The sequence below is a fragment of the Myxococcota bacterium genome (assembly GCA_035498015.1).
Lineage (GTDB): Bacteria > Myxococcota_A > UBA9160 > SZUA-336 > SZUA-336 > VGRW01.
This window is the reverse complement of sequence record DATKAO010000018.1, coordinates 1-57,671: the sequence shown is the minus strand read 5'-3', so window position 1 is coordinate 57,671 and position 57,671 is coordinate 1. Positions and strand designations below refer to the sequence as shown.

Genomic DNA, 57,671 nt, shown 5'->3' with positions numbered 1-57,671 from the left:
CGCCGACATGTGACCGCTGATGGTTCCGCCGGCGTCGATCGAGATCGTCGACGCCTGCGCAGAGCCCGTGCCCGCCGTGATGTTCCCGCCGGCGGTGAGCTGGATGCCCTGCGCCCGGATGCCCGCCCCGAGGTTGATGTCCTTCCGCGCGGTCAGCTTGACGTTGCCGTCGCCGGACGCGAAGAAGCCGGCACCCGCGTACGAGATCTGGGGAGTCCCTGTGACCGGGTCGTAGCCGATGCCCCGAATCTCGAACTTCTCGCCGTGCCCGGCGGTGATGGAGCCGGTCCGCGTCGTGATGGCGATGTCCGACGACGAGAGCGTCGCCACGGCCGAGCCGCCGGTGTCGACGTCGCCGCTCGCGTCGAGCGAGATCTTCCCGCCGCCCTCGGGCTCGTTCGTGGAGCCCTCGGCGTTCATCGTCAGGAAGCCGCGCTGGCGCGTGTAAGTCGACGGCGGCTGCGTGGCGGTGATCTGACCCGCCACGCTCGTGACGCTGAGGTCGCCGCCCTGGATGGCGCCCACGGCACCGAAGCGGTGCATCAGCACGTCACCCGCAGTGACCACTTCGAGACTCGCACCCCCGCGCGCCAGTGCCGCGTTGCTCGCGTTACCGGACGTGAGCAGCCCCAGAATCAGCGGCTCGGCGACGGACCCCAGTGCCCCGCCACCGACGTCGTCGAGCTCGAGCCTTCCCGCGCTGCCCGGGGCGAGCGCGGTGCCGTCGAGCGCCTTCGCGGTCGGCACCCAGGGCGCCTCGCTCGCGGTCAGGACACCGTCGCCGGTGCCCGGCAGCTTCCCGCGCTCGTCCAGACCCGTGAATGACTCCGCGCTCCCGGTCCAGTCCGCGAGCCGGATCCCGTCGTCCTGCGGGTCGACGGGCGCAGGCACGAGCGCCGCAAGCGGGCCTTCGAAGCCCTCGATCGGATCCACGTGCGGCGCAACGCCGACGAGCATGCGCGCCCGGCCCGGACCACTCACGTTCATGCCGGCGCCCGGATCGTCCGGAAGCTCCACGTTGACCGGGGACCCGAGCTGGTGGTCGACGAGTGTCTCGGTACCTGCGCCGAACGTGGCGTTGCCGTACGGCACGACGATCTGAGTCAGGTCCGTAGCCGAGGTGTTCTGCGCCTTGAGCTGCAGGTCGACGACGTTCTTCCCACTCCACACGGTGGCCGACTCGGCGAGATCGAAGCCGATCCGGTGGTATCCGCCGTACGCGAGCAAGAGGGCAGGCGACGGGTTGTCGGAGTGAGTCGGGCCGGTTCCCCGGAGCGTGGTCGGAAGCGGCACGCCGTTCGGGTCCACGTTCACCGGGTCCTGCATGCGGCAGGCGGCGCCGGAGCGGCAGGTCGTGTAGTAGTCCGCGTAGTTGAAGACCGCGCCACCGCGTCCGTCGATGTCGGGACTCGCGCGTGACTGCACGATGTGCGCCGTGGCAGAGAGCCCAGAAGGCGCCGATGCCGACGAGGTCCACACCAGGCTCGGATCGAGCACCAGGAGCTCGCCGCGCGCGGGATCGACCCGGGTCGAGACCTTGCCCGCGTCGTCGTGAGTCACTTGCAGCGTTCGGAACACCGCCGGCACGAGCGCGTCACTGCCACCGACCTTGCCGCCCGCCGTGATCACGATGTCCTCCGTGGAGATCCCGGCAGGCAGGTTCTGACCGGGCTCGATCACCAGGGTCGAGCCCTGCGGCGCCACACCGGCAGGACCCAGCACGGTCAGCGCGGAGATCGTCGGCAGCGACACACCCCCGCCCACGACCTTGCCGAACTCTGCGAGGTCGCTCCCGTTGCTCAGCGCCGAGGAGTTCGTGACCGAGATGACGCCGGGAATCGGAGTCTCGAGGCCCGCGACCCGACGAGGCAGCGAGTTCCCGTCCAGCCCCGTATCCTCCGCAGTCACAGTGACTGCGGTGATGGCCTTGCGCGTGCTGATCGTGATGTTCGTCGCGGTGAGCCCCGGGAACTCGGCCACCGGCGCTGCGAGCTGGAGCTGACCGGGGCGCAAGTCCTTGCCGCCGCCCTGTTGCGCGGTGACCGTGACGAGCGCCGACGTCTGCCCCGCCTTGAAGTTCACGGCCTGGTCGAGGTTGTAGAGCGCTCCGTCGGGGCCCACGAGCTTCGCGGTCGCCGCCACCGTGACCGGGCCCGAGGGCGCCTGGGCGAGTGTGAGGACCACCTGGGTCTGCCGCGGGCGTTGTGCCGGCGGCGGAATCACCAGCTCGCGGTCGGTCGTGTAGCGCGTCCCGTTCTGAGCGACGACCACCGTACCCTTGGGAATGGTGATTCCGTGCGCCAGGGCGTCGGGCGAGATGTTGAACTGGACGGAGCCCTGAGCCGGCGTGGGCGGGAGGCGCGGCTGCATCGAGATCTGGCCGTCCAGCGTGTACTCGGCGCCGTTCGCGGTGTCGCGCAGCTTGAGCCCCGGCAGCAGAGTGAAGCTCTGGTCGCCCGAGGCGCCGAACGACTGCACGTCGATCTGCACCTTGGCCTTGCCGCTCGCAGCCACGCCTGCGGTCCGCACCTCGCCCGCGACGTTCAGTGACAGGCCCCCCTGTTCGGAGGGAAGCATCTGGAAGTCGTTCAGGATCACGAGATCGCCGGACCGCGACTCGACCTCCGACCCGACGTTGCGCGTGAAGTCGTGAGTCGCGATCGAGACACTCGGAGGCAGCATCAGGACGAACGGGTTGGGCGTGGTGGTCGCCGTGCTCCCGGCCTCCCGCAACACGGTGTCCGTTCCGAGCAGGACCACGTCGCCGCGCTCGGCGTCCAGCGCGAGAGTGTCGTCCTCGCCGTAGGTCGGCAGCTTGGCGGTGCCGTTCGCGTTGATGTTCGACGACGGGTAGACGAGCGACGGGTTCTCCGCCGCGCGGAGTGCGACTCCGTTGGCGCCGCGCCCGTCGACCGAAGCGAAGACCATGTCGAGCGTGAGCGGGCTGCCGAGGCTGCCGAGCCAGCCGCGCGAGGGGTCCGCGGTCGCGGCATCGGAGAAGTGGAACTGGCTGGTGGGATCGGCATGATTGCTGCTCGCCTCGATCGCCGCCAGCGCGCCCGGGTCGGCGGCGACCTGCGGGAGGGCGTCGGGTGCGAGTGCGTAGCCGGCGCGCAGCGTCGCCGTGCCGTTGCGAATCATGTAGTCGCCGGTGATGTCGCCGCCCGCAATCACCGTGAGCTTGGCCTTGGGCGCGTTGGCGACGGGGATCCGCAGGCTGTTCACCGGAAAGGCAAAGGGCGGCAGCTCGAGGGTCGTATAGGCCTGACCGAACACGCCGATGTGACTCCCGTCGTAGTCGAACGGGAGCGGTGCGTCGGGGTCCGACGGTGGGAGGGCCGTGGCGCTGCCACCGGTGCGAGTCACGTTCACGTCGGTGCGGCGGGTCGCGACGTTGCCACCCGCGATCACCGTGACGTTGCCGCCGGCTTCGGAGCCGATGCCGAGGATCCCGCGCGGGTCGACGGGGAGCGGGTCGAAGTTCTTGGGGTAGTCGAGGCCGAACGTTCCGAAGGCCGTGCGCTCGAGCGGCGGCACGGAGTCGACCCAGCGATCAGCCGTGCCTGCGTTCACGTTGCCGGTCTTCGCAATCACGACCACGTTGCCGCCGTCGCCCTTCTCGTGCACGACAGTGCCGTCCGGTTGCTCGACGTCGATGCCGCGCGTGCGGATCGCCGTGTTCCCGGCCGCGTTCACGTTGGGCTGCAGGTTCACGTCGCGCTCGGCGACCACGTCGATGTTGCCGCTGCCCGTCTCGATCACGCTGTCGTGGGCCCGGTCGGTCGAGGTGAAGGTCACGTCGCGACCCGCAGTCACCGCGATGTCCCCGGTGTTGCTGCGCACGTTGCCGCCGGCGGCGATCTCCACGTCGCCATTCAGCGCAGTCACGCCCACCTTGCCGTTGTCGGTCGCGGTGTCTCCCGCGACCCGCACGGAGTCACCGACCAGCACGATCTGTCCGTCGATCTCCACCGCGGCGCTCGCCTGCGCCGCGCCCTGGCGCACGACCGCGGCGCGGATGTCGGCCGTGCCCTTGTCCGCAAGGATCTGGCCCAGGTTCACCGCCGTGTTGTCCGGAGTGGTCGGCACCTGATACTCGACCGCCACGCCATCCTCGCCCGCGAGCGTGAGCGTGGCGCCCGACGCCACCGTCACGGTGCCGCCGTCGACGTGGATCACTCCGGTCGTCGAGTTCTCGACCTTGGCGCCGACCAGATACACGTCACCCCCCGGCGCCACGTTGATGCGGCCCTGGTTGGTGATGCTCGCGCCCGGGGCGCCCTGCGCGCTGGCCGCCGCATCGACCTGCGCATTCACCAGGTTGGTGACCTGCGCGTTCGTGGCCGCCGCGAGGCCGCCCACGTTCACCACGGCGCCCTGCCCGAACAGGATGCCGTTCGGGTTGATGAGATACACGCGGCCGTTCGCGTTCAGGTTGCCGAGGATCTGCGAGGCCTGGCCATCGAGGATGCGGTTCAGCGCGAGCGCGCGGGCGCTCGGCTGCACGAAGTTGGTGCTCTCTCCGGGCGCGATGTTGAAGCTCTGCCAGGACAGCACCGCGGAATTCGAGGTCTGGTTGATCGTGACGTTCGAGGTGCCCTGACCCGAGATCGTGGCGGCGCCGCCCTGCACGACCCCGCCCGCCGGGTTCGCGAGCGCGGAGGCGGGTCCGAGTCCCGCGATCAGCCCGGACAGCAGGACGGACAGCAGCTGCTGGCTAACCCTGACCACTGGCGACCCCGTGGGACGGCCGGAGGCGCAGGGTCACGACGCGTCCGACGCCTTCGGGGGGAGCACCGACGCCCTTCTGCTGGACGCAGCGGACCGCGTCCATGAGCTGGTCGTCCTCGGCGGTCGATCCGGTGCCGTGGACGAGCTTGTACGAGACGACCGATCCCTCGTGACTCACGTCGAGCGCGACCTCGGCCGGACGAGACGGTCCGGTCCAGCTGCCGAAGCAGCTGCGGATCCGCCCCAGCACGCCGGCGTGGAACGCGCCCATCGGGCCGTCCTCGAGCCCGCCGATGAACTTGCCACCGCTCCAGTTCGTACCGCCGCCGCCGCCGATCGAGACCGACGGCGCGCTGGTGGTCGGGGCCGGCGCTGCACTCACCGTGGGAGCTTCGACCTGCTGCTGGATGGGCGGCGGCAGAGGCGGCGGCTCCGGGGCCTTGGCCTCTTCCTGCTTCTCCTGCTCGGGCTCGAGAAACTTGATCTTGTGGATGCGGATGAACTCCTGACCGGCGTCGGTCTGAGTGAGTGCGTAGAGTCCGCCGCCCATCACGGCATGAATGCCGACCACCAAGCCGATCACGACCGGCAGGTTCGAGCCGCGCTTCCGTTTCTTCTTCTGAGTCGACTGCTGGGGAGTCATTCCACCTCCGTGGCCACGGCCAGATTCTCGACGGGCACGCGCTTGATGCCGTCGAGCACTTTCACGACCTGCTCGTAGTAGAGCCGCTTGTCCGCGCGCAGGATCACCGGCAAATCAGGGTTCGCGAGCTTGTACAGGCGGAGCTTCTCCATCATCCGCTCCAGCGGCATGGGCTCCTCGTTGACGAAGATCGTGCCCGTCTGGTCGAGGGAGATGGTCACGACCTCGGTCGGAATCTCCTGCTTCTGCTCCTTGGACGCGTCGGGGAGCTTGAGGTCGATGCCCTGCACGATCGTGGTGGTCGTGAGGATGAAGATCACGAGCAGCACCCACGCCAGGTCGAGCAGCGGGGTGATGTTGATGTCTGCGACGACGCCGCCGCGCTGAGGGGCTTTCACGGGTCACCTGCCTCAGTGACTCGCCGCGAGCTTGGGCACGTCGCGCTCGCCCCGCTCGCCGCGGTAGTGCTCGGAGATCACGCGCGCTTCGAGGTCGGTCGCGAAGCCCGTGAGCGCGACCTGGATGCCCTGGATCGACTTGGTGATCAGGTTGTACGCGAACAGCGCCGGGATCGCGACGACCAGGCCCACGATCGTGTTGACCAGCGCGCCCGCGACGCCGGGCGCCATCGCGGCCAGGTTCGCCTGACCGGCCTGCGCGACGCCCGAGAAGGTCTCCATCACGCCGAACACCGTGCCGGTGAGTCCGATGAACGGACCGCCCGAGATCGCCATCGCCAGCACGATCGTGCCGGACTCGAGCGCCAGCGACTCGATGTTCACGCTCTTCTCGAGCACCGCGTGCAGCGACGGCAGGTTGCGCTCCGACAGAGAGCGCGCGCCCTTCGCCGTCTGCCGGTCGATCTCCTCGCGCATGGCTTCGTACACGGTCAGCGCCGGCGCCTGCGCCAGACCTTTCGCCTCGGTGTCGAGCGTCAGTGAGTCCTGCAGCTCGGCGTAGGCTTCGTCGAACCGGCGCATCGCGCGGCGCTGCCGGATCACGGCAATCCACTTGCTGAAGATCACGGCCCACGAGAGCAGCGAGAGCACGAAGAGCAGGCTCATCGTGACCTTACCCTCGATGGTCATGTGCCCCAGCGCGAAAATCAGCGCCGATTGGTGGCCTTCCATCGTGCGAAGACTAGGCAGCGAGGGTGTCGCAGCAGTGGATCGACCGTGACGATTATGCGAACTCGGCGTGAAGGAACCGTGTGCTCACGGTTGCTCTGACGGAGGAGTCCAGATGCGGCCACTGGATTCCGGGTAGACCTTGGGCTCCGGCATCTCCACGTCGTCGGACTCGAGGTCGTGAGTGAGAGATTCCACCCGGCCCTCGACGGTCAGCTGGGCGATCATGCCTTCCGCGTGCGCGCGCGCATCGCGGGTCGCGTTCTCGGTCGGGTAGCCGTACGGGAAGGTCGTGTCGTTGAAGTAGTCGCGCATGTAGCTGCGGGTCATGAGCTCGTCGGCGGCCACGTGGCGCAGGATTTCCGCAGCATCGGGGCGGGCTTTGAGCGCGTGGACGTCGACGCCGGCGGCCTCGAGCACGGCCTCCACGTCGATCCGCCGCAGGGCCTCCTCCTCGAGCCCGATGAGCTGGATCTCGGCCGGCGACGCGCCGTAAGTCCGCGACGCGGAATTGGGGGGAGGCGGCGCGACGGCCGGGGGCTCGACGACGGCAGCCGCCGCTGGCCGGGCGTTCTCGGCGGGTGCGGGCGGTGCGTCGGCCGCAGCTCGCGGCTTCGGAGCGGGCGCCGGCGCGACCTCGGGCGCGGGCCGGAGCCACACGGCCGCGGCGATCACTGCGGCGCCGAGCGCCGCCAGCGCTCCGAGAGCGACCCGTGACATGAAACGGCAGGTTAGCACTCACCCGAGGGCGCTCCGTGACGGTCAGATGGCGGTTTGCCGAAGGCTCGACGCAGAGACTTCACGAGCTTCGCACGGATCCTTGGCAGTAACGCTCCCTTGGCCTGCTACACGGGAGGCGTGGCGCGTGTGCTCGTCGTCGATTCGGATCCGGCTGGCCGAGCCGAGCTGGAGAGCTGTCTGTCCGGGGCGGGATTCAGTCTTGCGGAAGCCTCGACCGCCAGCGAGGCCGCCGAGCGGCTGCGTGACTCGGCGCCCAACGCCGTGGTGCTCGACATGTTCCTGCGCGACCAGTCGGGCTTCGCGGTCTGCCGCGCGATCCGCGAGAACCCCGACGCGAAGGACGTGCCCATTCTGGTCGTGACTCGCAGCACCTCGGACCTGGACCGGATCCTGGCGCTCGAGGCCGGCGCCGACGACGTGGTGGTGCGGCCGTTCTTCCCGCGCGAGCTCGCGCTGCGCGTGCGGGCGCTCTTGCGCCGGGCCGACGGCGAGCGCAGCGCGCCCGAGCCGCCGCTCGCGCACGGGCCGATCAGCCTCGATCCCGGCCGCCGCTCGGTGCTGGCCGACGGCGACGCGGTCGCGCTGACCGAGATCGAGTTCGCGCTGCTCGGGCTGCTGCTGCGCCGCCCTACCCACGTGTTCACCCGCGAGGAGATCCTCACCGAGATCTGGCCCGATGGCGCGGCCCGGACCCCCCGCGTGGTCGACACCCATGTGAAGGGGATCCGGCGCAAGCTGGGCAGCTCGGCCTGGGTGCTCGAAAGCCTCCACGGCGTGGGCTATCGCCTGGCGGCGTTGCCGGAAAAAGAACGGTAATTAACCGAGCAACTCCGCGGGAACACACGGGACCACCCGAAATCGTCACCCGAATGTCGTAAGATGGGGGGCCAGAACCGGGCTTGGTCTCGGTACCGTTCCCGCACCCATGTCCTCCCCCGGAGAGCCGATGCCCGGCGACCTTTCCGCAACCGGTTCCGCGAGCCCAGCCCCCCCGGCTCGCTTCCTGAACCGCGAGCTGTCGTGGCTCGACTTCAACAAGCGCGTGCTCGCGCTGGCGCAGGATCCCGCGCAGCCGCTGCTCGAGCGCGTGAAGTACCTCGCGATCGTGAGCGCGAACCTCGACGAGTTCTTCCAGGTGCGGATCGCGGGTCTGCACGCGCAGATCGACGCCGGGGTCACCCAGCCGGGAGCCGACGGGCGCAGCCCGCGCGAGCAGGTCGCCGAGGCGCGCGCGCAGGTGCTCGACCAGCTGCGCGAGCAGGAGAGCCTGCTGCACAAGGAGCTCCTACCCAAGCTCGCCGAGCAGCGCATCCGCATCGTGGATTGGAGCCAGCTCGACGAGATCGACCGCTCGCGGCTCGCGCGCATCTTCGAGGACGAGATCCTGCCGGTGCTGACGCCGCAGTCGGTCGACCGCGCGCACCCGTTCCCGTACATCTCGAACCTGTCGCTGAACCTCGCGGTCGTGGTGCGCGACGCCGCCAGCGGCGAGAACCGCTTCGCGCGCGTGAAGGTGCCGCGGCTCTTGCCCCGCTTCTACGCGCTGCCCGACGGCGAGCGCTTCCTGCCGGTCGAGCAGCTGATCGCGGCGAACCTCGAGTCACTCTTCCCCGGCATGGAGCTGGTCTCGCACCACCCGTTCCGACTCACGCTCGACGCCGACCTCGCCGTCGACGAAGACGCGGCGCGCGACCTGCTCGCGGCGGTCCAGTCCGGCTTGCACCGGCGTCTGCGGCTGAACGACGCCGTGCGGCTCGAGGTCGACAAGACCATGTCGTCGAAGGTGCGCGACGTGCTGGTCTCCGAGCTCGAGCTCACGCCCGACGACGTGTACGTGATGGACGGCCTGCTCGACCTCGCCAGTCTATGGGCGCTGTACGGGCTGAGCCGCCCCGACCTGAAAGACGAGCCCTGGCAGCCGCAGACTCCGGCGCGGCTCAAGTCCGACGAGGGCAAGATCTCGATCTTCCGCGTGGTGTCGGAAGGCGACGTGCTGCTGCACCACCCCTACGACTCGTTCCGCACCTCGGTCGAGGCGTTCCTCACCGAGGCCGCGAGTGACCCCGACGTGCTGGCGATCAAGCACACGCTCTACCGCACCTCGGGCCGCGACAACCCGCTGGTGCGCGCGCTGATGCGCGCGGCGCAGTCCGGCAAAGAGGTCGTGGCGCTGATCGAGCTCAAGGCGCGCTTCGACGAAGGCTCCAACATCGAGTGGGCGCGGCGCCTCGAGCAGGCCGGCGTGCACGTGGTGTACGGGATCGTCGGGCTGAAGACGCACGCCAAGATCGCGCTGGTCGTGCGGCGCGAGGGCGCGCAGATCCGCCGCTACGTGCACATCGGCACGGGCAACTACAACCCGATCACCGCCGACACCTACGAAGACGTGGGCCTGCTCTCGGCGCGGCCCGAGCTCGGCCAGGACCTGACGGAGCTGTTCAACTACCTGACGGGCTGCGGCCGGCCGCAGAGCTATCGCAAGCTCTTGGTCGCGCCGGTGACTCTGCGGCCGCGGCTCCTGGAAGAGATCCGGCGCGAGGCGGAGTCGGGCGACGGTCGCATCGCGATCAAGGTCAACAACCTCTCCGACGAGACCATCATCGAGGCGCTCTACGCCGCATCGGCCGCGGGCACCGAGATCGACCTCTCCGTGCGCGCCATCTGCTGCCTGCGCCCCGGCGTGCCCGGCCTGTCCGAGCGCATCCGCGTGCGCTCGGTGCTCGGCCGCTTCCTGGAACACTCGCGCGTGTACCGCTTCGGCAAGCCCGGCCGCAACGCCCGCTACTACATCGGCTCGGCCGACCTCATGAACCGCAACCTCGACAAACGGGTCGAGACTCTCGCGCAGGTCGACGACCCGGCGCTGCAGGCGCGCCTCGAGGAGCTGCTCGAGGTGAACCTGGCGCCCAATGCGCTGGCGTGGTCGCTCGGGCCGGACGGCGTGTGGTCCAAGCGCGAGACCGCCACGCCGACGTCACACGAACGTTTCCAACGGCTGGCCCGGGAGCGCTCACTCGCCCCTTCGACCTGAGCGCTTTCGCCGCGAACGCATTACGTTCTGCGGCGAAGGACGGCAGTGAAGCTCTACCTGATCCGGCACGCCAAAGCGGAGAGCCGAGCATCGTGGTGGCACGAAGACGTGCTCCGGCCTCTCTCCGCCGCAGGTCACTCCGAAGCGATGGGCCTGGTCGAGAGACTCGACGGCGTGCCACTGGCGCGAGTCATCTCGAGCCCCGCGCTGCGCTGCCGGCAGACGGTCGAGCCACTCGCCTCGCGCTTCGGCCTGCCGGTCGAGATCGATCCGCGGCTCGGTGAAGGCTCGAGCATGGGCGACGCCATGTCGCTCATCCAGTCACTCGGCAACCGGCCGGTGGCGCTGTGCTCGCACGGAGATCTGATTCCCGGGCTCGTCGAGAGACTCTGGCCGGGGGCGCTCGAGCTCGAGGGCGGCGGCGGCGTGCCCAAGGGCGCGACCTGGGTGTTCCAGGGGACGCTGGGCGACACGCTGCGCGTCGCGTATCTCCCGCCGCCGAAGCACGCCTTCGGCACCGGCGCCGAGGGCGAGAGAGTGCGCGTCGGCGTGGCCGATCTGGGCAGCACGTCCTTCCACGTGATGGTCGCCGACGCCACGCCCGACGGTCACTTGGAGCGCGTCGCGCGCGAGCGCGAGATGCTGCGCCTGGGCGCGGCCATCGGACCCGACGGGCTGATCCCGCCCGAGACCTGCGAGCGCGCGGTCGACGCAGCGCGCCGGCTCGGCCGCGCCGCGCAGCGCGCGGGCGCGGAGCAGATGCACGCGATCGCGACCGCGGCGCTGCGCGACGCCAGGAACGGGCGCAAGCTCGCCGAGCAGCTCGGGCGCGCGCTCGGCACCAACGTGCGCATCCTCTCCGGCCAGGAGGAGGCGCGCCTGATCTTCTCGGCCTTCCGGCGCCGCGTCGGCCTGGGCACCGAGCCGGCGCTCGGGCTCGACCTGGGCGGCGGCAGCCTGGAGCTCGCGGTCGGCAACGCGCAGCACCTGCGCTTCGAAGAGACGCTGCGGCTCGGAGTGACTCGCCTGCAGAGCGAGCTCGCGCCCTCGGACCCCATGACGGGCGGCGAGGCGCGCGCCCTGCGCCAGCGGGTCGAGGATTCGCTCGCGCCGCTCGTGTCGCGCGTGAAGGCGCTCGCGCCCGTGCGCTGCATCGCCGCGGGCGGCACCGCCCGCGCGCTCGGCCGGCTCCTGCTCGAGGAAGAGAACGGCGCGCTGCGCGGCCTGCTCGTCTCGGCCGACCAGCTCGAGAAGCTCGCGAGCCGGCTGCGCCGTTCGTCCCACGAAGAGAGACTCGACATGGTCGGCATCGACTCGCGCCGCGCCGACCTGCTGCCGACCGGCGCGCTGATCCTCTCGACCGTGCTCCAGTCGCTCGGCCTGCCCGGCATGATGATCAGCGACTGGGGCATCCGCGAAGGCGTGATCCTCGCGGCCATCGCGCGCCGCGAGCGCGACCACCGCAAGAAGAGAGCCGCCGCCGCGGGCTGAGGCCCGAACATGAGACGGGCGCGCTTGCCCTCTATTTTGCAACACGTTCTAATGGCTCTCCGACGGGAGAGCCCATGTACATCGATCTGACCCCCGAGCTGCGCGCGCTGCGCGACGAGCTCCGCACCTACTTCGCCAAGCTCATGACTCCGGAGCTCGTCGCCGAGCTGACCGCGGGCGGCGAAGGCGGCGGGCCGCAGTACCGCCGCGCCATGAAGAAGATGGGGAAGGACGGCTGGCTGGGCGTCGGCTGGCCCAAGGAATACGGCGGCATGGACCGCACGCCGCTCGAGCAGTTCCTGTTCGCCGACGAGATCCAGCGCGCCGGCTTCCCCCTGCCCTTCCTCACCTTGAACACGATCGGCCCGACGATCATGGCGTTCGGCACGCCGGAGCAGAAGGCCGAGTTCCTGCCGCGCATTCTTGCCGGCGAGCTGAACTTCGCGATCGGCTACTCGGAGCCGGGTGCCGGCACCGACCTGGCCTCGCTCACCACCAGCGCGGTGCGCGACGGCGACGACTGGATCATCCAGGGCCAGAAAACCTTCACCAGCCTGGCCGACTTCGCCGACTACATCTGGCTCGCGGCCCGCACCGATCCCGACGCGAAGAAGCACCGCGGCATCTCCATGTTCATCGTGCCGACGAGCTCGCCCGGCTTCCGACTCACGCCGATCTGGACCGTCTCCGACGTGCGCACCAACGCGACCTTCTACGACCAGGTGCGCGTGCCCGGCCGCTATCTGGTGGGCGGGCTGAACAACGGCTGGGGCCTGATCACGAGTCAGCTCAACCACGAGCGCGTGTCGCTGTTCCCGATCGGGCCGTTCGAGAGGCTCTCCGACGACGTGCGCCGCTGGGCGCAGTCGACCAAGCTCGCCGACGGCCGGCGTGTGATCGACCAGCCGTTCGTGCGCCGCAACCTCGCGCGCTGCTACGCGGGCGCCGAGGCGCTGCGGCTCATGCTGTGGAAGCAGGCCTGGACGCTGACTCACTCGCGGCTGCACCCGGCCGAGGCCTCGACCGTGAAGGTCTACGCCAGTGAGTTCTTCGTCGAGGCCTACCGGCTGCTGATGGAGGTGATCGGCCCCGCGGCGGCGATCAACCGGCGCTCGCCGGGCGCCGTGCTGGCCGGGCGGCTGGAGCGCATGTACCGCTCGGCGCTGATCCTGACCTTCGGAGGCGGCACCAACGAGGTGCAGCGCGACATCATCGCGATGGCCGGCCTGCAGATGCCGCACTACAAGGGGTGAGCGCGCGATGAACTTCGCACTCTCGGAAGACCAGAAGTCACTCGTCGAGCTGGCGCGCAAGATCCTGCAGGACCGCGCGACCCACGAGCGCCTGAAGGCGATCGAGGCCAGCGCCGACGGCATCGACCGCGAGCTGTGGCGCGCGCTGGCCGAGGCGAACCTGGTGGGCGCCTGCCTGCCCGAGGAGTTCGGCGGCAGCGGCCTGGGCTTCTTCGAGCTGTGTCTCGTGCTCGAAGAGGTCGGCCGCACGGTGGCGCCGGTGCCCTACTTCGCCACGGTCGTGCTGGGTGCGCTGCCACTGGCGCAGTTCGGCTCGGCCGAGCAGAAGAAGAGCTGGCTCCCGGGCGTGATCTCGGGCGAGACGCTGCTCACCGCCGCGCTCGAAGAGCCCGATTCCGACGACCTCGAGCGCCCCTCGACGCGCGCCGAGCGCGACGGCGCGGGCTGGCGACTCACCGGCACCAAGCTCACGGTGCCGATCGCCCAGCACGCGGCGCGCGTGCTGGTGCCGGCCGCGACCGGCCAGGGCCGCATCGGCTGGTTCTGGATCGACCCGAACGCGCCAGGCGTGAAGCTCGAGCCCCAGCGAGTCACGAGCCGCGAGCCGGTCGCGACGCTCACGCTGCGCCGCACCAAGGCGAAGTCACAGGACCTGCTGGGCACGATCGCGCGCGGGCGCGAGATCGCGCGCTGGATCGGCGAGCGCGCGGTGACCGGCCTGTGCGCCATGCAGGTCGGCGTGGCCGACCGGGCGCTGCGCATGACCGCCGCCTACACCTCGGAGCGCAAGCAGTTCGACCGGCCGATCGGCAGCTTCCAGGCCGTGCACCAGCGCGCGGGCGACGCGTACGTGAACATCGAAGCCATGCGGCTCACCATGCAGCAGGCCGCCTTCCTGCTGGCCGAGGGCCGGCCCGCGGCGCTCGCGGTCTCGGTCGCGAAGATCTGGGCCGCCGACGGCGGCAACTTCTCGACCTACGCTGCGCAGCACCTGCACGGCGGCATCGGCGTCGACCTCGACTACCCCTTGCACCGCTCCTATCTGTGGACGCGGCAGATCGAGCTCACGCTCGGCTCCGCCGCCCGCCATCTGGAGCGCATCGGCGAGGTGCTCGCCTCGACCCCGCCCGCGGGTCAGTGAGTCGCGGGGCCTAGCGCCCCTTGTAGACGGGCTTGCGCTTCTCGGCGAAGGCGCGCGGTCCCTCCTTCGCGTCTTCGCTGGCGAACACGGGCCAGCCGAGCTCGAGCTCCTTCTCGAGCGCGACCGCTTCGGGGACTGACTCGTCGAGCGTGCGCAGTGACTTCAAGATCGCCTGCACCGAGAGCGGGCCGTTCTCGCAGATCTGCGCCGCGATCTTGCGCGCCTCCTCGAGCGCGGAGCCGGCCGGCACGACGCGCCCGATCAGGCCGAACTCCTTGGCCTCCTGCGCGCTCACGTGGCGCGCGGTGAGCAGGATCTCGGCCGCGAGCGTGTACGGGATCTGCCGGCGCAGGCGGACGGTCGAGCCGCCCAGCGGGAACAGCCCGCGCTTGGCCTCGGTGACTCCGAAGGTCGCGCTGTCTCCTGCGACGCGGATGTCGGTGCCCTGGAGTATCTCGGTGCCTCCGGCCACCGCGTAGCCCTCGACCGCAGCGATGATCGGCTTCATCGGCCGGTTGTGCCGCAACAGCGCCTGCCAGTGCAGGTCGGGCACCTCCTGCATGCGCTTCTGCATTTCCGCGTCCGGCTGCTCGCGTCCCATCGTCTTCAAGTCGGCGCCGGCGCAGAACGTGCCGCCCGCGCCGGTGAGCACGGCGCAGCGCAGCTCGGAGTCGCTGTCGAGCAGCCGCCACGCCTCGTACAAACGCCACAACATGTCGGGCGAGAGGGCGTTCTTCGCCTCGGGCCGGTTCAAGGTCACGACCAGGACGTGTCCGTCGCGCTCGACGATCGCGTGGGGGCTCGGCATGCCACGATTGGAACACGCGATCGGGCTGCTCTCAATCGACCGAACGGTTGCCAGTGCGAGTAGAACGTGTTCTAATCGCGCACGCTGGAGGACGTCCGTTGGCCCTCGAACACATCGACCTCGACAATCCGGACAACTTCGTCGCGGGCACCCCGCACCACTGGTTCAAGGAGCTGCGGCGCGAGGACCCGGTCCACTGGCACAAGGAGCAGACCCCCGGCGGACGCGGCTTCTGGTGCGTGACCAAGTACGAGGACCTGAAGCACGTCTCGCGCAACCCGCTCTTGTTCTCGTCGTGGCGCGGCGGCACGAACATCCCCGACCGCGACGAGGCCGCGCTCATGGGCATGCGCATGATCATGCTCAACATGGATCCGCCGCAGCACGTGAAGTTCCGGCGCATGGTGCAGCGCGGCTTCACGCCGCAGATGACGGCGAAACAGGAGCCGTATCTGCGCGCGCTCTCGAAGCGCATCGTCGACCAGGTCGCGCACCGCGGCGAGTGTGAGTTCGTGGAGGAGCTCGCCGCCGAGCTGCCGCTGCAGGTGATCTGCGAGCTGGTCGGAGTGCCGCAGGAAGACCGCAAGCTGATCTTCGAGCTGTCGAACAAGCTGATCGGCTTCGACGATCCGGAGTATCAGAACACCGAGGAAGACGCGCGCGCGGCCTCGGCGCAGATGTTCGGCTTCGCCATGAAGCTGGCGGAGTACTACCGCAATCACCCCGCGGACAACCTCACCACCACGCTCATGAACGTGGAGATCGACGGCGAGAAGCTGACCGAGCTCGAGTTCTGCTCGTTCTTCCTGCTCCTGCTCGTGGCCGGCAACGAGACCACGCGCACCGTCACGACCAACGGCATGAAGGCGCTGCTCGACCATCCGGACCAGCTGCGCATGCTGGCCAACGACCCCTCACTCGTGCCGGGCGCGGTCGAGGAGTTCGTGCGCTTCGACCCCGCGGTGCATCACTTCCGCCGCACCGCGACGCAAGACACGGAGCTCCGCGGGCGCAAGATCCGCGAGGGCGACAAGGTGGTCATGTGGTACCCGTCGGCGAACCGCGACGAGGACGTGTTCGCGAGCCCCGACCGCTTCGACGTGACGCGCCGGGAGAACGAGCACCTCGCGTTCGGCATCGGCGAGCACTACTGCCTGGGCGCGAACCTCGCGCGGCTCGAGCTGACCGTGATCTTCCAGGAGATGCTGAGGCGCCTGAAGAACCCGCGCCTGGCCGCGCCGCCGCGCCGCCTGCGCTCGAACTTCATCAACGGCGTGAAGGAAATGCGCATCGAGTTCGATCCCGAGCGCTAGGTCGACTCACTCTCCGCGCAGCTCGCGAAGCCAGCGGCGCGCGTAGAAGTACACCACCAAGCCGACGACCAGCCCGAGCGCCTCGCCGGGCACCACGCCGAACAGCCCGTCCAACGGGTCGCGCAGCCCGAGCCCCACGAGCGAGGCGACGACCATCGCCATGAAGCTCGCCATGGGCTCGCATCGGAACCGCCCCGAAGCTACTTGAAGTCGCGGCCCTGGGGCGGAGGTGGCTCGTGCGGCCAGCGCCCGCGGCGCTCGAGCGCCTGCGCGAGCCGCTCGAGATACTCTCCGCGCGGGATCTCCACGCAGCCGAAGCGCGCCAGGTGCGGCGTCTTGAACTGGGTGTCGAGCAGGTGGAAGCGGCCCGCGCGCAGCCACTCGACGAGCCGCACCAGACACACCTTCGAGGCGTCGCGCCCGCCCGTCTCGGGGCGGCTGAACATGCTCTCGCCGAAGAAGGCGCCGCCGACGTGCACGCCGTACAAGCCGCCCACCAGCTGCCCGTCGCGCCAGGCCTCCACGCTGTGGGCGAAACCGTTGCGGTGCAGCTCGACGTAGGGCCGGATCAGGCGCTCGTTCAGCCAGGTCTGCTTGCGGCCCGGGCGGGGCTCGGCGCAGGCGCGGATCACCGCCTCGAACTCCGAGTCACTCCGGATCTCGAACGCACCCGAGCGCGCCACGCGCTGCACGCTCCTGGGCACGTGGAAGGCGTCGAGCGGAATCACGGCGCGCGGGTCGGGGCTGTACCAGTCGATGCTGCCCGTGCCGGGGTCGGCCATGGGAAAGATGCCGCGCGCGTAGGCGCGCAGCAGGAGCTCCGCGTTCGGGCGCTGCAGGTCCATGCGCGCCCGAACGTGCCACGGGGCCCGAGGCGCGGCAAGCGCGAGTCAGTGCGCCGCGAAGGCCTCGGCAAAGATGCTGGGCGCGGCATCTTGCGCGACCTCGGCCAGCGTCTGCGCGGCCGGCACGGGCACCGGGCGGCGTGCGCCGCCGCGCCACAGCACCGAGCCGTCGGCCGGGTCGACGAGCTCGAGCTCGAGCCGGACGCGCAGCGGCTCGTCTGCGGGGCGGTCGAAGACGTAGAGCGTGCCGACGAGATTCACGGGCGGGAAGTCACTCGGCGCGACCCGGTAGCCGCGCTGCGCGAGCTCGCGCACGGCGCTGGCCTCGAGCACGTCGAGCACGGTCGCGGGCGGATCGGCCGAGGCGCGGCCCAGCGCGCGAGTCACCTCCTGGAGCGGGTTGGGCGAGGCCAGGCGCAGGCTCGCGCCGGTCTCGTTGCGGAACGGCAGCACGGCCACCGAGCGGCCTTCGAGCGGCGGAAGCACCGTTCCGCGGGTCGTCGCGCAGCCCGGCAGGAGCAGCGCCGCGAGCAGCAGCCCGAGCGCTCTCGCCACGGCGCGCCGCCGCCGCAGCCGCGCCACGCCACTGATCGCCAGCCAGATCGCCGCCGCGAGCAGCACGTACACCGGGCCTGCGGGCAGGTCCGCGCGATACGAGATCTCGAAGCCGCCGAGCGCGCACACGCTGCCGATCGCGGCCGCGAGCGCGAAGGTCGCCGCCAGGCGACTCGTGACGCGCAGCGCGGCGAGCGCCGGCAGCACCAGGAACCCGAACACCACCATCGGCCCGGCCGTCATCACGCCGACCGAGATGCCCACGCCGAGCAGCGCGTAGAGCAACGCGTCCCAGCGGGTCGGGCTCTTGCCGACCGTGCGCGCGAACTCGCGGTCGAACGAGACCAGCAGGAGGTCGCGGCGGAACAGCACGAAGCCGACCAGCACGAGCCCGGCGGTGACTGCCAGCACCGCCAGGTCGCGGTCCGAGATGGCGAGCAGCTCGCCGCGCAGCAGGCTCGTCATCTCGAGGTCGCCGCTCGGATTCAGCGAGACACAGAACAGGGTCAGCGCCGAGGCCACCGCGAGCACCGCGCCGATGCGCCACTCCACCGGCGTGCGCGAGCCGCGCGCGCCTGCGACCAGGAGTCCGAGCGCCGCGAAGGTCGCGGCCAGCGAGCCCGCGAGCGCGACCCCGTGCGCACCGCCGGCGTCGCCGTGCACGTGGTGGGTCACGAGAAACACAAACGCGATGCCGGCCGCGCCGGCCTGCGGCAGCGCCAGGCCCAGGAGCACCATGCGCCGCAGCGCCACGTACACCCCGAGCAGCGCGCACAGGACGCACACGATCCAGCCCCCGTACACGGCGTTGCGGAACAGGAAGTCCGGTGAGAACAGCTCGCTCATTGCGCACGCACCTCCGCCGCGGTGCCGGCGCCGAGTTGGATCACGCGGTCGACCGCGCCGAGCACCGCCTCGGCATGGTGAGTCACGATCCAGACCGCCAGCGAGCGCTCGCTGCGCAGGGCGGCCAGCACGCGCACGATCGCCTGCTCGGTCTCGTGGTCCACGCCCGCGGTCGGCTCGTCGAGCAAGAGCAGCTGCGGCTCGGTCGCCAGGGCGCGCGAGATCAGCACGCGCTGGCGCTGGCCGCCCGAGAGCTCCGAGTAGCGCAGCCGCTCGAAGCCGGTCGCCCCGCAAGCCGCGAGCGCCCGCCGCGCGCGCTCCCGCTCGCCTGCGCCGAGCAGGCGCCAGAACGGCACGTCGGCGTAGGTGCCCATGAGCGCCACGTCGCCCGCGGTGAGCGGGTACAGGTCGTCGAGTGTCTCGCGCTGGGGCACGTAGCCCACGCGCAGCCCGGCCGCGCGCTCCACGCGGCCGAGCAGCGGCGGCAGGAAGCCGAGCAGGCTGCGCAAGAGCGTGGTCTTGCCCGAGCCGTTGGCGCCCAGCACCGCCACGAACTCGCCGGGGCGGAGCGCGAGCGACACGTCGCGCAGCACCACGCGCCCGGGATAGCCCAGCGTCGCGCGCTCCACGCGGATCAGCTCCTCCTCCACTCAGTGACTCCCGGCCTGCTGCTTCGCGGCGGCGACCAGCGCGCGCAGGTTGGCGTCGACGAAGTCGATGTAGGTCGGACCCGAGCCGGGCAGGCCGCCGGTGAGCGTGGACAGCGTGACCACCTTCGCGCCCGCCTGCTCGGCCACCTCCTGGGCGAGCGGCAGCTCGTAGGCCACCTCGCGCACCACCAGCTCCACCTTCTTCTGCTTCATGGAGGCCACCAGCTCCGCGATGTGACCCGGCGTGGCGGGCACGCCGGGCCTGGTCTCGATCGTGCCCACCAGCTCCAGTCCGTAGCGCCGCGCGAGATACACGAGGTCGGGGTGATAGGAAACGACCTTCAGCCCGCGCAGCGGCGCCGCCAGCTGGTTCCATTCGGCGATCTTGTCGTCGAGCGTCTTCTCGTAGCGCGCGAGGCCGGCCGCGTAGGCTGCCGCGCCGTCCGGGTCGACGCGCGTGAGTCCCTCGGCGATCGCGCGCGCCATCTGCTTGCCCTCGCCGGGGTCCAGGTTGAAGTGCGGGTTGCCCAAGGGGTGGAGCTCGCCCTGCGCGCGGTTCTGACTCTCCGGCACCTCGAGCGGCTGCACGTAGAGCGACGCGTCGATGTACGCGGCCGCGCCGGGCGCGATCTTCGGGTTGCGCGAAGCCTCGATCAGCGCGGGGAGATACGCGTGCTCGAGCCCGAGCCCCTGCACGACCAGCGCGTCGGCGCGGTTCAGCTTGGTCACGAACGAGGGCTTGACCGGGACCTTGTGCGGGTCCTGGCCGCCCTCGGCGATGGTGGTCACGTCGACCCGGTCGCCGCCGATCTGACGCGTCATGTCGGCCACGTCGGGCAGCGACGCGACCACGCGCAGCGCCCCTGCCGCGCCGAGCGCGAGACTCCAAGTGACTGCCGCCGCGAGGGCGGCGCTAACGCTGCGAGAAACCATGGCTGTGACTCCCGATGAAGGCGGTCCACTGCAGCGTGAAGCGCTGGTTGTCCGGACCGTCGATGCCCACGTCGTCCCACTGCAGCCGCAGCCGCTGGAACTCGGACGGCTTCCAGGTGATGAAGGCCGAGTAAGTGCGCTGCAGGTCTTTGGGCCCGAACAGGTTCTCGGCGTAGTCGAAGAGCCCACCGACCGAGAAGCGCCGGCCGAAGAAGCTCTCGAAGTACGCGTAGCCGCCGTCGCGCCGGAAGCGGCCCGAGACGGTCCCACCGTCTTCGAGCTCGGCGTTCACGAAGCGCTCGGTGCTCCACAGCCACTCCACGCCGACGTCGGTCCCCTGGTAGAACTCGCTCGTGCCCGGCTGGTGCCGGAGCGTCGCGTCGAGGCCGTAGAGGCCGCGCTTCGCACCGGTCGGCACGCTGAGGTAAGTCCCGCCCAGCTCCAGATTCAGCGTGTCGGTGAGGTCGAAGTAGGTCGTCGGATGCACCAGGTAGGTCAGCTCGCTGAACGATCGCTGGCCCTTGTCCTCGCCGAACATGGCCGGATCCTCGAAGCGCTCGGCGCCGACGGAGTTGTAGACCCCGACGCTGACGTTGAGATACTGGTCCATGGGCGCCAGCCAGGAAACTTCGGCGCCTTCGGACTTCGATTCGCCGCCGATGAAGCGCTCGATCGAGTCGGGCCGCTTGACGAAGGGCAGCGCCTCGTCGTGCCAGTGCGGAAAGCGCCCGAAGTCGGCGAAGAAACGCCCGCCCTTCACGGTGAGGTTCCCCGGCAGAGCCGTCGTGACCAGCGCCGCCTCCTCGATGTCGAAGCCCTCGTCGGTCGTGCCGTTGATGCTGGCGTAGCCGCGCAGGAACGGGTCGATCGGCGCCGAGATGAACAGCTCGCCCGTGCCCAGCAGGAAGCCGACGCCGTCATTTCCCTGCGTGTTGGTACCGGCCTGGGCGTCGATCACGAAGCTGATCGCCGGGTTGTCCGCGTTCACCGGCGCGAGCCGCGCGGTGTCGCTCGGAGTGACTGGCGCCGGCGCAGCGGCTGCCGGCGCGGCGCCCAGCGCGTCGACCTTGCGCTCGAGCGCCTCGAGCGCGGACTGGGTGCGAGACAGCTCGCCTTTGGTGGCGGCGAGCTCCTGCTTCAGGGCGGCAATCTGTTGTGAGTCGGTCTCGGCGCGAGCCAGGCCCGGCGACGAGAGAGCGGCGAGTGCGGCCAGCGCCACCGCCGCGCGAGACACCGAACGTGCGGGTCCCATCGCATCCTCCGAAAAAAAGAGAAAGCCTCAGAGTGACTGACGACTTCTTTCAGGCAGATCGACGGGAAGCGGGCGGCGCGCGCGCACCTGCCACATCGCGGTCGCTGCTGGAGAGGACCACGACCGGAACGAAAGGCGCGCCCGGGATGCCTAGCAGCGGCGAGGCCACCGACGGGGCGGGACCCAATGCGAGGCTCCGGCCCTTGCCGTGTGCGAACGCGCCACAGATGCCGCAGTGACTCCTATGACTCGTCGAGCCAGCAGCGCCATCTCTCGCGCTCTCCTGATGGTCGGAGGCGTCGCAAGCCGACACGGCGTGAGCGCAGCCGCCGACGATCGCGTGCACGGACGGCAACACCGTCGCGGACGCGAGCGCGAGCAAGCCGAGCAGCGTTGCCCGGCGAAGCGCCTCGCGAGCGAGAGTCCCCATCGCCGCGCAAACTATCGGAGGCCCCCATCGGTGTCAACGCGCTTCGGGTCCGCGCCGTGGTCCGTCACACAATTGTGTAGTCGCGTGCAGTGACCCGGCGCAGCTAACAAGCTACTCATGACTCACGCCTGGGTCTTTGCGGTCAGCGCACCGAGATCGGGATCCGGAGATCGATCGTGGACGCGACGGGCCGGCCCTGCTCGAGCGCTGGAAAGAAGCGCCAGGTGCGAAGCGTGACCAACAAGCTCTGATTCAGACTCGGCTCGCTGGTGGGCTCGATCAGCTCCACCTGCGCGGTGCCATCCGCCGCGACCAGGAAGCGTGCGACCGCGACGAGCTCCACGTCATGGCGTCGCAGCCGTTCGGGAATCTCGGGCAGCGGCTTGTAGAGTGCGCGTGCGCTCATGCTCCCCCCGGGAGCGCCGCCGTGCGCCTCGCTCGGCTGGCTGCGAGCGGCACTCGCCGAGGTCTCGGCGCCCGATTCGGCGGCCGCTGGCCCCGCCGTCTCCGGCGCTGCAGAGGCTGGCGCCGGCCGCTGCGCAGCCTCGGGCTTCGGCCGCGGCCTCGACTCGGCAGGCACCTTCCTGCGCGGTGCGACGTCGGGTGGGGCGGCAGGTGCTGCCGCGGCCGCCGAGGCTTCCGGAGGTCCGATCTCGACGAAGCGGGCGTCCAGCGGCGCGGGCGGCGCGGTCACCGCCGCCCCGAGAGACATGAGGCGCAGGAAGCCGAGCATCAAGGTCGAGGTGAGGACGATCGCGCCCGGGAGCGTGAACGGCAGTCGCTGCCAGGAGCTATCCATCGTCCAACACCGTTCGGTGTCAGTCGCGTCTGACCGCGATCAGAAAGTGTTGCGCGCCAGCGTCGCGCGCGCGTAGCATCGCCTGCACGACGACTCCCTCCGGTGCGGCCGCGTCGGCCGAGACCACGATGTCATCGGCGCCGTGGAGCATCGCCCGCAGCGCCGGAGCAAGATCGTCCAGCGTGAGCGCGACCTCGTTCACGTAGATCGTCCCGTCGCGCGTCACGCCCAGGGTGAGTGGCGAGTGCGCCTGCAGCGGATCCGCTCTACCCTGCGGCAGGTCGACGCGCAGGGAGTGCAGGTTCTGCAGCGCGAGCGAGGCGAGCATGAACGTGGCGAGCAAGAAGAACATCACGTCGATCATCGGGATGATCTCGATGCGCCCGCGCCGTGCGCGCCGCTGTCTACGGAGCCGCATCGGACTTCTCCTCGTCGAGCCGGATGTGGTCGACCAGCCGCGTACCGAGCCGCTCCATCTGGTCCATGAAGGCCGTCTGCCAGTTCGACAGCAGATTGAACGCGAAGAGGGCGGCGAGCGCGATCAAGAGCCCTACCGCCGTCGCGATCAGCGCTTCGGCGACTCCGCCGGTCACGCCACGCGGGTCCACCAGGCTCTGGTCTCCGAACAGGTGGAAGGAGCGGATCATGCCGGTGATGGTGCCGAGCAGCCCGAGCAGCGGCGCAGCAGTCACGATCGTCTCCAGCACCCAGAGACCGCGCGCGAGCGCGCGCTCGATCATGCTGGCCTCGTCGGCGGCGCGTGACTCGACCCACCATGCGGGGTGCTCACGGTTCTCCGCGATCACACCCAGGAAGCGCGCCAGGTAGTTCCGGCCATCGACGTTCGCGAGCTGCTTCTCGAGCCCGCTCCAGTCGAAGCCGAACTCTTCGAGGGTATCGGTGATCTGCGCCGGCAGACGCGTCCAGCGCAGGTACACCCAGCACTTGTCGAGCGCGATCACCCCGGCGAGCACCGCCAGCGCCAGGAGCGGGTAGATGACGGCGCCCCCGATGCGCAGCGCAGCCAGTGTCTCCGTCAGGTTCGATGTCATCTCAGAAACTCTTCGAGATACCGGCGTAATACGAGCGGCGTTGTCCGAACTGCGGCGCGCCGACCCCGATCCCGCTGCCGTCGCGGATCTCGTAGCCTTCGTCGAACAGGTTGATGATGTCGCCACGCACGGTGAGAGTGCCGAATGAGCCGACGCGAAAGACGTGCGAGATGCCGATGTTCACGGGCTCGTAGGCGGGAAGCTTCTCCGTGTTCGCGAAGCCGCGACGCAGACCACTGCTCGTCAGGCAATCCACCGTGAACCGGGTATCTCTCCACAGATATGAAACCCCGAACGACGTGGTGTAGCGCTGGTCGTGGTCCAGATAGACGAAGTGCTGGGCGATAAAGTTCAGCTCGTCCGGGTCGAACTCGAACTCGCTCGACACCACCTGTTTCGCGCGCGCCACCGAGTAGGCCACGTTGGCGAACGCCGTGAAGTTCTCGATCTGGTACGAGGCCGTGAGCTCGGTGCCATAAACGTAGCCCCGCTTGTAGTTGAAGGGCGAGAGGATCAGCGCGGCGCCAAACTGTCCCTCGTCGATCAGGTTCCGGACGTTCTTGTAGTACCCGTCGACCCCCACCTGAAATCCGGGGAAGATCACCTGCGTGATCCCTGCGTCGAAGTAGTCCGTCCGCTCGGGCTTCACGGGTGAGTCGGCCTGGATCGCCGACTCGTTCGTCGTTCCATTGAACGCCGCAACCGACGTCGGCGCGACGAGCTCCAGTGGCGGCGGCGTGAAGTAGCGCGACCAGCCGACGTGGAGCGTCGTCCCCTCCGGCGTGGCGTAGACCATGTTGATGCGCGGGCTCACCTGCCCGCCCCGGACGAACGCCGCTACGCGGTCGTAGCGCAGACCGTAGTTGAAGGTGAGCTCTTTCGTGAGTCGCCACTCGTCCTGCAAGTACGCGCCATACTGGTATCCGAGCTTGTTGCTGTTGTCGGTGATCGTGAAGGGGACGTCGCTGGTCTGTGCGCCGCCCGCATCGACCGGGAACACGGTCACGTCGTTGTCGCTGGTGATCTTCTCTTCCTGAAAGAGAAGGCCGAAGCGAACTGTGTGCGAGTCATTGAGCCTGTAGCTGGCATCGCCCTGCAGGCCGTTCGCCCAGCTGTTTCGGAGGTCCCGGCTCGCGACTCCGTTGAAGATCAGATCACCCGCGAGGTCGGGTCGGAAGAGCGTCTGGCTGAAGCGCGTGAACGCCGACAGCTGATAGTCGACCGACTCCGTCGACTTCTGCAGCGAGAGGATTCCGTAGTGGTTCCATTCAGACTGATTCTCATCGAGGTCGCGCGAAGAGAAGGTAGGCACGCCGTTGAGGGTGAAGCCGGGGATCTGGCCGGGGTTGTTCGGGATGTCGAACTTGCCGACGAAGTTGCCCGTGATGAGACTCACGCGCGTGGTCGGATCGAGCAGTCCCGAGAGGTAGGCGAAGCCCTTCGCTTGATTCGAGCGGTCGTGAATGGGATTGATCGTGCCCGTGGGAGACTCGACGCCGAGGTTGTTGTAGAGATAGTTGCCGGTCACGAAGTAGCTGAGCGTGTCGCTCGCGCCCCCGTACTCGAAGCTGGGCTCGATGGTGCCGTGGCTGCCGCCGTACATCGAGACGCTGCCACCGGGCTCGTAGGCCCCGTTCTTGGTGTCGATCTCGATCACACCAGCGGTCCGGAAGCCGTATTGCGCCGGAAGCGCGCCGTCGATCAGGCGCAGGCCGTCGACGTAGCGGGGGTCGAGTGACTGCCCGAAGCCGCTGATGCCCTCCGGCAGTTGGACGCCGTTGATGCGGTATTGCAGGTTCGCGTGGTCGCCGCGGACGTGAATCTGACCGAACGAGTCATTCGCGACCCCGGGCGCGCGCAGCAAGACCTCGTTGAACGAGGAGTTGTCGCCCTGCGGCTGCGCCTCGATCGCCTTCTCGGTGATGTTGTAGACGCTGCTCCCGGTGCTCGGAGTGATCGAGTTCCGCGCGACGTCGAGCTTCTGGGCGACGACTCCCAGCTCGAGCGCGGTCTTCGACGCCAGAACGAGCTGCGCCGAAGCGGTCTCTCCGCCGCTCACGCTCACGATGGCGGTCGCGGTCTCGAACTCCTGCTTTGCGGCGCTGAGCGAGTACGTGCCCGACGCGACGTTCCCGAACTCGAAGCGGCCGTCCGGTGCGCTCGTGGTCGTGGCGACGGTGCTTCCGTCCGGTGCCTGGAGCTTGAGCTCGACGCCTCCGAGCGGCCGGTCGAGCGCGTCCTTGATCCGCCCCACGACCTTGCCGGCTGGCGTTGCGGGATCTGCCGAAGCAATCGCGGCGCTGCAGAGCTGCAGCGCGCAGATGAGCGCGATGGTGATTCCTCTCATGGTCGTCCCTCTCTCCGGCCGACACCCGCGACGCGCGCGCACCTGGCCGGTCACGGCCACTCCTGAGGCGCAGTGACTGCGCAGGCGTGGCGGATCGCCTGGATCGACGGCCGGCAGGCGGTCAGCTGCGAACGACACCCCTCGGCGTCATCGCGCACTCTGCCGAGAATCGATCAGTAGCTGACGATTTCTCTAGGCGGAGCGAGGGAGCGCAGGAGGCGCGCGCGCGCAAGCGACTTCGACGTCGCTGGTCGGCGCGAGGATTTCTGCGGCGGGCGGCGAGTTCGCCAGCCAGAGCTCGACCAAGTCGAGCAGATGCGGTGCCTGGGCGTTGATGGCGCGGGCGCCGCCGTGCGCGAGCGCGCTGCACACGGGGCAGTCGTCGGGAGAGCTCGAGCTCCCCGCGCCGGACGATGCCGGCTGACCGGCTCTCGCCTCGGAGGCGCACTGGCCAGGACTGCATGGGTTGGGGTGCACGTGCAGATACGGGAGAAGCGCGTGCGTTGCGAGCGCCAACGCGGCGGCGAGCGCAGTTCGTTTCACGGGCGCGGAGAAAAACTCCCGCATCCGCGCGAACCTATCGGAGGCCCAGGGGGGTGTCAAACGATCGCGGGGAAACAGCGTGTCTCACGTTGACTCGTGAAGCCAACGGAGGCATCGTTCGCCGAGGGCCCTGGCACACCGTCGGAAACCGCTGGCTGGTGCATTCTTCCCGAACGGCGGCGTGCTCGTGATCGAGGTCGCCCTCGCTCTTCTCGTCCTCGCCCACACGCTTCGCACGGGACTCTCCGGCGGATTCTTGCGCTGGGCCAACCTGTTCAACTCACTGGGGCTCGTTCCCATCTGCGCCTTCGACCCGGCGATCGCGCTCGTCGTGGCGGCCCTCATCCTGATCAGCACGATCCGATCGGCGACGCTGACTCAGCTGCGCGCCACCGGCGTCCGCATCGTCACGAACTCTTCCGCCGCGGTGGGATGGATGCCGACGGTGGCGTCGAACTGCGCCTTGGTCGCGCCCAGCTTCACGGCGATCGCGATGCCCTGGATGATCTCGCCGGCGTCGGGGCCGACCATGTGCGCGCCCACCACCCGCTGGCCGGCGCGCTCGACCACGAGCTTCATCAGCGTCTTCTCGTCGCGGCCGGTGAGCGTGTGGCGCAGCGGCTTGAACGAGCTGAGATATACGTCGAGCTCGCCGTGACTCTCGCGCGCCGCTGCCTCGGTGAGTCCCACCGCGCCGAGCTGCGGCTGGCTGAACACGGCGCTGGGCACGTCGCGGTGATCGATTGGCGTCGGCGTCTTGCCGAACACCGTGCGCGCGTAGGCCATCGCCTCGTGGATCGCCACGGGCGTGAGGTTCAGCCGGTCGGTCACGTCGCCGATCGCGCACACGCTCGGGGCGCTCGTGCGCGAGAAGTCGTCGACCGCCACGGCGCCGGTCGGAGTGAGTGCCACGCCCAGCGCCTCGAGCCCGAGCCCCGCCACGTTCGGGTCGCGCCCGATCGCCACCAGCACCTGGTCGGTCTCGAGCGCGCTGCCGTCGGCGAACACGGTGCGCAGGCCGGCGCCGGCGCGCTCGATGCAGCCGAGCTTCATGCCGAAGCGCAGCTCGATGCCGCGCTTCTCCATCTCGCTGCGCAGCGCGTGGCGCACGTCGTCGTCGAAGCCACGCAGGAAGAGCTCGCCCCGGTGCACCTGGGTGACTCGCGCGCCCAGCCCGTGGAAGATGCCCGCGAACTCGACCGCGATGTAGCCGCCGCCCACGACCAGCACGCTGCGCGGCAGCTCCTTCAGGTGGAAGGCCTCGTTGGAGCTGATCGCGTGTTCGATGCCCGGCAGGTCGGGCCGGCGGGGCCAGCCGCCCGTCGCGACCAGCAGGTGCTCGGCCGTGTAGGTCCTGCCCGCCGCCTCGACCGTGTGCGCGTCGACGATGCGCGCGCGCGCGTCGATCACCTTCACGCCGGCGTCGGCCAAGAGCTTGCCGTACACCGAATTGAGTCGTGCGATCTCGCGGTCCTTGTTCGCGACGAGCGTCGCCCAGTCGAACGCCGGCTCGCCGAGCGTCCAGCCGTAGGCGCGCGCGTCCTCGAAGTCGTCGGCGTAGTGAGCCGCATAGGTGAGCAGCTTCTTCGGGATGCAGCCCACGTTCACGCAGGTGCCGCCCAGGTAGCGTTCCTCGGCGACCGCCACGCGCGCGCCGAAGCTCGCGGACATGCGGCTCGCGCGCACGCCGCCCGAGCCCGCGCCGATCACGAACAGGTCGAAGTCGTATCGCGCCATCGCGCGATTCTAGCCGGACGACCTCTCGAAATCGCCGAGTGAGAAAGCGACACCGCCGGCGAGATCGGCCACGGGCGGGTGGAGCTTGGTCACGCGCAGCCAGAGCTCGGCGCCGGGCGGCACGAGCGGACGCAGCGCGGCGTAGAGCTCGTGCGCAAGCCGCTCGACCAGGTGGAACTCCCGGCCCGCGACCGCCGCGCGCGCCGCTTCGATCAGGTCGGCGTAACAGACCGTGTCGCCGAGCTTGTCGCTCTCGCACGCCGGCGGCGGCTCGGCGAAGCGCACCGCCACGTCGAGGTCGACGGCCTGCGGGCGGGCGCGCTCCTCCGCGCCGCAGCCGAGCCGCGGCCAGAGACGCGCTCCGTTGAACTCGAGCAGGGCCATGGCGCAGATCCTAACCGGCCTCTGCTAGATTAGCCGCGTTAAATGTCCTGGCGGAATCGTTCAGTGGCGCTGAACAATGTCGACCTCAACAAGCTGCGCACCTTCCTGGCCGTGGCGGAGCGCGGCGGGATCAGCCCCGCGGCGGCGGCGCTGGGGCTCACGCGCTCGGCCGTGAGCCAGAGCGTGTCGGGCCTCGAAGGGTCGCTGGGCGTGCAGCTCTTCGACCGGGTCGGCCGGCGGCTCGTGCCCACGCGCGAGGGCCGCACCCTGGCGCGCCGCTTCGGCCGCCTGCACGAGGAGCTGGCCGCGGCGCTCGAGCTGGTGGTGAACGCCGAGCGCGAGGTGCGTGGCCAGGTGCGGCTGGGGCTCTATCTCGGCGCGTCGCGCGCGCGGGTGGCGGGCTTCCTGGCGGGCTTCACCGCGAGTCACCCCAAGCTGCAGGTGAAGCTGCTCTACGGCGCACACGGCGAGCTGCGCGAGGCGCTGGCGGCGAACCGGCTCGACTTCGCGCTCGCGCTCGAGGCAAGTCACTCGCCGCTGGCGCGCGTGCGCTCCACCCTGCTCTTCCGCCAGGAGCTGCTGCTGGTGGCGGCGCGACCTTTCGCCCGCGGGCGGGCGCTGGTCGAGTCACTCGGCGCGCAACCCTTCGTCGACTACTACCAGTCCAGCACGCTGGTGCGCCGCTGGCTGCGCCACCACTTCCCGCGCCGCCGGCTCGCGCCCGACGTGCGCGTGTTCGCGGCCAGCACCGACATGGCGCTCGAGCTCGTGCTGGCGGGCGCGGGCGCGGCGGTCGTGCCGCGCGAGCTGGCGGAGCCGCTGCTGCGCGCGGGGCAGCTCCACGCGGCACGCAGCGGCCGCCCCGAGCTGCGCGACGCCGTCTGGCTCGAGGAGCCGGCGGGCGCCTGGCGCTCCGAGACCCTGCGCGCCTTCCGCAGCGCGCTCGTCGCAGGCCTGGCCGAGCCATGACACGGCTCGGTGTCGCGCTCGAGATCACACCACCGCGCCAGTCGCGGCCCGAGATCCTGCTGCGCCGGGCCGGCCTGCTCGGCGACCTGGCCCGCCCGGTCCACGTGATCCAACGCCCCGACCGCCAGCCGAGCCTCGACGCGGCGCTCGAGCTCGAACGCCACGGCACTCCCGCGGTGTGGCACCTGGTGAGTCGCGGCCGCAGCGAAGCCGAGCTCGAGCGCGAGATCGCGCGCGCGGCCGTGGCGGGCCTGCGCGCCGCACTCGTGGTGCGCGGTGAGGCGGGGCCGCCCGAGCCGGTGCCGCCGCCCACGCTGGCGTCGTTGGTCGCGCGAACTCGCGCCGCGATGCCGGGGGCGCGCGTGGGAGTCACTGCCGACCCCTACGGCCCGCGCGAGCGCGCGCTGGCGCTGCTCTGGCCCAAGCTCGCGGCCGGGGCCGGCTTCGTGCAGACACAGCCGGTCTTCGAGCTCGCGGCGCTCGCTCCGCTGGCCGAGGCGATCCGCGCCCGGGCGCCCGCGGTCGCGATCGTGCCCATGCTGATCCCACTCACTTCCCTGGCTGCCGCCGAGCGGCTCGGCGAGCGGCTCGGCGTGCCCCTGCCGGAGGCCTTGCTGCGCGGCCTCGAAGAGCGCGGCGCGGACTTCGGCTGGGACTGGTTCGGCGAGCTCGTGCGCCGGCTCGCGCGCTCGGGACTGGCCGATGGCGTGGCGGTGATGACTCATGAAGCGGACCCGGCCAAAGAGTTCGCCGAGCGACTCGGCGCCGCGCTGCGTCAGCCGTAGAAGCGCCACTCCTTCTCCACGATCAAGCGCGCGCCCCGGCGGAAACGGAAGTACGACCAGGCCCACTGGAACACGACCAGCGCCCGGTTGCGGAAGCCCACCAGGTAGTAGATGTGGACGAACAGCCAGACCAGCCAGGCGAAGCTGCCGTGCACCTGCCAGCCGCGAATCTGGCCCACCGCGCGGCTGCGGCCGATGGTCGCGAGCGTGCCGCGGTCGACGTAGTGGAACGACGCGCGCGGCAGCGCGGCCAGCGAGGCGCGGATCTGGCGCGCGATGAAGCGGCCCTCTTGGAGCGCGACGGGCGCGAGCGCCGGCAGGTCGTGCCCTCCGGCATCGCGCACCTGGGCCTGATCGCCGGCGACGAAGACCTCGGGGTGATCGGCCAGTGAGAGGTCGCTGCCCACCGGCACGCGCCCACCGGGACCGAGCGTGACTCCCAGGCGCCGGCTGAGCTCGTCGGAGCGCACGCCCGCGGCCCACAGCACGGTGTGGGCTTCGATGCGCTCCGCGCCGATCTCGACGCCCTGCGCGTCGACGCGCGTGACCGCGCTGTGGGTCCACACCTGTACGCCGAGTGACTCGAGGTCGCGGACGGCGCGGCTCGCGAGCGCGGGCGCGAGCGCGGGCAGGATGCGCGCTGCCGCCTCGACCAGCACGATGCGCGCGAGCTTGGGATCGATGCGGCGGAAGTCACGCGCCAGCGTGAAGCGGCTCATCTCACCGATCGCGCCCGCCAGCTCCACGCCGGTCGGGCCGCCGCCGACGATCACGAAGGTGAGCGCCGCGCGCTGCCGGCGCGCGTCGGTCTCCTTCTCGGCGTCTTCGAAGGCGTCGAGCACGCGGCGGCGGATCTCGGTCGCCTGCTCGATGGTCTTCAGGCCGGGCGCGAACGCCTCCCACTCCTCGTGACCGAAGTACGAATGGCGCGAGCCGCACGCGAGCACGAGATAGTCGTAAGGGAATGAGCCGGCCTCGGTCTTCACCTCGCGCGCCACCAGATCCACGTCGCGCACCTCCGCGCGCAGCACGCGCGCGTTCGCCTGGCGCGACAAGAGCCCGCGAATCGGGACGGCGATGTCGGCCGGCGACAGCCCGGCGGTAGCGACCTGGTACAAGAGCGGCTGAAACAGGTGGTGATTGCGGCGGTCGATCAACGTGACCTGCACACCGGGCTCGCGCGCCAGCCCGCGCGCGGCGGCCAGGCCGGCAAAACCTCCGCCGACGACCACGACCTGCTTCACTCGAGGGAGAGTAGCGGGCGCGCTCCGGCGCAGCCGGCCGGCGAGTCACTCGGCGACGCGCGTCCAGGTCCCCGTGCAGGTGCCCGCGCCCGGGAATTCGCCCGAGACGCTGAGCGCCCCGCCCGGCGCCAGGCGCAGGTCGAGCAGCGCCCCGTGGCCGTTCCCGTAGCCGGGGTCCAGCGCGCCGCGGCGCTTCAGGAATCCGGAGCCCGAGGCATCGACCCGGCCCGTGTAGGCCACGCCGCCGAGCTCGGCGCGAAACGCACCCGGGCCGGTCTCGGACACCACCAGCGTCGAGGGCTGCGCCATGACCCCGTTCGCGCCGCGGCAGGTGCCCGAGCCTTGGTAAGTCCCGGACAGGCCCTCGGCCTGGCAGAGCGAGGTGAGGAGCAGCCACACGACACACGAGACACTCGCGCGCACCATGGCCACAGGGTACGCGATCGCGGCACCTGCGAACAATCGCTTCGAAGTTGCACATGAGTTGCCGGTCGCGAGCTCAACGGCCCCACCGCGCCTGCCGATAGCGCGGGGGCCGATGTCGACGCCGCAGAACCCCCCGCCCGCCACACCCGCCGATGCGCTGCTCGGGCGGGTGGCCGTCGCGGCGAAGCTGATCACCATGGAGCAGCTCGCGCAGGCCACGCGCGAGCAGGCGCGCATCGGCGGGGGCAAGAACCTGGGCGAGGTCCTGATCGCGATGGGATTCCTCTCCAAGGACAACCTCGCGAAGGCCGTCGAGCTGCAGAAGAGCGTGATCGCGCGTGCCCGCGAGAAGAAGGGCGATGCGCCAGTCACTCCGGCGATCGCGAAGCCGGCGCCCGAGCTCGGCTCCGAGACCGACTCACCCGCGGCGGCGTCGCTGGCGCGCGAGGCGCGTCCCACGCCGAAGGCCGCGCCCGCGACTGCGCCCAAGGCGCGCCCGGTCGTGGGCAGCGCGGCCAGCGCGGCCTCGCGCATCCCGCTCGACAAGGGCCTCGACGCGCTGCTGGTCGACGCTGCCGGCCAGGGCGCGAGCGACGTGCACCTGCACAGCGGCTCGAACGTGCGCCTGCGCGTGCGCGGGTCACTGGTCGAGGTGCCCGACTCCAAGCTGTCACCGCCGATCGCCGAGAAGCTCATCCTGTCCGTGCTGTCCGACGAGGACCGCGCGGCGCTCGAGACCCACGGCGAGCTCGACTTCTGTCACACGGTGAAGGGTCTCGCGCGCTTCCGCGCCAACGTGTACAAGCAGCTGCGCGGGCTCGACGCGAGCTTCCGGCGCATCTCGCTCCAGCCGCCCACGCTCGACGACCTGAACCTGCCCAGCGCCCTCGCGAAGTTCACCAACTTCCACCAGGGCATGGTGCTGATCACCGGCCCGTCGGCCTGCGGCAAGTCGTCGACCATGGCGGCGCTGGTGAACCTGATCAACGAGGAGCGCGCCGAGCACATCCTCACGATCGAGGATCCGATCGAGTATCTGCATCCGTCGAAGCGCTGCGTGGTCAACCAGCGCAACGTGAAGCGCCACACCGAATCGTTCGCGCGCGCGCTGCGCGCGGCCCTGCGCGAGGACCCGGACGTGATCGTGATCGGCGAGCTGCGCGACCGCGAGACGATCTCGCTGGCCATGACCGCCGCCGAGACGGGTCACTTCGTGCTGGCCACGCTGCACACCGACAACGCGGTGCGCACGGTGAACCGCATCATCGGCTCGTTCCCGCCCGAGCAGCAGGACCAGGTGCGCGCGATGCTCTCCGAGTCACTGCGCGCGGTCATCTCGCAGCGGCTCCTGCCGCGCGCCGACGCGCGCGGCATGGTGCCGGCGGTCGAGATCCTGGTCGTGAACCGGCCGGTCGGCAACCTGATCCGCGAGGAGAAGACGGTCCAGATCCGCTCGACCATGCAGACCGGCGCCGCGTCGGGAATGTGTCTGCTCGACGCGTCGCTGGCCCAGCTGGTCAAGGCCGGCAGCGTGAAGCGCGACGAGGCACTGCTCCACGCCGAGGATCCGAAGCTGATCCCGGGCGGGAAGTGAGCGGAGAGACGACGTGGCGCAGATCGACGAGCTCCTCCGCTACCTGAAACAGCACAAAGGCTCCGACCTGCATCTCGCGGCGGGTCTCGAGCCGCGCATCCGCGTGAACGGCGAGCTGCGGGCCGTCGAAGGCCAGTCGCGGCTCGACGACGCCGGCCTGCGCAAGCTGCTGCGCGAGATGGCGACCCAGTCCCAGTGGACGACTTACGACGAGAAGCACGACCTCGACTTCGCCTACGGCCTCGAGGGCGTCGCGCGCTTTCGCGCCAACTTCTTCGTGCAGGAGCACGGCGCGGGCGCGGTGTTCCGCATGATCCCCGAGAAGATCGTGCCGCTCGAGGAGCTGCACCTGCCCAAGGCGATCGAGGGCCTGGTGCACCTGCGCAAGGGGCTGGTCGTGGTGACTGGCCCCACCGGCTCGGGCAAGTCGACCACGCTGGCGGCGATCATCGACAAGATCAACCGCACCTACGCCAAGCACATCCTCACGCTCGAGGACCCGGTCGAGTTCGTGCACGAGAACAAGAAGAGCGTGCTCTCGCACCGCGAGGTCGGCTCGCACACCCGGGGCTTCGGCCCCGGTCTGCGCGCCGCGATCCGCCAGGACGCGGACGTGGTGCTGGTGGGTGAGATGCGCGACTACGAGACGATCTCGCTCGCGCTCACCGCGGCCGAGATGGGCATGCTCGTGTTCGGCACGCTGCACACGAACAACGCGCCCAAGACGATCGACCGCATCATCGACACCTTCCCCTCCGACGAGCAGGCGCAGGTGCGGCTGTCGCTCGCCGAGTCACTCGGCGGCGTGGTCGCGCAGCTCTTGCTGCCGACCGCCGACGGCAAGGGCCGCGTCGCCGCCAACGAGATACTGCTCAAGACCAAGGCGCTGCCGAACATCATCCGCGAGGCGAACGTGGGCATGCTCGGCTCGTTCATCCAGCAGGGCAAGGCCGACGGCATGCAGCTCATGGACGACGCGCTGTTCGAGCTGGCCCAGGCCAAGAAGGTCGACCCGCACGACGCCTACGCCAAGGCGACCGACAAGCAGCGTTTCGAGCCGCTCCTGCCCAAGGAGTAGCCGGCCCGCGGGGCGTGATACGCTGCGCCCATGGTGAAGCTCAGCTTCTGTCTGCGCCGGCTGCCCCACCTGTCGCGCGAGGCGTTCCAGAAGTACTGGTTCGAGACACACGCGCCGCTCGTTCGGAAGCAAGCGGCCGCGCTGCGCATCCAGCGCTACGTGCAGACCCATACACTGCTCGGCGACGCCGCCGACGCGCTGCGAGCGACGCGCGGCGGCCCGCCCGGCTACGACGGCGTTGCCGAGCTGTGGTGGAAGAGCGAGGAGGACATCGCGGCCGCCCTCGGCACACCCGCGGGCGTCGAGGCGGGACGCATCCTCTTGGAAGACGAGCGCAAGTTCATCGACCTCGCGAACTCGCCGCTGTTCTGGGCGCGCGAGCGCGAGATCATCGCTGGGAAGTAACTTGGCCGTCGTGCTCGAGGTCTGGTCCGACTATCTGTGTCCGTGGTGCAACGTGGCGTCGATCCGGCTGGAGCGCGTCGCGGCCGAGGTCGGTCCCGAGCTCGAGATCGTGTGGAGAAGCTTCTTGCTCCGGCCCGCGCCCGAGCCGGGCCGCGACCTCGAGAAGTTCCGCCGCTACACCGAGCTGTGGCAGCGCGCCGCGCAGGAAGAGCCGACCGCGGAGTTCCACACCTGGGCGAGCGACGAGGGCCCGCCGTCTCACAGCGTGCCCGCGCACCTGGTGGCCAAGGCCGCTGCCTCGCTCGGCCCCGAGCCCTTCTATCTGATGCACCACGCGCTCCTGCACGCCTACTTCGTGCAGAGCCGCGACATCTCGAACGCGCAGACGCTGGCTGCGCTGTGGCGCGAGGTGGGGCTGCCCGAGTCCGAGCTCTCGCGCGCCATGGCGCCCGAGCTGTTGGAGCAGATCGCCAAAGAGCACAACCAGGCCATCGAGCTGGGCGTCGGCGGCGTGCCCGCCGTGCGCATGGTCGGCAACGACGTCGCGATCAGCGGCGCCCAGCCGCTCGAGGTCTACCGCCGCTGGGTCCGCCGCGCGCTCGACGCGGCCTAGGAGGAGTCACCGTGCGAATCGGATTGCAGATCCCGATCTTCACCTGGCCGGGCGGCGCCGCCGGGCTGTCCGCCAAGCTGCGCGAGATCGCTCAGGCCGCCGAGGAGGCGGGCTTCGCCAGCATCTGGGTCATGGACCACTTCTTCCAGATCCCGATGGTGGGCGCAGCCGAGCAGGAGATGCTCGAGGGCTACGCGGCACTCTCCTATCTCGCGGGAGTCACCCACCGCCCCAAGCTCGGCACCATGGTCACGGGAGTCACCTACCGCCATCCGGGGGTGCTCTTGAAGACGGTGACCACGCTCGACGTGCTGTCGGGCGGCCGCGCGTACCTGGGCATCGGCGCGGCCTGGTTCGAGCGCGAGCACGTGGGTTTGGGCGTGCCCTTCCCACCGCTCGCCGAGCGCTTCGAGAGGCTCGAGGAAACGCTGCGCATCGCCCTGCAGATGTGGTCGGGCAAGGTCGCGCCGTTCAACGGCAAGCACTACAAGCTGGCCGAGACACTGTGCGTGCCGGCGCCCATCACCCGCCCGCGGCCCAAGATCCTGATCGGCGGCGCGGGCGAGAAGAAGACGCTGCGCCTGGTCGCGCGCTACGCCGACGCCTGCAACCTATTCGCGTTCCTCGGTCCCGACGGCCTGGGCCGCAAGCTCGACGTGCTGCGCCGCCACTGTGACACCGAGAAGCGCGACTTCGGCGCGATCGAGAAGACGACGCTGGGCACCGCCTGGCTTGCGCCGGGCAAGCAGTCGGCCGCCGACCTGATCAAGGTGTGCCGCGAGCTCGCTGCCGTGGGCATCGACCAGGCGATCTTCAACCTGCCCAACGCCCACGACATCGCACCGCTGGTCACCTTCGGCAAGGAGATCATCCCCGCCGCCAGTAACTTCTGACTTCGTTCGCCTGCGGCTCACTGCGCGCGCCTCCGGCGCTTGCGGGCCTCGCTCAGGGCGGCCTTCGCTCGGCCTGACCTACAGCAGCGTGCCACCGAGAATCAGGTTCGCGATCGTGAAGTAGATGACGAGCCCGCTCACGTCGACGAGCGTGGCGACGAACGGCGCGGAGGCGCTCGCGGGGTCGACGCCCAGGCGGCGGAACAGGAACGGCAGGAGCGAGCCGGCGAGCGAGCCGAACAGCACCACGCCCACGAGGCTCCCCGCGACCGTGAAGGCCACGCGCAGGTAGTGCTCGCCGTAGAGCGGCGAGACCATCTGCCAGACCACGATGCGGAAGAAGCCGATCGTGCCCAGGAGCGAGCCCAGCGCCAGGCCCGAGGCGAACTCGCGCCGCACCACGCGCCACCAGTCGCGCAGGGTGACTTCGCCCAGCGCCATGGCGCGCACGACCAGGGTCGAGGCCTGTGAGCCCGAGTTGCCGCCGCTCGAGATGATCAGCGGCACGAACAGCGCCAGCACGACCGCGCGCGCGATCTCGTCCTCGAAGAACGCCATCGCGGTGGCGGTGAGCATCTCGCCGAGAAACAGCGCCGAGAGCCAGCCCGCGCGGCGCCGGAACATGCGGCCGAAGGCGATGTCGAGATACGGGGCCTCGAGGGCCTCCATGCCGCCGAGTTTCTGGATGTCCTCGGTGGCTTCTTCCTGCACGACGCCGACGATGTCGTCGAAGGTCACGATGCCCTTCATGTGACCCTCGGCGTCGACGACGGGGATCGCGATCAGGTCGTTCTCGGTGAAGACCTTGCTGACCTCCTCCTGGTCCTGGTCGTCGCGCACCATGACGATGTCTTTGCGCATGACCTCGCGCACCGTGCGCTCGGGCGGCGAGCCGAACAGCTCCCGGAACGACACCACGCCCAGCAGCTTCTGCTGGTCGTCGATCACGTACAGGTAGGAGATCACCTCGAGGTTCGTGCGCGCCTGCCGGCGCAGGTAGCCGATCGCCTCGTCGACCGTCATCTCGGGGCGCAGGCGCGCGTAGCGCGGGTTCATCAGCCCGCCGGCGGCGTCCTGCTTGTAGGCCAGGAGCGCCGTGACCTCCTTGCGCGTCGGGTCATCGAGCAGGCCGAGTAACTCGTTGCGCTCCTCGTCGGGGACCTGCTGCACCAGGTCGGCCGCGTCGTCGGGCGCGAGCAGGCGCATCCAGGAGCGGCGCTCGCTGCGCGGCAGCACGCGCATCAGCATGGCCAGGTCGGCCGCGGAGAGACCGAGGAAGAACTCCTCCGCGTCCTCGCGGCCGAGCAAGTGGAACGCCTCGACGCGCTCCTCGGGCGTGAGGATGCGCCAGATCGTGCGCAGGTCGGCGGGATTCAGATGGTCGTCTTCATCGACCAACGCTTGAGTCATTGCATCGCTCCGAGGCGCGCGAGCGCCGCGGGCAGCGCGCCGCGCGCGGATTCTCGCGCAGCGGCCGCGGGGCGTCTACGGCGTCGCCGTGTGAAACCAATCCGCCTGGATGAACTGCCGGGTGCGAATCTCTTCCCACGAGGCGCGCACCTCGGCGAGCGGCTCGCCGCCTTGGGTGGGCGCCTTCCTCGAATCGACATCGGCCGACAGGAAGAAGAGCTTGCGGCTGGTCTCTCGGGCCTCGGGCGAGGTATCGCGGAAGACGATCGCGTTGTGGAGCTCGAGCAGCGCGCGAGACAGGTCCTTCCACGCGCCGTCGCTCGGGGCATCGCTGGCGTAGAGGATCGCCTCTGCGGCCTGGATCTCGGTGCGATACGGGCCGGGATCGATGTGACCGTCGACGGGCGGGGACACCGGCGAGGCAGCCACCGGCGGCGGGGTCGTCGGCTCCGCTCGGCGACAGCCGGACAGGGCGACCCCCGCGGCGCAGAGTGCGATCGCGGCGGTCCTGCGCGGACCCGGCGTCATCGTCCATCCCATCGGCGCGTAGCTTGCCCCGCGCACTCGAACGGGGTCAACGCAGCTTCAGAACCTGCGCGCAGCCGAGCGAAGGCCGCCCTGAGCGAGGCCCGCAAGCGGCGCAAGCCGAGCGCAGTGAGCCGCAGGCGAACGAAGTCTATAAGACGTCGATCGCGTCTTCCGGAAACACCCCGAGATAGGCGAGCGCGGCGTGGGTGAGCTCGTCGACGAACGAGATTCCAGGCGGCACGAACTTCGCGTCGAGCAGGCGGCTGGTGAGCATGGCGTTGATCATGCGGCCCACGAAGCCCGCGGCGACCACCGGGATCGGGTGGAGGATCTCATGGCGCCGTGCGACCACGAGCTTCACGAACAGCTCCTCCATCTGCTTCGAGAGTCTCTCGGCGCGCGCGTAGAAGCTCGGGTCGTTGATGCTGCGCAGCGCGAAGGCGCGCAGCTGGCCGCGGCGCTGGTCGTTCACGCGCACCTGGAACGCGACGAGCTCGCGCACGATCTCGCAGATCGACGCGCCTGCCCAGCGCTTGTCGTCGAGCGCCACCTGCGCGGTCGCCCACGCCTCTTCCACGAAGCGCTGGTGCAGCGCCGCGAGCAGGCTGTCCTTGTCCGGGAAGCGCGTGTAGAACGCGCCCACCGACGATCCCGCGCGGCGCGCGATTTCCGCGACCGACGCGTCCTCCCAGCTCTTCTCGTTCAGCAGCGCTTCCGTCGCGTCGAGGATGCGCGAGAGAGTCAGCTGACTCCGCGCCTGCTGCGGCGGGCGGACCCACACGAGCTCCGGAAGTGGGGCGCTGGGGGTCGAGAGCTGGGGGGCGGCCATGGGGTCTCCTTCGAGTGAGGCGCTCGAGTGAGGCGCGGTGGTCGGTCGATGGACTGTTCGGTCCGCAGTTTTGAACTAAAAGCCACGAACCCGAATTTCGGTTCTGATCTGAGCGGGTTATACCGGTCGGACCAAGGCGGCGTCAACAAGAATCTGTGGTTTTACAAAATGAGCGGAGGCGGATTCGGGTGGCCGCGCTCAGTGCTGCCCAAAGTCCCAGCCGTCCCCGATCTTGTAGGAAGCGAGCACCCGCCGGGCCGTGGTGGTCACGTGCACCTCGTCCGGGCCGTCGTAGATGCGCGCGAAGCGGGCGTGGCGGTACATGCGCTCGAGCGGGGTGTCCTCGGTGACGCCCTTCGCGCCCCAGACCTGGATCGCGCGGTCGACCACGTTGTGCAGCATTTGCGCGCCGTAGACCTTGATCATGCCGATCTCGACCCGCGCCTCGTCGCCGCGGTCGATCTTCTGCGCGGCCGCCAGGGTGAGCATGCGACTTGCCTGTATCTCGCACAGGCTGTCGAACACGAACTTCTGGATCTGCTGGTGCTGGCCGAGGGTCTTGCCGAAGGCCACACGCGAGTTCGCGCGCTCGCACAAGAGGTCGAACGCGCGCTGCGCCTGGCCGAGCCAGCGCATGCAGTGGAAGATGCGGCCCGGGCCGAGCCGGCGCTGGGCGATCTTGAACCCGCCGCCGCGCGGGCCGAGCAGGTTCTTGCGGGGCACGCGCACGTTGTCGTACTGCACCTCGCAGTGGCCGCCGTAGTGACCCATGACGCGCACGTCGCGCACGATGTTGTAGCCGGGCGTGTCGGTGGGCACGATGATCATCGAGAACGCGTCGTGTGACTGCGCGTCGGGCTCGGTGCGGCACATGACGGTGGTGTAGGCCGCCACGTCCGCCCCGCTGGTGAACCACTTGCGGCCGTTGATCACCCAGTGGTCGCCCTGGAGATCGGCACGCGTCTGGAGCTGCGTGGGGTCGGAGCTCGCGACGTCGGGCTCGGTCATGGCGAAGCTCGGGAACACGTCTCCGTCGACGAGCGGGCGCAGGTACTTGTCGCGCCACTCGCTGTCAGCGAACTCGTGCAGCATGAGCGAGTCCTGCAGCGAGTGAGTGCCGAGCGCGACCATGGCCACGCTCGAACGGCCGACCACCTCGTTCACGTACACGTAGTCGAGGAAGGGCATGCCGTGGCCGCCGATCTCGCGCGGGTGACCGAGCGCCCACAGGCCCTCTTCCTTGGCCGCCTTCATCAGGTCGCGCATGACCGCGCGGCCCTGCTCGCCGCCGCGCTCCTCGACGAGGGGCTCGACGGGGTAGCAGCGCTCCTCGACGAAGCGCGCGACCCGGTCGCGGACCTCGCGCACATGCTCTGGAACCTCGAAGGACATGACCCCTCCCCTCGCTGGGTGCGCAAGCCTAGATCCGACGACGCGCGCGGTTCAAGAGAGGGTCTTTGCAAGATTGGCCGAGTGGGCTACCCACCCCCTTTCCATGACCACTCCTGCCTGGAGGGAAGGCAGCAAGCTGGTCCACCCCTACAACCCCGAGCTAGGGGTGGGCTTCGTCCGGCGCGTCGAGGGCCGCTATCTGGTGGTCTACTTCCCGGCGGTCGAGCGCGAAGTCACGATGGCCGCGCAGGGCGCGGGCCTCGTGCCGATGATCCTGCCGCCCGGCGCACCTGCGATCGAGCTGGCGACGAGCACCGAGGTGCGCATCGCCAGCTGGGACGGCGAGCGCTACGTGCTCGCCGACGGCCGGCGCGTCGAGGACAAGGAGATCTGGCCTCTGGAGCAAAGCTCCGGGCCGATCGAACGACTGGCGCAGTTCCGGCTGGATCGGATGGGCTCGTTCCGCAACCGCATCGAGGGCCTGCAGCTGCGCAAGCTGCGCGAGGCCGGCGGGCTGGGCTCGTTCCTGGGCGGGCGCATCGCCTTGTTCCCGCACCAGCTGCACACGGCCCTGGCGGCGGTGCGCACCGACCCCGTGCGCTGGCTCCTGGCCGACGAGGTCGGGCTGGGCAAGACCATCGTCGCGTGTCTCATCCTCTCGGCCTTGATCCGCACCGGCCGCGCCAAGCGCGCGCTCGTGATCGCCCCGTCGACCTTGACCGTGCAGTGGCTCGGCGAGCTCTACCGCAAGTTCCACCAGGTGTTCGTGCTGATCGACGAGGCGCGCATCGAGAGCGTCGAGCGCGACTACGGCGAGGGCAACAACCCCTTCGACGTGCACCCCTTCGGCGTGGTCTCGATGGAGGACCTGGCGGCGGACCCGGCGCTCGCGCGCCAGGCGCGCAACGCGGACCTCGACCTGGTGATCGTCGACGAGGCGCACCGGCTGGCGCTCGAGCACTTCGACGCCGCGGTCGCGCCGCTGGTGAAGAGCGCCACTCACTCGATCCTGCTCACGGCCACGCCGCTCTCGGCCGACAAGCGCGGCTTCTTCCACCTGCTGCAGCTCTTGCACCCGGAGAGCTTCGCGTCGTTCGAGGCCTTCGACGCCGCCGTCGGCTCGGGCGGGGCGGTGTTTCCCTGCACGAGCGCCGTGCGCCGCTCCGACCTGGGCGGCCTGCCGCCGCGCAAGCCCGAGCCGGTCGACGTGGCCGCGTTCGGCAAGGACCCGCGCAAGGATCCGCGCACCGAGTGGCTGTCGGCGCGCGTGCGCGAGTGGCACCGGAAGAAGGAGAAGGCGCTGGTCTTCGTGCACGACCTAGACCGGCTCGAGAAGCTGAAGAAGCAGCTCGAGCAGGCCACGCGCACGCACATCGCCGTCTTCCACGAGTCACTGACGCCCGCGCAGCGCGACATCGAGGTCGCGCGCTTCCGCGAGACCCACCTGCCCGTGCTGATCTGCACCGAGGCCGGCGCCGAGGGCCGCAACTTCCAGTTCTGCGACCGCATGGTGCACTACGACCTGCCGAGCGACCCGGTCGCGCTCGAGCAGCGCATCGGCCGGCTCGACCGCATCGGCCGCACGAAAGACGTCGAGATCGTGTACTTCCGGGGCGCGCACGCGCAGCCCGACGTGGCGCGGCTGTACGAGAGACTCGACCTGTTCGCGCGCCCGTCGGCGGGGCTCGACCTGGCGCTGGCCGGCGTGCGCGCGGCGGTGGAGCGCGCGCAGGCCGACGAGAGCGCGATCGACGTCGACGCGCTGGTGGCCGAGATCGACGCCGCGCGCGCCCAGCAGGTCGCCGACATTCCGCGCGTGATCTACCGCGACGCCTACGACGCCTCGCAGGCCGAGCGCCTGCTCGCGCTCGTGCCGCCCGAGCTCGAGCAGCACATGCGCCGCTTCTGCCTGGGCGCGGCCAACGACCTCGGGCTCAAGATCGTCGAGAAGGGCGGCACGGCGCTCTACTACCTGGAGATGGGCACCTCGCTCACGGTCGAGTCACTGCCCGGCGTGCGCGACGAGAGCCGCTGGCTCGGCACCTTCGACCGCGTGGAGGCGCTGGAGAAGGACGAGCTCGAGTTCTTCGCCAGCGGTCACCCGCTGGTCGAGGGTCTCCTGCTCGAGCTCGAGGACGGCGTGCGCGGCCGCGCGGCCATGTTCACGGTGCCCTCGGCCGAGCTGCGCGGCGCGGGCGTGATCTGCGTGTTCAAGGACGGGCCGGACTGGAGCGCGGTGGTGTTCGACACCAAGGGCGAGCCGCGGCCGGAGTGGGCGCCGAAGATCGTCGAGTCACTCGGCAAGGCCAAGGCCGCCAAGCCCGAGGAGCTCGGGCTCGACCAGCGCGCCACCGAAGGCATCCGCGAGCTGGGCAGCATGTGCGAGCTCGAGGCGGCAGAGTCCGCGGTGCTCGAGGCCGCCGCGTTCTTCCGCTTCGTGCCCGAGAGCGCGCCCGGCTCGTAGCCGTACAGCGCGCGCACGAACAGCGGGTCGTCGCCGGCGACGGGAATGCTGCCGATCTCGCCCGCGTGTCCGAAGCGGATCGGCAGCTGCATGTCCCCGAGGTCGTCGGACACGCACAGGAGCGTCTCTCCTGCGACCGAGTCGGGCGGCGTCCAGTAGCCGTACATCAGGCTCTCGCCCGCGCCGAACAGCGATCGGCCGCCCAGGCGCCAGCGCGGTCCGCCCTGGGGCTGGTAGAAGCCGATCAGGCTCGAGGTGGCGTAGCGGTCGAAGGTCACGATCACGGGTGACTGGCCCGTCTCGGCGCGCACTCTCTGCGCGAAGCCGTCGACCGATGCGGCGATCGCGCGCCAGTGCTGCGCCCAGCGCGTGCCGTTGGGGAACTCGCTGCCGGGCACACCGAGCGCGAGTGAGTGCAACCCGAAGCCGTAGCCGAGCAGCGCGAGCCAGAGACTCGGCGCGGTGAGCGAGGCGGCCAGCCGGCCCGCGCGATCGTCGCGCGCCAGCCCGGCGCGCACGAGCAGCGCGGCGGCCGCGGGCAGCAGCGCGAGCCAGAGCGGCCCGGTCCAGTTCACCTTGGGCTGGTGCGCAAGCGAGAACAGCACGAACACGACCAGCGGCGCGAACACGGCCAGCGCCGCGAAGCGCCAGTGGCGCTTGCGCTCGCTGCCCGACGGCTCGGGGTCGAGCGCGCGCCGGACCTGACTGCGGCGCAGCGCGAACAGCGCGGCGAGCGCGCCCGGGCCGAGCAACACGAGCACGCTGCCGATCAGCCGGTGCAGGCCGAAGGCCGCCGGGTCGTCGAGCCTGCGCCGGGTCTGGAACAGGAACGACGCCCAGTCGTTCTGGTAGTTCCAGATCAGCACGGGCGAGAACAGCGCGAGCGCGACCAGGCCCGCGAGATACGGACCGGGCCGGCGCAGCTCGCCGCGCGCGCGGCGGTCGGCCAGCAGGAACAGGAGCGCGCCCACGCCGAGCAGCGCGATCGTGTACTTCGCGAGCAGGCCCACGCCCAGACACGCGCCGACCCACGGCCAGGCGCGCGGGCGCAGCTCGACCAGCGCGTACCACAGCGCCAGCAGCGCACCGGCCCAGGCCGCCGCCAGCGGCGCATCGGGAGTCATGAGCACGCCGCTCGCGAAGCCGAACGGAGTGGCCGAGAGCAGCGCGACCGCCGCCGCGCCCGCGGTGCGTCCGAACCAGCGCACGGTCAGCGCGCCGCAGCAGGTTGCGGTGATCACCGAGCACGCGATCGCGCCCAGCCGCACGCTCCACTCACTGTGACCGACGAGCTTGGTGCCCGCGGAGATCAGCCAGGCGACGAGCGGCGGATGGTCCAGATACGACAGGTCCAGGTGCTGGGCGTAGCTCCAGTAGTAGGCCTCCTCGGGCAGGAGCTCGAGCGCGCCCGCGTACGCGATGCGCAGGGCCAGCAGGTAGGCGGCCACGCCCAGACACGCGAGCTGCAGCGCGCGCTCGCGCGTTTCGGGACGGAGCTCGGGGGCGAGCACGAAGCCGCGCACGGTCGCGGCCAGGATCGCGAGCCCGGCGGCCTGCGCGAGCGCGAACGCCGCGAGCGGCCCGAGAGCCGTATTGCGCGCCAGGCTGGCGAGCGCGCCGCCGCGCAGGAAGATCGCCAGGAGACTCACTGCCCCGAAGCGCAGCGCGCGCCGGCCGTAGAGCCCCCGGAAGCACAGCGGGAGCGCGAGCGCCGCGCCCGCGCCACCGGCGGCCAGGTTCGCGCCGGCCAGCAGCACCCCGCGCCGCGCCAGCCAGGCGAAGAGCGCGAAGTCGACGAGCGCCCCCGCGGCGACGGCCGCGAGCACCCGCGCGATCGGCGGCCCTTCCAGCCGTGCGTCCCCGCGTTGCTGCATGAAGCGCTTGGGTAGCAGGTCGCTCTCCCGCCGGCTCCGCTCGCACTCGTCGTGAGTCGAGTCTAAGGAGTGGCTCACTCCTGGCCGGCCGCGAGCAGCTGCCGCAGTCTCTCGACCGCGACGGCCGAGACGGCAGCCTGGAGATTGTAACAAGGGATGAAGCCCGCCATGGGCACGCGCACGCGCGCGTCGCAGCGCGCCAGCACCTCGGGCGGAACGCCCCCGTTCTCGCCGCCCACCACGAACACGCGCGGCCCGGTCAGGTCGGTGGCGAAATGACTCGCCTCGCCCGCCTCGTCGACGGCGAGCACGCGGTGGCCGTGCGCCCGGGCCGCGTCGAGCACCTCCTGCGCGCGGGCCCAGAACACGGGCATGAACTTGTCGGCGCGCATCGAGGCGCGCAGCGCGGCGCGCTTGGCCTCATGGTCGAAGCCGGCATCGACCGCGATGCCGTCGGCGCCCGAGACCTCGGCGGTGCGCACCACCATGCCCACGTTGCCGGGGTACGCCACCCCGACCAGCAGCCAGAAGGCGCCGCCGCGCGCGAGTGACTCGTCGAGGCTCGCCGCCGGGTCACGGCCCACGAGCGCGAGCGCGTCCTCGGCGGGCCGGACCACGGAGAGTCTCGCGATCACGTTGCGGGTGATCGTGCGGACCGCCACGCCGCGCTCCTCGGCGCTGGCGATCAGCCGGCGCACGTCCTCGGCGCGCGCGTCGTCGGCGACGAGCAGGAGGCGCACGTCCTCGGCCGCGCGCAGCGCGCGCTCGATCTCCAGAACGCCCGCGATCTGGCGCACGCGGCCCATGGCCGCGCAGTCTACTGGAGCTCGCAGCCGAACCCGATCCCCGGCGCGAGCCCGGCGAGCGCCCGCCGCAACAGCGCCGCGTCGAGCACGTCGCAGGCCCCGCCGGCGAGCGAGCCCACGTCGCACTTCTGCGGCGCGGGCAGCGGAACGGACGGCCGCGACAGGAAGTCGCGCAGCGCCATCACGTCGGCCACGTCGACGTGGCCGTCGTCGGAGACGTCGCCGCACTGACACGCGTTGCCGACGCCGTCGGGCGGCGCCGCACTGCCCACGCCGCCCGAGTCGGCCTGACCCGGATCGGCGGCGAGCGGGCACACGTCGAGCGCGTCCTCCACGCCGTCGCCGTCGGCGTCGCCGCCCGCGGGCGCGAGGCTGCCGCCCAGGTGGCCGCGCACCACGAAGCCGCTCGGGCTGGCGGTCGCGAACAGCGCGTCGGTGGTCGTGAGTCCGGCGCCGCCGGTCGCGCGCAGGAGCAGCGGGCCGGGGCAGCACTCCTGGCCGATCACTCCGGCCGCACCGGTCGCGGCGAGTGTCTCGGGCGGGCCGAAGCGCGAGGCGAGCAGCGGGTGAGAGCGCGCGAGGTTGCGCGGGTCGAACGCCGCCAGCGCGAGCCCGCCGTCGTTGTAGGAGGTCGCCGCCGCGAAGTCACCCGAGGGCGCGAAGCGGGTCACGGGCACGTAGGAGTACACGCCGCCCGAGCCGGGCGGCGGCGACAGCACGATCGGGCTCGCGCCGCCGCGCACCACGCGCGAGCGCAGGCACGGCACGCCGCCGGCGCTCGGACCGCTGCCGTCGTTGCACGAGGGCCGCTGCACGCGCGGGTCGACGGGCGCCGCCGGCAGCGCGTCCACGCCGCGCAGGTCGACGGCGTACAGGCGCCGGAACGTGGCGGAGCCGGTGACTCCCACCGAGCCGGTCGGGTCGAGCGCGAGCGCGCTCGAAGGGTTGGCGGCGCCCAGCGGGATCGAGCCCACGAGTGACCCGCTCTGCGGATCGATGATGTCGATCGAGCCCTGACCCGTGACCAGCGGCGGGAACGAGGCGTCGAAGATGCCCGCGTTCGTGACGGCCACGCGCCCGCCCGGCAGCACGCTGAGCGCGATCGGGTTCGGGTCCGAGGTGATGGCGAAGAACGGGCTGGCCGGCGCGATCGCCGGCGTGGAGCCGGAGTCGTCGAGCGTGAAGAACAGCACCGTGCCCGGGTTGTAGACCGGGTTCGAGCCGGTCTGCTGCAGGTTCGAGCTGGCCACGACCAGCCGGTTCCCGACTCGCACCACGCCGGAGGTGAAGTTGGTCTTGAAGCTCGTGATCGCCGCGCCGCCGCCGCCGTTCTGGTAGCGCGTGAACGCGCCCGTGAGCGTCTGCCGCGTGGGCACCGCCGTGCGGGTCTGGCCGGAGTAGCTGATCGTGACTCCCGCGCCGGTCGCGTAGTTGAACGGCACGGCCAGCTCGCAGGCCGAGGTGTGGATCCAGCCGCGGGTGGGCCCCGTGGGCTCGAGCCAGAAGCCCCCGAGGCGCGGGGTGTTGAAGGGCGACGACTCGCTGCAGTTCAGGTTGCCCGCGAGCCCGTACGACGGAGTCACGAGCGCCAGCGACTGGCCGGTCGCCGTTCGCAGCGGGTAGATGCCCGGGTCGGTCTCCGAGTCGGCGATGAACGCCCGGTTGGGGTCCGCCGGACTCACTTCGAGCCCGGGCGCCGAGGTGGTGCCGAACAGCAGCGTGTCGCCCGAGCCGACCGTGAGCGTGACCGCGAGCAGCGCGGCAATCACGGCGCGGCCCCGCGGATACGCACCACCCAGAGCGTCTGTCGCGAGAGCGGCTGGCCGAACGAGTCGTAGCGCTGCTCGTGACCGAGATTGCTCGCCTCGAGCGACAGCGCGAGCGTGTCGGGCAGGAACTGGAGCCGCGGAATGCGGTTCGGCCGCAGCACCACGCCGGCGTTCACCACGAAGGTCGCCGGCGCCAGCGGCACCTGTCCCACGCGGTAGGCGAAGTCGCTGTCGTAGTGCAGCTGCGCCCATGGCCGCAGCACGCCCAGCTCGAGCGCGGCGTTGGCCGAGACCGAGTTCATGGGCACGTGAGGCACCACGGGCCGGATGCCGCTGTCGAAAGCCACGCCCGCCTGTGACCGGTCGAGATAGCGCGCGTCGGTGTAGGTGTAGGAGCCGCCGAGCTCGAGCACGCGCAGCCAGGTGGACTGGAACGACAGCTCGCCGCCGAGCGCGCGCTGCGGGCCGGTGTTGAGCGGCATGTAGCTGTTGCCCCGGCTCAACAGCCACTCGATGCCCTGGTCGAGCTCGCGCTGGAAGAGACTCACCTGCAGCCCCAGGTCGCGCACCCAGCCCGCGCCGTCCGACGCCAGCTCGAAGCCCACGTCGGCGTTCCAGCCGCGCTCGGGCTCGAGCTCGGGGTTGCCGCGGATGAAGGTCCAGTCGGGGTGGTAGAGCTCCGTGAACGTGGGCCGGCGCAGCACGCGCTTCCAGTTGGCTTTGAAGCGGAAGCCGGGCGCGACTTCCAGGATCGCGCCCACGGCCGGCAGCCACGCGGTCGGATCGTGCGGCTGTGTCTCGACGAACGACTGCGACACCGACGAGCGCGCCAGCCCCGAGCTCGAGCTCGCCAGCTCGACGCCGAAGCCGGGCAGGATGCGCAGCGTGCGCCCGAAGAACGCGAGCTCCGGCAGGAGTGACACCGAGCCGAGCGTGCGCCGGTGCAGGTCCGCGTCGGAAGAGTCGACCGTGGTGTAGCGCAGGCCGGCCACCGCACGCCCGGAGAGCTCGACCCAGTCCCAAGTGACTCGCTCGGCGGACCAACTGGTCTCGAGCGCCGACTCGCGCTCGCGCCACGACGCGCTGTCGCGGCCGCCCGTGTTCAGCGGGCTCACGAAGCCGCAGGCGCCGCCGGGGTCCTCGAGGTCGTCGTCGTCGCTGCGCACCGAGCCCGCGAGCTCGAAGGCGCCGCCGAGGAAACGCTGACTCACGAGCGCGAGCCGGGCCAGGCCGCGCTGGTAGCTCTCGTCGCTGGTCGTGCACGAGATGTCCTCGCTGGTCGCGTTCTCGCGCGGCTTGCCGTACACGCTGCCCGGCTGGCCGCCGTCGCGCCGGTAGAGATCGACGGACGCATCGAGGCTGGTGAACTGACCCAGGAGCAGGCTGCCGCGCAGCAGCCCGGAGTCCTCGCTGGAGTCGGCGTTCAGCCGGCGGAACGTGAAGGTCCGGCCCGGATCGCGCGACGGCAGGTCGAAGAGATAGTCGTTCCGGGCCGAGAGCCGCGAGTAACTCAGGAGCGCGCTGCCGCGGTCGCCCGCGCCCGAGAGCGTGATGTCGCCGCCGCGCAGCGTGGTGCTGCCGGCCGTGAGCGACGCGTCGGCGTGCGGGCCGTCGCTCGCGGCCTTGCGCGTGGTGATCAGCACCACGCCGCCGACGGCGTCGCTGCCGAAGCGCGCGGCGCCGCCGCCGCGAATCACTTCGATCTCTTGGACCTGGCGCACGGGGATGGTCGACAGGTCCGCCGCGCCGCGCTCGGGTGAATTGAGCCGGACGCCGTCGAGCAGCACCAGCACCTGCTCGGGCTTGGAGCCGCGCAGCCCGAGCGTGCTGCGCGAGCCGATTCCCCCGCTGCGAGTCACCTTCGCGCCGGGCACCTGGTCGAGCAATTCCTCGACGGTGGCGAAGCGATCGTCGTACTTCGTGGCGTCGATCACGGTCGAGAACGCCGACGGGTCGTCCGCCGACTCGTGCAGCTCGCCCGCGAGCACGCTGCGTGCAGCCAGTACGCACGCCAGGGCCGCGCAAGTGAGTCGAGACGACGCCAAGTGACTCCCTCCTCGGAGAGCGGGACTTCGTCCCGAGCGCTCGGCAGGTCTCCTGGCTCAGGGTTACTTCGCCGTTCCGAGCCTTCCCGGGAGCGGCGCTCCCAGTGGCATGTCTCGGACTGACTTCCCCGACGTGGGGAACCCCATCACAGTGGCGGGACCGCGGCCGATTCTCACGGCCTTCCCTTAACCGAGCTCACCGCGACCTGTATCACCCCGCAACCTGCAGCGTCAACCGAGCGCGTGGGCAGGGTGGCCGCGCGCTCGACAGGACTGCGGTTTGACTCCGACGGCGGTGCGAGGTAGAAGACCAACAACAAGAGTCGCGTCAGGTGTCGGGAAGCCGGTGAGAGTCCGGCGCGAGCCCGTCGCTGTGACCGGGGACGAACGCCGAATCATGCCACTGGAGCCGCCTCGCGGCTCCGGGAAGGCTCGGCGGGAGGACGATCCGGGAGCCAGAAGACCGGCCTGGCGCGTGGAATGAACGTCCGAAATGCGACTCCGAAAGCGAGTCGAGGAGTTCTTGCATGAGAGCCATCGCGCTCACCGCCGTCGTCTTTTCGTCCCTGGCCACGCGTGTGCTCGCGTCCTCCTTTGCCAGCGAGGTCGTGAGTTACACGCCCGGCTCGAACGTCAGCGCGGGCTACACGGACCCGAACGTGGCGCTCGGCTCGCCGGGGCGCGCCACCGGCACGGGCCCGTTCGACGGGTCGCTCACGCCGTTCAACGCGCCGTACCAGTCGAGCGACGTGGTCTCGATCGGCGCCGGCGGACAGCTCACGGTGCGCTTCGACCACCCCGTCGCCGACGACGGCGCCAACCCGTACGGCATCGACCTCCTGGTGTACGGAAACGCCTTCCTGGGCATCGACTTCAACACCGGTCTCGCCGACGGCACGGTGTTCGCCGAGCCGGCGCGCATCGCGGTGAGTCAGGACGGCGTGACCTGGTACACCGCGACAGTGACTGCCGACGGCATGTTCCCGACGCTGGCGTACCAGGACGTGACCGACCCCTTCGGCTCCGACGGCTCGATCCCGACCCGCTACACCCAGCCCGTCGACCCGGCGCTCGGGCTCGGCGACTTCGCGGGCAAGACGACGGCCGAGATCGCGGCGCTCTACGCGGGCGGCGGCGGCGGTGTGGGCGTCGACCTGGCCGCGCTCGGCCTGCCCTGGATCCAGTACGTGCGCGTGTTCCAGGACGCCGGTGACGCCTACGCGAGCGACGTCGACGCCTTCGCGATCGTGCCGGAGCCCGGCGCGGCCGGACTGCTGGCGCTGGCGGCGCTGGGACTCACTTGGTCTCGAGCGCGAGCACGGCGTCCCAGTCGGCCGGCGGCGGGCTCGACTCGAGCTCGCTGACGCGCGCGCGCAGGAACCGCGCCGGGGCGTCGTCCGGCGCCGCTGCCAGGAGCTCGTCGAGCGCGCGCAGTGACTCTCCGAACGCGCGCGCGCGGTACGCGGCGAGCGCGCGCTCGTAGAGCGCACACGCGCGCCGCGCCTGCGGGGTGGCGGCGGAGTCCTGCGCGATCAGCTCGAACAGCCGCACGGGCTGGCGGCGGCCGACCACGCGCACGCGGTCGAGCTCGCGCAGCAGGAACCCGGCACCGAGCCGCTCGCGCGTGGCTTCGGAGACGAGCAAGCGCGTGCCGTAGAGCTTGTTCGCGCCCTCGATGCGCGCGGCGAGGTTCATGCCGTCGCCCACGATCCCGTACGCGCCGCGCTCGGCCGAGCCGATCTCGCCCGCCACCAGCTCCGCGCTGTGCAAGCCCAGGCGGTAGCTCGGGGCAATCACTCCGCGCCGCTCCCAGCGGCCGCGCAGCGCGTCGAGGCGCGCCGCGGCGGCGAGCGCGGCGCGGCACGCGCGGGGCGCGTGGTCGGGCTGCGGGATGGGCGCGCCCCAGAACGCCACCACGCCGTCGCCCTGGAACTCCTTGACCGTGCCGTCCTCCTCGAGCACGGCGCCGCACACCGCCTCGAAATACTCGTTCAGGTGGGCGACCACGACTTCGGGCGGGAGCTCCTCGGCCAGCGCCGTGAAGCCGCCGAGGTCGACGAACATCACCGTCAGCTCGCGGCGCGCGCCGGCCAGAGTCACGCGGCCCGGGTCGCGCAGCAGCTCGGCCGCGACCTTCTTGCTCACGTAGCGCTCGAGCGTGCTCTTGATCAGCTCGCGCTCGCGCAGGCCCGCGGCCATCTCGTTGAAGGCGTCGCCGAGTGATTCGAGCTCGTCGCCGGTCGCGATCGAGACGCGCGCGTCCAGGTCGCCTCGGCCCACGCGGCGCGCCGCGCGCCCCAGGTCGGAGAGCGGGTTGGTGATGCCGCGCGCCAGCGCGTAGCCGACGCCGAGCGCGCCGGCGAGCACGAGCAGGCCGACACCGGAGAGTGTCGTGCGCAGCTCGCGGAACGCGGCGAGCTCGCCCGAGAGCGAAGTCAGGAGCACGAAGCCGGCGTCGGCCTGGGGCGTGCCCGGGTCGAGCTCCGAGCGCAGCGCCAGGAAGCGCTCGTCGTCGAGCTGCAGCTCGGCCATGCCGCGGCCCGGGTCGCGGGCGCGCTCCATGCGCTCGAGCGCGACCGGCAGCGCGCCCTCGTGCGCGGCCGAGAGCGTGGTCGCGATCACCCGTCCGCGCGAGACCAGGGCCAGGTCGACGCCGGTGATCCCGCGCAGTGACTCGAGCAGCTCGCGGTCGAGCGGCTCGCCCAGCAGCACGATGCCGTGCACCTCGTCGTCGAAGACCACCGGCTCGCCGCGCACGAGATACAGCGCCGGCGACGGATACGCGGGCGCCAGCCGCGCGTCGCCGACCACGGCGTCGCCGTCGAGCCAGATCCAGGTGGCGCGCGCGCCGTCGGCCACGCTCTTCACGCGGCCGAGCGCGAGCAGGTCCTGGCCGAAGCGCTCCGGGTCGGCGCGGCTGTAGAGCAGGCGCCCGTGCGCGTCGGTCAGCGCGAACACCACGAGCTTCTCCTTGGCGGCGAGCGAGGGCAGCGCCGACTGCAGGCGCAGGTTGGCGTCGTGCAGCGCGTCCTCGGGCGCGGCGCCGCCGAAGCCCAGGTCGGCCGCGGCCAGCGAGGCCGTGGACAGGATCGTGCGCAGCTGCGGGTTCGCGCGCGAGAGCGCGTCGATCTCGGCCGAGGCGTACTGCGCGCGCAGCCGCTGCAGCTCGTGGAACGCGGTGAGCGTGCGGTCGAAGCGCGCGCGTGACTCGCTGCGCACGCGCTCCAGCGCTGCGTCCTGGGCGACCGCGAGCGCGACGGCCAGCGCCACGCCGACCAGGCCGCACAGGGCGATCCAGATCTTGGTGCGGAAGCGCAGGCGCAGCCGCGCGGCCATCGCTCAATTCCCGTCGTAGGTCGGCGGCGGCGGATAGGGCGTGCCGTCCTTGCGCAGGTGCGGCGGGATCGCCTGGGTCTGCTCGAGCGTGAGCTCCACCGCAACCTCGCCGCCGGCGGGTATCTCGACGTCGCGAGTCACCCGCTGCGCGCCGGGCATCCAGGCGTTCAGTGCGTGCTTGCCCGCGCGCACGCCGCGCAGCTCGAACGCGCCGTCCTCGCCGGTCAGCGCGAACGCGCGGTTTTCCAGCACCACCACGTAGGAGATCATCTGCGGGTGGATGTTGCAGTAAACGGGCACGAGGCCGGGCTTGTCGAAGGTCTGGGTGCGCGGCGGGTCGCTCGACTTGTACTGACCCAGGTCGAACGACATCGCGGGCGCGACCGAGAACACGTTGTGGTACAGGCGGTCGCGGTTCGGGAAGCTCACCGTCTGACCGGCCACGATCGGCAGGAGGCGCGGCGCAAAGCGCTCGTTCTGCTGCACGAGCTGCGCGACCTCTCGGGGCGCCGGCTCCTCGTAGCCGGTCACGTACAGCAAGACGCCGCTCTTGTCGTCGCTCTCGCCGATGCGCCCGAAGAAGCCCTTCTTCAGCACCTTCACGCTGCCCTTCACGCTGCCGGTGGGCTCGGCCGCGCGCGCCGGCCCGACCGAGGCGAGCGCGAACAGCACGAGCGCGAGCGCCAGCCGCCGCATGGGCTCAGATGACTCCGCGCTCCCGCAGCCGGGCGCGCTCGCCGGGAGTCACTCCCAGCTCTTCGAGCAGCTCGTCGGTGTGCGCGCCGAGCGCCGGCGCCGCGGCCCGCACGCCGACGGGCGTGCGCGAGAACTTCGCGGCCGGGCCGACCAGCGGCGCCCGCTGGCCGTTCTCGAGCTCCACGCTCTGCAGCATGTCGCGCTCGCGCACGTGAGGGTCGCCGGCGGCGTCGGCGTAGCGGCGCACGGCCGAGGCGGGGAGCCGCGCCGCCACGAGTGTCTCGACCACCTCCGCCACGCGCTGCGGCCCGACCCAGGCCTCGATCAGCGCGTTCAGCTCCGGGCGCCTGGTGACTCGCAGCCGGCCGGTGGCGTAGGCGGGATCGTCCGCCAGCTCTGGCCGGCCCAGCAGGCCCGCCAGCACGCGCCAGTGCGCGTCGAGCAGGACGCCGAGCATCACGTAGCCGTCGCTGCAGCGGTACACCCCGGCCGGCGCGGCGACCACGAACTGACTGCCCATGCGCGGCAGGTCGACGCCGAGCGCCGCCAGCATCGGGTAGCCGTTCGACTGGAACAAGAGCGCATCCTGCAGCGCCACGTCCACGTGCTGGCCTTCGCCCGTGCGGTCACGGTGGCGCAGCGCGGCCAGCGCCGCGAGCGCGCCGTGCAGCCCGCCCAGGTCGTCGCCGATGAAGGTCGGCGCCTTCACCGGCGGCCCCCCCGGCTCGCCGTTGAGTGACAGCCAGCCGCTGGCGGCCTGCGCCATGGGGTCGTAGCCCGCGCGCTCGCGGTCGGGGCCGAACTGGCCGAAGCCGCTGATCGACACGTAGACCACGTCGGGCCGCACCGCGTGCACGTCGTCGTAGCCGAGCCCCCATTCCGCCATCGTGCCTGGGCGGAAGTTCTCGACCACCACGTCGGCGCTGCGCGCGAGTCGCAGAAACAAGTCACGGCCCGCGGGCTGGCGCAGGTCGAGCGTCAGGCTGCGCTTGTTGCGATTCACCGTGGTGTGCATGAACGAGAGACCCGGCTCGGCGCCCGGCAGGAACGGCGGCAGCCGGCGCGCGACCTCGCCTTCGGGCAGCTCGACCTTGATCACGTCGGCGCCGAAGTCGGCCAGCACGCAGGCGCACATGGGCCCGGCCCAGGTGGTGGTCGCCTCGATGACGCGGACGCCGGCCAGCGGCCCCGGCAGGTCGGTGCGCGCGCGCCGAAAGAACTCGTCCTTCGTCAAGAAGCGAGCAGACAGGACGCCGCGCGGCTCGAGATTCCCACGCCGCGCCGGCCCTGGCGCATGTTGTTCCGGTCGTGGCCGTCGGTGCAGTAGCCGACCGAGATCCCGGTCTTGGGGTCCGCCCAGCCGATCTGCCCGCCGGCGCCGCCGTGGCCGAACGCGAGCTCCGAGTTGGTGTGACCGAAGCCGCGGTAAGTGCGGTCCGAGTCACCGGCGACGATCACGCCGAGCGCGCGGTTCGCGTGCTTCTTGAACAACAGGTCGCGCAGGTCGCCCGAGCGGACGCGCCGCGCCGAAGCCAGCGTGTCGGGCTTCCACAGCTCGCGCCCGGCGAGTGACTTCCCGCCGTCGAGCAGGCCCTGGTAGAAGAGCGCGAGCTCGGCCGCGGTCATCGTGCCGCCGCCGCCGGGAATGCCGGCCGTGCGCACCTCGGGCCGGTTGAAGCTGGTGATCGCCTCCTCGGTGACCTCGGTGACCGGCGGCATGGGCACGCCGAGCTTGGCGTAGTCGGCCTCGGTCAGCGCCTCGCCCACGTGCACGCAGTCGGCCAGGCGTCCGTGCAGCGCGCGCGGCAGGCCGACCCACAGGTCCTCGAGCCCGAGCGGCAGCGCGATGCGCTCGCGCACGAAGTCACTGTAGGTCTGGCCGCTGAGTCGCTCGATGATGTCGGCGATCACGTACATGGACGAGCTCGGGTGGTACTCGAACTTCGTGCCCGGCTGCCAGTTGAGCCGCCAGGCGGCGAAGCGCGCGCGGCGCCTGGCCGGATCGGGAAAGTCGGCGGGCACGAACGGCGCGTGCGGAAAGCCCGCGGTGTGCGTGAAGAGCTGCTCGATCACCACGTCCTGCTTGCCGTTCTCGCGGAACTCCGGCACGAGCTCGGACACCCGGCGCGACACGTCGAGTGACCCTTCCTGGATCAAGAGCCAGGCCGCGGCCGAAGTGATCGCCTTGGTGGACGAGAACACGCAGTAGAGTGTCTCGTTGGTGGCCGGCTCGCTGCGCCCGCCCTTGCGCACGCTGCCGACCGTGCGCATGCCGGCGATCTTGCCCTTGCGCGCGATCGCGACCTGGGCGCTGGGCAGGAGGCCCTCGCGCACCTCTTTCTCGGCGCGCTCGAACAGCGCATCGAGCAGCTTCGAGTCGATCCCCACCTCTTCCGGAGTCTTCGCCACGAGTCTTTGGTCGAGCATCCGGCGAGCATACCATCAGTCGTCCGGGTCGGGATCTTCTCCGCGCTTGATCTGGAAGGAGAGCGCCGCGCGCTCGACCTCGCCTTCGGCGCGCTCCAGCGCCCGCGGCCCGAAGCGCGCGCGGATCTCGTCGAGCGCGCGGTTCAGGGCGGCGCGCCGCTCGCGCTGCGCGCGCGTCTCGGCCAGGAGTGAGAGCTGCTCCGCGCCCGCCGGCTCGAGTCGCTCCGCGGCGAGCCCGACCAGCCGGATCGGCTCTTCGAGCGCCGCGCGCGCGAGCAGCGCGCAGCCCGCGTCGGCGAGCACCTGGCCGTCGTCGCTCGGCTCGCGCAGGGTTTGCGAGCGGGTCAGGATCGGGAACTTCCCCTGCCCCAGGCCGCGCGCGAGCTTGAGCTTGAGCCGCACGCCGCGCGCCTGCAGAGCGTCGTGGCGCAGGCGGCGAGACACCGCGTCGGCGTGCGCGCGGATCGCGCGCTCGATGTGCACGGTGCTGCGCACGTCGTGCTCGAAGGTGTTCTCCTCGGAATACGACTTCGCCTCGCGGTACGGCTCGACCTCGCGCGCGTCGTCCCCGCGCGCGAGCTGCGCCGCCGCGGGGCCGAAGCTGCCGAGTAAGTCCGCGAGCTCGCGGTCGCCCCGGCGCGCGAGCTCGCCGATCGTGGCGACGCCCGCGCGCTCGAGCCGCGCCCGGGTCACCGGCCCGACGCCCCAGATGCGCCCCACCGGCAGAGGCGCGAGAAACTCGGCCACCTTCCCCGGCGGCACCACGAGCAGACCGTCGGGCTTGGCCAGGTCACTCGCAATCTTGGCCACGAGCTTCAGGGGCGCGAGCCCGACCGACACCGCGAGCCCCGTCTCGGCCCGCACCGTCTCGCGCAGCCGCCGCGCAGTGACCTCGGGCGCGCCGAACAGTCTCTCGGTGCCCGTCAGGTCGAGAAACGCCTCGTCGAGCGAGATGCCCTCGACCGCCGGCGTGAAGCGCTCGAAGATCGAGAAGATCCGCCGGCTCTCCCGCCGGTAGACCGACATGCGCCCGGGCACGAAGACGGCGTGCGGACAGAGCTTGCGCGCCTGCACCGATGGCATGGCCGAGTGGATCCCGAAAGCCCGGGCCTCGTAGCTGGCCGCCGCCACCACGCCGCGAGTCGACGACCCGCCCACCACGACCGGCTTGCCGCGCAGCTTCGGGTCATCGCGCTGCTCGACGGCCGCGTAGAACGCATCCATGTCCGCGTGGAGGATGGCCCGCATGCTTGGACCAGAAGCATCTCTGCGCGCCGCGCTCCGAGCAATACCCGTCGGTCGCTGCTTCGGGAGTACCCTGCAGACGCTCCCTCTGGGTATTGCTCCGGACGCGGGCGCGAATCACACCCTTCCGATCCCCAAAAAAAGCAAAGTCGCGTCGACCCGATCGCCTCGTCGACCATCCAGTCCGCGTT

The 57,671-nt window shown here is 70.8% G+C and carries 47 protein-coding genes, 1 pseudogene and 2 riboswitches (1 of these 50 running past the window's edge); of the genes and pseudogenes, 15 read left to right on the top strand and 33 right to left on the bottom strand.

Features of this window, described 5'->3' with window-relative positions; genetic code table 11:
- The 5 genes from VMR86_01565 to VMR86_01545 form a co-directional block, all read right to left on the bottom strand.
- Positions 1-4,731: the 5' portion of a filamentous hemagglutinin N-terminal domain-containing protein gene (locus VMR86_01565; GenBank protein ID HTO05717.1), read on the bottom strand. Its footprint begins 249 nt before the window's first position; 4,731 of the gene's 4,980 nt are visible here — the first part of the coding sequence; the start codon lies at positions 4,729-4,731; the stop codon falls past the left edge of the window.
- Positions 4,718-5,374 (bottom strand): hypothetical protein, encoded by a 657-nt coding sequence (locus tag VMR86_01560; GenBank protein HTO05716.1) that lies wholly within the window; start codon positions 5,372-5,374, stop codon positions 4,718-4,720. Before VMR86_01560 ends, VMR86_01565 begins: the two co-directional genes overlap by 14 nt.
- The gene (locus VMR86_01555; GenBank protein ID HTO05715.1) at positions 5,371-5,772 is read right to left on the bottom strand and encodes a biopolymer transporter ExbD; all 402 of its coding nucleotides are present in this window, start codon (positions 5,770-5,772) and stop codon (positions 5,371-5,373) included. Before VMR86_01555 ends, VMR86_01560 begins: the two co-directional genes overlap by 4 nt.
- Positions 5,773-5,784: 12 nt before the next feature.
- On the bottom strand, positions 5,785-6,462 hold the full coding sequence (locus tag VMR86_01550) for a MotA/TolQ/ExbB proton channel family protein (protein ID HTO05714.1): 678 nt from the start codon (positions 6,460-6,462) through the stop codon (positions 5,785-5,787).
- Between the two features lie 126 nt (positions 6,463-6,588).
- Positions 6,589-7,176 carry a hypothetical protein gene (locus tag VMR86_01545; GenBank protein ID HTO05713.1) on the bottom strand — a complete coding sequence of 196 codons (588 nt, stop codon included), beginning with the start codon at positions 7,174-7,176 and terminating at the stop codon, positions 6,589-6,591.
- A 183-nt stretch (positions 7,177-7,359) separates the two neighbouring features.
- Here VMR86_01545 and VMR86_01540 point away from each other — a divergent pair, with 183 nt between their 5' ends.
- The 5 genes from VMR86_01540 to VMR86_01520 all read left to right on the top strand — a co-directional run bounded on the left by VMR86_01540 (position 7,360) and on the right by VMR86_01520 (position 14,158).
- Positions 7,360-8,058: a response regulator transcription factor gene (locus VMR86_01540; protein ID HTO05712.1), complete on the top strand. Its 699-nt coding sequence runs from the start codon at positions 7,360-7,362 to the stop codon at positions 8,056-8,058.
- A 130-nt stretch (positions 8,059-8,188) separates the two neighbouring features.
- Positions 8,189-10,273, top strand: coding sequence for a polyphosphate kinase 1 (gene ppk1 / locus VMR86_01535; protein ID HTO05711.1), 2,085 nt, complete (start codon positions 8,189-8,191; stop codon positions 10,271-10,273).
- Positions 10,274-10,318: 45 nt separating this feature from the next.
- Positions 10,319-11,764: a histidine phosphatase family protein gene (locus tag VMR86_01530; GenBank protein ID HTO05710.1), complete on the top strand. Its 1,446-nt coding sequence runs from the start codon at positions 10,319-10,321 to the stop codon at positions 11,762-11,764.
- Between the two features lie 74 nt (positions 11,765-11,838).
- Positions 11,839-13,017, top strand: a complete 1,179-nt coding sequence (locus VMR86_01525; GenBank protein ID HTO05709.1) for an acyl-CoA dehydrogenase family protein — start codon at positions 11,839-11,841, stop codon at positions 13,015-13,017.
- A gap of 7 nt (positions 13,018-13,024) precedes the next feature.
- The gene (locus VMR86_01520) at positions 13,025-14,158 is read left to right on the top strand and encodes an acyl-CoA dehydrogenase family protein (GenBank protein HTO05708.1); all 1,134 of its coding nucleotides are present in this window, start codon (positions 13,025-13,027) and stop codon (positions 14,156-14,158) included.
- 10 nt (positions 14,159-14,168) lie between these two features.
- Here VMR86_01520 and VMR86_01515 read toward each other — a convergent pair whose 3' ends face one another.
- Complete coding sequence (locus tag VMR86_01515) at positions 14,169-14,966, bottom strand: crotonase/enoyl-CoA hydratase family protein (protein HTO05707.1); 798 nt, start codon at positions 14,964-14,966, stop codon at positions 14,169-14,171.
- A gap of 98 nt (positions 14,967-15,064) precedes the next feature.
- Between VMR86_01515 and VMR86_01510 the strand changes: the two genes are divergently transcribed.
- Positions 15,065-16,279, top strand: coding sequence for a cytochrome P450 (locus VMR86_01510; protein HTO05706.1), 1,215 nt, complete (start codon positions 15,065-15,067; stop codon positions 16,277-16,279).
- A 6-nt stretch (positions 16,280-16,285) separates the two neighbouring features.
- On the opposite strand, the gene VMR86_01505 is transcribed toward VMR86_01510, so the two are convergent.
- The 12 genes from VMR86_01505 to VMR86_01450 form a co-directional block, all read right to left on the bottom strand.
- Positions 16,286-16,453 carry a hypothetical protein gene (locus tag VMR86_01505; protein ID HTO05705.1) on the bottom strand — a complete coding sequence of 56 codons (168 nt, stop codon included), beginning with the start codon at positions 16,451-16,453 and terminating at the stop codon, positions 16,286-16,288.
- Positions 16,454-16,479: 26 nt separating this feature from the next.
- Positions 16,480-17,124, bottom strand: a complete 645-nt coding sequence (gene aat / locus VMR86_01500) for a leucyl/phenylalanyl-tRNA--protein transferase (GenBank protein HTO05704.1) — start codon at positions 17,122-17,124, stop codon at positions 16,480-16,482.
- A 45-nt stretch (positions 17,125-17,169) separates the two neighbouring features.
- On the bottom strand, positions 17,170-18,525 hold the full coding sequence (locus tag VMR86_01495; protein HTO05703.1) for an iron chelate uptake ABC transporter family permease subunit: 1,356 nt from the start codon (positions 18,523-18,525) through the stop codon (positions 17,170-17,172).
- On the bottom strand, positions 18,522-19,175 hold the full coding sequence (locus tag VMR86_01490) for an ATP-binding cassette domain-containing protein (protein ID HTO05702.1): 654 nt from the start codon (positions 19,173-19,175) through the stop codon (positions 18,522-18,524). The genes VMR86_01495 and VMR86_01490 overlap by 4 nt, the downstream gene beginning before the upstream one ends.
- Entirely contained in the window at positions 19,176-20,108 is a 933-nt protein-coding gene (locus tag VMR86_01485) for a metal ABC transporter substrate-binding protein (GenBank protein ID HTO05701.1), read from the bottom strand.
- On the bottom strand, positions 20,089-21,360 hold the full coding sequence (locus VMR86_01480; GenBank protein HTO05700.1) for a hypothetical protein: 1,272 nt from the start codon (positions 21,358-21,360) through the stop codon (positions 20,089-20,091). The genes VMR86_01485 and VMR86_01480 overlap by 20 nt, the downstream gene beginning before the upstream one ends.
- A gap of 572 nt (positions 21,361-21,932) precedes the next feature.
- Positions 21,933-22,523: an energy transducer TonB gene (locus VMR86_01475; GenBank protein ID HTO05699.1), complete on the bottom strand. Its 591-nt coding sequence runs from the start codon at positions 22,521-22,523 to the stop codon at positions 21,933-21,935.
- Between the two features lie 85 nt (positions 22,524-22,608).
- Entirely contained in the window at positions 22,609-23,007 is a 399-nt protein-coding gene (locus VMR86_01470) for a biopolymer transporter ExbD (GenBank protein HTO05698.1), read from the bottom strand.
- Positions 22,994-23,641: a MotA/TolQ/ExbB proton channel family protein gene (locus VMR86_01465; GenBank protein HTO05697.1), complete on the bottom strand. Its 648-nt coding sequence runs from the start codon at positions 23,639-23,641 to the stop codon at positions 22,994-22,996. Before VMR86_01465 ends, VMR86_01470 begins: the two co-directional genes overlap by 14 nt.
- Before the next feature lies 1 nt (position 23,642).
- The gene (locus tag VMR86_01460; protein ID HTO05696.1) at positions 23,643-25,988 is read right to left on the bottom strand and encodes a TonB-dependent receptor; all 2,346 of its coding nucleotides are present in this window, start codon (positions 25,986-25,988) and stop codon (positions 23,643-23,645) included.
- A 921-nt stretch (positions 25,989-26,909) separates the two neighbouring features.
- Positions 26,910-28,268, bottom strand: a complete 1,359-nt coding sequence (gene gor / locus VMR86_01455) for a glutathione-disulfide reductase (protein HTO05695.1) — start codon at positions 28,266-28,268, stop codon at positions 26,910-26,912.
- Positions 28,269-28,277: 9 nt separating this feature from the next.
- Entirely contained in the window at positions 28,278-28,652 is a 375-nt protein-coding gene (locus VMR86_01450; GenBank protein HTO05694.1) for a dihydroneopterin aldolase, read from the bottom strand.
- 63 nt (positions 28,653-28,715) lie between these two features.
- Between VMR86_01450 and VMR86_01445 the strand changes: the two genes are divergently transcribed.
- Together VMR86_01445 and VMR86_01440 are read left to right on the top strand one after the other, a co-directional pair.
- Entirely contained in the window at positions 28,716-29,621 is a 906-nt protein-coding gene (locus VMR86_01445; protein ID HTO05693.1) for a LysR family transcriptional regulator, read from the top strand.
- Entirely contained in the window at positions 29,618-30,406 is a 789-nt protein-coding gene (locus VMR86_01440) for a methylenetetrahydrofolate reductase (protein ID HTO05692.1), read from the top strand. The genes VMR86_01445 and VMR86_01440 overlap by 4 nt, the downstream gene beginning before the upstream one ends.
- Here VMR86_01440 and VMR86_01435 read toward each other — a convergent pair.
- A complete protein-coding gene (locus VMR86_01435; GenBank protein ID HTO05691.1) occupies positions 30,397-31,650 on the bottom strand; it encodes an NAD(P)/FAD-dependent oxidoreductase in 1,254 nt (417 codons plus the stop codon). The two genes, VMR86_01440 and VMR86_01435, sit on opposite strands and share 10 nt — an antisense overlap.
- Before the next feature lie 45 nt (positions 31,651-31,695).
- Complete coding sequence (locus tag VMR86_01430; GenBank protein ID HTO05690.1) at positions 31,696-32,076, bottom strand: hypothetical protein; 381 nt, start codon at positions 32,074-32,076, stop codon at positions 31,696-31,698.
- Positions 32,077-32,188: 112 nt separating this feature from the next.
- Between VMR86_01430 and VMR86_01425 the strand changes: the two genes are divergently transcribed.
- Genes VMR86_01425 through VMR86_01405 form a run of 5 tightly spaced genes read left to right on the top strand, consistent with a single transcriptional unit; the run spans position 32,189 to position 36,659 of the window.
- The gene (locus VMR86_01425; GenBank protein ID HTO05689.1) at positions 32,189-33,670 is read left to right on the top strand and encodes a type IV pilus twitching motility protein PilT; all 1,482 of its coding nucleotides are present in this window, start codon (positions 32,189-32,191) and stop codon (positions 33,668-33,670) included.
- Positions 33,671-33,683: 13 nt separating this feature from the next.
- Positions 33,684-34,748, top strand: coding sequence for a type IV pilus twitching motility protein PilT (locus VMR86_01420; GenBank protein HTO05688.1), 1,065 nt, complete (start codon positions 33,684-33,686; stop codon positions 34,746-34,748).
- 30 nt (positions 34,749-34,778) lie between these two features.
- Complete coding sequence (locus VMR86_01415) at positions 34,779-35,153, top strand: EthD domain-containing protein (GenBank protein ID HTO05687.1); 375 nt, start codon at positions 34,779-34,781, stop codon at positions 35,151-35,153.
- 10 nt (positions 35,154-35,163) lie between these two features.
- Positions 35,164-35,766, top strand: a complete 603-nt coding sequence (locus VMR86_01410; GenBank protein HTO05686.1) for a DsbA family protein — start codon at positions 35,164-35,166, stop codon at positions 35,764-35,766.
- 11 nt (positions 35,767-35,777) lie between these two features.
- The gene (locus VMR86_01405) at positions 35,778-36,659 is read left to right on the top strand and encodes an LLM class F420-dependent oxidoreductase (protein ID HTO05685.1); all 882 of its coding nucleotides are present in this window, start codon (positions 35,778-35,780) and stop codon (positions 36,657-36,659) included.
- A 78-nt stretch (positions 36,660-36,737) separates the two neighbouring features.
- On the opposite strand, the gene mgtE is transcribed toward VMR86_01405, so the two are convergent.
- The 4 genes from mgtE to VMR86_01385 all read right to left on the bottom strand — a co-directional run bounded on the left by mgtE (position 36,738) and on the right by VMR86_01385 (position 40,818).
- Positions 36,738-38,069, bottom strand: a complete 1,332-nt coding sequence (mgtE, locus tag VMR86_01400) for a magnesium transporter (GenBank protein ID HTO05684.1) — start codon at positions 38,067-38,069, stop codon at positions 36,738-36,740.
- Between the two features lie 75 nt (positions 38,070-38,144).
- Positions 38,145-38,483 carry a hypothetical protein gene (locus VMR86_01395; GenBank protein ID HTO05683.1) on the bottom strand — a complete coding sequence of 113 codons (339 nt, stop codon included), beginning with the start codon at positions 38,481-38,483 and terminating at the stop codon, positions 38,145-38,147.
- Between the two features lie 262 nt (positions 38,484-38,745).
- Positions 38,746-39,426 carry a TetR/AcrR family transcriptional regulator gene (locus tag VMR86_01390; protein HTO05682.1) on the bottom strand — a complete coding sequence of 227 codons (681 nt, stop codon included), beginning with the start codon at positions 39,424-39,426 and terminating at the stop codon, positions 38,746-38,748.
- Positions 39,427-39,624: 198 nt separating this feature from the next.
- Positions 39,625-40,818 carry an acyl-CoA dehydrogenase family protein gene (locus VMR86_01385; GenBank protein HTO05681.1) on the bottom strand — a complete coding sequence of 398 codons (1,194 nt, stop codon included), beginning with the start codon at positions 40,816-40,818 and terminating at the stop codon, positions 39,625-39,627.
- Between the two features lie 103 nt (positions 40,819-40,921).
- Between VMR86_01385 and VMR86_01380 the strand changes: the two genes are divergently transcribed.
- Entirely contained in the window at positions 40,922-43,282 is a 2,361-nt protein-coding gene (locus VMR86_01380; protein HTO05680.1) for a helicase-related protein, read from the top strand.
- A gap of 866 nt (positions 43,283-44,148) precedes the next feature.
- Here the strand turns inward: VMR86_01380 and VMR86_01375 are convergent.
- The 4 genes and pseudogenes from VMR86_01375 to VMR86_01360 form a co-directional block, all read right to left on the bottom strand.
- Positions 44,149-45,156, bottom strand: a pseudogene (locus VMR86_01375) (glycosyltransferase family 39 protein).
- Between the two features lie 74 nt (positions 45,157-45,230).
- Positions 45,231-45,962, bottom strand: a complete 732-nt coding sequence (locus VMR86_01370; protein ID HTO05679.1) for a TrmH family RNA methyltransferase — start codon at positions 45,960-45,962, stop codon at positions 45,231-45,233.
- 11 nt (positions 45,963-45,973) lie between these two features.
- Positions 45,974-47,731, bottom strand: a complete 1,758-nt coding sequence (locus tag VMR86_01365; GenBank protein ID HTO05678.1) for a hypothetical protein — start codon at positions 47,729-47,731, stop codon at positions 45,974-45,976.
- Positions 47,728-49,776 carry a TonB-dependent receptor gene (locus VMR86_01360; protein HTO05677.1) on the bottom strand — a complete coding sequence of 683 codons (2,049 nt, stop codon included), beginning with the start codon at positions 49,774-49,776 and terminating at the stop codon, positions 47,728-47,730. The genes VMR86_01365 and VMR86_01360 overlap by 4 nt, the downstream gene beginning before the upstream one ends.
- Positions 49,777-49,800: 24 nt before the next feature.
- Positions 49,801-49,995, bottom strand: a riboswitch (cobalamin riboswitch).
- Positions 49,996-50,089: 94 nt separating this feature from the next.
- A riboswitch (cobalamin riboswitch) is annotated at positions 50,090-50,263 on the top strand.
- A 40-nt stretch (positions 50,264-50,303) separates the two neighbouring features.
- Between VMR86_01360 and VMR86_01355 the strand changes: the two genes are divergently transcribed.
- Positions 50,304-51,140: a hypothetical protein gene (locus VMR86_01355; protein ID HTO05676.1), complete on the top strand. Its 837-nt coding sequence runs from the start codon at positions 50,304-50,306 to the stop codon at positions 51,138-51,140.
- On the opposite strand, the gene VMR86_01350 is transcribed toward VMR86_01355, so the two are convergent.
- Genes VMR86_01350 through VMR86_01330 form a run of 5 tightly spaced genes read right to left on the bottom strand, consistent with a single transcriptional unit; the run spans position 51,073 to position 57,483 of the window.
- The gene (locus VMR86_01350; protein ID HTO05675.1) at positions 51,073-53,112 is read right to left on the bottom strand and encodes an adenylate/guanylate cyclase domain-containing protein; all 2,040 of its coding nucleotides are present in this window, start codon (positions 53,110-53,112) and stop codon (positions 51,073-51,075) included. The two genes, VMR86_01355 and VMR86_01350, sit on opposite strands and share 68 nt — an antisense overlap.
- A gap of 3 nt (positions 53,113-53,115) precedes the next feature.
- Positions 53,116-53,808, bottom strand: a complete 693-nt coding sequence (locus VMR86_01345; GenBank protein ID HTO05674.1) for a carboxypeptidase regulatory-like domain-containing protein — start codon at positions 53,806-53,808, stop codon at positions 53,116-53,118.
- 4 nt (positions 53,809-53,812) lie between these two features.
- A complete protein-coding gene (locus VMR86_01340) occupies positions 53,813-55,042 on the bottom strand; it encodes a CoA transferase (protein HTO05673.1) in 1,230 nt (409 codons plus the stop codon).
- Positions 55,039-56,235: a serine hydrolase domain-containing protein gene (locus VMR86_01335; GenBank protein HTO05672.1), complete on the bottom strand. Its 1,197-nt coding sequence runs from the start codon at positions 56,233-56,235 to the stop codon at positions 55,039-55,041. Before VMR86_01335 ends, VMR86_01340 begins: the two co-directional genes overlap by 4 nt.
- 15 nt (positions 56,236-56,250) lie before the next feature.
- Positions 56,251-57,483, bottom strand: coding sequence for a DNA polymerase IV (locus VMR86_01330; protein ID HTO05671.1), 1,233 nt, complete (start codon positions 57,481-57,483; stop codon positions 56,251-56,253).
- Positions 57,484-57,671 lie beyond the last annotated feature (188 nt).

Excerpts from the sequence above, each read along its gene's own strand:
- VMR86_01475 (HTO05699.1), bottom strand. The coding sequence starts at position 22,523 with ATGCTCGGCTTCCTGCGCCTCATGTCTCTCGGGGCGGCGGTGACCGCG.
- VMR86_01470 (HTO05698.1), bottom strand. The coding sequence starts at position 23,007 with ATGCGGCTCCGTAGACAGCGGCGCGCACGGCGCGGGCGCATCGAGATC.
- VMR86_01380 (HTO05680.1), top strand. The coding sequence starts at position 40,922 with ATGACCACTCCTGCCTGGAGGGAAGGCAGCAAGCTGGTCCACCCCTAC.
- VMR86_01390 (HTO05682.1), bottom strand. The coding sequence starts at position 39,426 with ATGGCCGCCCCCCAGCTCTCGACCCCCAGCGCCCCACTTCCGGAGCTC.
- VMR86_01520 (HTO05708.1), top strand. The coding sequence starts at position 13,025 with ATGAACTTCGCACTCTCGGAAGACCAGAAGTCACTCGTCGAGCTGGCG.
- VMR86_01430 (HTO05690.1), bottom strand. The coding sequence starts at position 32,076 with ATGGTGCGCGCGAGTGTCTCGTGTGTCGTGTGGCTGCTCCTCACCTCG.
- VMR86_01415 (HTO05687.1), top strand. The coding sequence starts at position 34,779 with ATGGTGAAGCTCAGCTTCTGTCTGCGCCGGCTGCCCCACCTGTCGCGC.
- VMR86_01550 (HTO05714.1), bottom strand. The coding sequence starts at position 6,462 with ATGACCATCGAGGGTAAGGTCACGATGAGCCTGCTCTTCGTGCTCTCG.
- mgtE (HTO05684.1), bottom strand. The coding sequence starts at position 38,069 with ATGACTCAAGCGTTGGTCGATGAAGACGACCATCTGAATCCCGCCGAC.
- gor (HTO05695.1), bottom strand. The coding sequence starts at position 28,268 with ATGGCGCGATACGACTTCGACCTGTTCGTGATCGGCGCGGGCTCGGGC.
- VMR86_01450 (HTO05694.1), bottom strand. The coding sequence starts at position 28,652 with ATGGCCCTGCTCGAGTTCAACGGAGCGCGTCTCTGGCCGCGGCTCGGC.
- VMR86_01350 (HTO05675.1), bottom strand. The coding sequence starts at position 53,112 with ATGGCCGCGCGGCTGCGCCTGCGCTTCCGCACCAAGATCTGGATCGCC.
- VMR86_01335 (HTO05672.1), bottom strand. The coding sequence starts at position 56,235 with ATGCTCGACCAAAGACTCGTGGCGAAGACTCCGGAAGAGGTGGGGATC.
- VMR86_01345 (HTO05674.1), bottom strand. The coding sequence starts at position 53,808 with ATGCGGCGGCTGGCGCTCGCGCTCGTGCTGTTCGCGCTCGCCTCGGTC.
- VMR86_01515 (HTO05707.1), bottom strand. The coding sequence starts at position 14,966 with ATGCCGAGCCCCCACGCGATCGTCGAGCGCGACGGACACGTCCTGGTC.
- aat (HTO05704.1), bottom strand. The coding sequence starts at position 17,124 with ATGGACCTGCAGCGCCCGAACGCGGAGCTCCTGCTGCGCGCCTACGCG.
- VMR86_01440 (HTO05692.1), top strand. The coding sequence starts at position 29,618 with ATGACACGGCTCGGTGTCGCGCTCGAGATCACACCACCGCGCCAGTCG.
- VMR86_01525 (HTO05709.1), top strand. The coding sequence starts at position 11,839 with ATGTACATCGATCTGACCCCCGAGCTGCGCGCGCTGCGCGACGAGCTC.
- VMR86_01330 (HTO05671.1), bottom strand. The coding sequence starts at position 57,483 with ATGCGGGCCATCCTCCACGCGGACATGGATGCGTTCTACGCGGCCGTC.
- VMR86_01485 (HTO05701.1), bottom strand. The coding sequence starts at position 20,108 with ATGGTTTCTCGCAGCGTTAGCGCCGCCCTCGCGGCGGCAGTCACTTGG.
- VMR86_01480 (HTO05700.1), bottom strand. The coding sequence starts at position 21,360 with ATGGGACCCGCACGTTCGGTGTCTCGCGCGGCGGTGGCGCTGGCCGCA.
- VMR86_01425 (HTO05689.1), top strand. The coding sequence starts at position 32,189 with ATGTCGACGCCGCAGAACCCCCCGCCCGCCACACCCGCCGATGCGCTG.
- VMR86_01460 (HTO05696.1), bottom strand. The coding sequence starts at position 25,988 with ATGAGAGGAATCACCATCGCGCTCATCTGCGCGCTGCAGCTCTGCAGC.
- VMR86_01385 (HTO05681.1), bottom strand. The coding sequence starts at position 40,818 with ATGTCCTTCGAGGTTCCAGAGCATGTGCGCGAGGTCCGCGACCGGGTC.
- ppk1 (HTO05711.1), top strand. The coding sequence starts at position 8,189 with ATGCCCGGCGACCTTTCCGCAACCGGTTCCGCGAGCCCAGCCCCCCCG.
- VMR86_01370 (HTO05679.1), bottom strand. The coding sequence starts at position 45,962 with ATGGGCCGCGTGCGCCAGATCGCGGGCGTTCTGGAGATCGAGCGCGCG.
- VMR86_01465 (HTO05697.1), bottom strand. The coding sequence starts at position 23,641 with ATGACATCGAACCTGACGGAGACACTGGCTGCGCTGCGCATCGGGGGC.
- VMR86_01355 (HTO05676.1), top strand. The coding sequence starts at position 50,304 with ATGAGAGCCATCGCGCTCACCGCCGTCGTCTTTTCGTCCCTGGCCACG.
- VMR86_01505 (HTO05705.1), bottom strand. The coding sequence starts at position 16,453 with ATGGCGAGCTTCATGGCGATGGTCGTCGCCTCGCTCGTGGGGCTCGGG.
- VMR86_01560 (HTO05716.1), bottom strand. The coding sequence starts at position 5,374 with ATGACTCCCCAGCAGTCGACTCAGAAGAAGAAACGGAAGCGCGGCTCG.
- VMR86_01495 (HTO05703.1), bottom strand. The coding sequence starts at position 18,525 with ATGAGCGAGCTGTTCTCACCGGACTTCCTGTTCCGCAACGCCGTGTAC.